55 protein-coding genes (2 of these 55 only partly in view) are annotated in these 55,019 nt (G+C 60.0%); 25 read left to right on the plus strand and 30 right to left on the minus strand.

The genetic code is table 11. From position 1 onward, the window contains the following. The 3 genes in view from EV281_RS29025 to EV281_RS29035 are tightly spaced (at most 8 nt apart) and all read left to right on the plus strand, a layout consistent with a single transcriptional unit that may run on beyond the window. On the plus strand, positions 1–35 hold the 3' end of the coding sequence (locus EV281_RS29025) for a CheR family methyltransferase (RefSeq protein ID WP_132658160.1). Its footprint begins 802 nt before the window's first position; 35 of the gene's 837 nt are visible here — the last part of the coding sequence; the start codon falls outside the window, past its left edge; the stop codon is at positions 33–35. After that, complete coding sequence (locus EV281_RS29030; RefSeq protein WP_132658162.1) at positions 32–598, plus strand: chemotaxis protein CheB; 567 nt, start codon at positions 32–34, stop codon at positions 596–598. The genes EV281_RS29025 and EV281_RS29030 overlap by 4 nt, the downstream gene beginning before the upstream one ends. 8 nt (positions 599–606) lie before the next feature. Further along, on the plus strand, positions 607–1,662 hold the full coding sequence (locus EV281_RS29035; RefSeq protein ID WP_132658164.1) for a response regulator: 1,056 nt from the start codon (positions 607–609) through the stop codon (positions 1,660–1,662). A 54-nt stretch (positions 1,663–1,716) separates the two neighbouring features. Here EV281_RS29035 and EV281_RS29040 read toward each other — a convergent pair whose 3' ends face one another. Next, complete coding sequence (locus EV281_RS29040; protein WP_132658166.1) at positions 1,717–3,900, minus strand: ATP-binding protein; 2,184 nt, start codon at positions 3,898–3,900, stop codon at positions 1,717–1,719. Positions 3,901–4,068: 168 nt separating this feature from the next. Next, a complete protein-coding gene (locus EV281_RS29045) occupies positions 4,069–4,395 on the minus strand; it encodes a PRC-barrel domain-containing protein (RefSeq protein WP_132658168.1) in 327 nt (108 codons plus the stop codon). A 1,089-nt stretch (positions 4,396–5,484) separates the two neighbouring features. On the opposite strand from EV281_RS29045, the gene EV281_RS29050 reads away from it, so the two are divergent. The 4 genes from EV281_RS29050 to EV281_RS29070 all read left to right on the plus strand — a co-directional run bounded on the left by EV281_RS29050 (position 5,485) and on the right by EV281_RS29070 (position 12,227). Beyond that, positions 5,485–6,027 carry a DUF1003 domain-containing protein gene (locus tag EV281_RS29050; protein ID WP_132658170.1) on the plus strand — a complete coding sequence of 181 codons (543 nt, stop codon included), beginning with the start codon at positions 5,485–5,487 and terminating at the stop codon, positions 6,025–6,027. Positions 6,028–6,918: 891 nt separating this feature from the next. Further along, entirely contained in the window at positions 6,919–9,201 is a 2,283-nt protein-coding gene (locus EV281_RS29060; RefSeq protein ID WP_132658174.1) for a cation:proton antiporter, read from the plus strand. Between the two features lie 91 nt (positions 9,202–9,292). Then, positions 9,293–9,748: a sensor histidine kinase gene (locus tag EV281_RS29065; RefSeq protein WP_132658176.1), complete on the plus strand. Its 456-nt coding sequence runs from the start codon at positions 9,293–9,295 to the stop codon at positions 9,746–9,748. Between the two features lie 280 nt (positions 9,749–10,028). Continuing rightward, the gene (locus tag EV281_RS29070; protein ID WP_245508398.1) at positions 10,029–12,227 is read left to right on the plus strand and encodes an ATP-binding protein; all 2,199 of its coding nucleotides are present in this window, start codon (positions 10,029–10,031) and stop codon (positions 12,225–12,227) included. A gap of 246 nt (positions 12,228–12,473) precedes the next feature. Here EV281_RS29070 and EV281_RS29075 read toward each other — a convergent pair whose 3' ends face one another. The 7 genes from EV281_RS29075 to EV281_RS29105 all read right to left on the minus strand — a co-directional run bounded on the left by EV281_RS29075 (position 12,474) and on the right by EV281_RS29105 (position 18,378). Next, the gene (locus EV281_RS29075) at positions 12,474–12,896 is read right to left on the minus strand and encodes an HD domain-containing protein (protein WP_132658178.1); all 423 of its coding nucleotides are present in this window, start codon (positions 12,894–12,896) and stop codon (positions 12,474–12,476) included. A gap of 584 nt (positions 12,897–13,480) precedes the next feature. After that, a complete protein-coding gene (locus tag EV281_RS29080; protein ID WP_132658180.1) occupies positions 13,481–14,014 on the minus strand; it encodes a response regulator in 534 nt (177 codons plus the stop codon). A gap of 432 nt (positions 14,015–14,446) precedes the next feature. Continuing rightward, complete coding sequence (locus tag EV281_RS29085) at positions 14,447–14,758, minus strand: hypothetical protein (RefSeq protein WP_132658182.1); 312 nt, start codon at positions 14,756–14,758, stop codon at positions 14,447–14,449. Between the two features lie 842 nt (positions 14,759–15,600). Then, positions 15,601–16,236 carry a hypothetical protein gene (locus EV281_RS29090; RefSeq protein ID WP_132658307.1) on the minus strand — a complete coding sequence of 212 codons (636 nt, stop codon included), beginning with the start codon at positions 16,234–16,236 and terminating at the stop codon, positions 15,601–15,603. 394 nt (positions 16,237–16,630) lie between these two features. Further along, positions 16,631–16,969: a low affinity iron permease family protein gene (locus tag EV281_RS29095; RefSeq protein WP_132658184.1), complete on the minus strand. Its 339-nt coding sequence runs from the start codon at positions 16,967–16,969 to the stop codon at positions 16,631–16,633. A 199-nt stretch (positions 16,970–17,168) separates the two neighbouring features. Beyond that, positions 17,169–17,402 carry a hypothetical protein gene (locus EV281_RS29100; RefSeq protein WP_132658185.1) on the minus strand — a complete coding sequence of 78 codons (234 nt, stop codon included), beginning with the start codon at positions 17,400–17,402 and terminating at the stop codon, positions 17,169–17,171. Between the two features lie 319 nt (positions 17,403–17,721). Next, on the minus strand, positions 17,722–18,378 hold the full coding sequence (locus EV281_RS29105; RefSeq protein WP_348631039.1) for a YidB family protein: 657 nt from the start codon (positions 18,376–18,378) through the stop codon (positions 17,722–17,724). A gap of 33 nt (positions 18,379–18,411) precedes the next feature. On the opposite strand from EV281_RS29105, the gene EV281_RS29110 reads away from it, so the two are divergent. After that, a complete protein-coding gene (locus EV281_RS29110; protein WP_132658189.1) occupies positions 18,412–18,828 on the plus strand; it encodes a low affinity iron permease family protein in 417 nt (138 codons plus the stop codon). Positions 18,829–19,247: 419 nt separating this feature from the next. On the opposite strand, the gene EV281_RS29115 is transcribed toward EV281_RS29110, so the two are convergent. From EV281_RS29115 to treY, 5 genes are all read right to left on the minus strand, one after another. Continuing rightward, on the minus strand, positions 19,248–19,691 hold the full coding sequence (locus EV281_RS29115; RefSeq protein WP_132658191.1) for a hypothetical protein: 444 nt from the start codon (positions 19,689–19,691) through the stop codon (positions 19,248–19,250). Between the two features lie 9 nt (positions 19,692–19,700). Beyond that, positions 19,701–20,048, minus strand: coding sequence for a hypothetical protein (locus EV281_RS29120; RefSeq protein WP_132658193.1), 348 nt, complete (start codon positions 20,046–20,048; stop codon positions 19,701–19,703). 53 nt (positions 20,049–20,101) lie between these two features. Beyond that, positions 20,102–20,656 (minus strand): hypothetical protein, encoded by a 555-nt coding sequence (locus EV281_RS29125; RefSeq protein ID WP_132658194.1) that lies wholly within the window; start codon positions 20,654–20,656, stop codon positions 20,102–20,104. 385 nt (positions 20,657–21,041) lie between these two features. Next, positions 21,042–21,851, minus strand: coding sequence for a mechanosensitive ion channel domain-containing protein (locus EV281_RS29130; RefSeq protein ID WP_132658196.1), 810 nt, complete (start codon positions 21,849–21,851; stop codon positions 21,042–21,044). 322 nt (positions 21,852–22,173) lie between these two features. Continuing rightward, complete coding sequence (gene treY, locus EV281_RS29135; RefSeq protein WP_132658198.1) at positions 22,174–24,705, minus strand: malto-oligosyltrehalose synthase; 2,532 nt, start codon at positions 24,703–24,705, stop codon at positions 22,174–22,176. A 360-nt stretch (positions 24,706–25,065) separates the two neighbouring features. Here treY and EV281_RS29140 point away from each other — a divergent pair, with 360 nt between their 5' ends. Beyond that, complete coding sequence (locus EV281_RS29140) at positions 25,066–25,446, plus strand: response regulator (RefSeq protein WP_132658200.1); 381 nt, start codon at positions 25,066–25,068, stop codon at positions 25,444–25,446. A gap of 80 nt (positions 25,447–25,526) precedes the next feature. Here EV281_RS29140 and EV281_RS29145 read toward each other — a convergent pair whose 3' ends face one another. After that, entirely contained in the window at positions 25,527–25,685 is a 159-nt protein-coding gene (locus tag EV281_RS29145; RefSeq protein WP_245508399.1) for a hypothetical protein, read from the minus strand. A 353-nt stretch (positions 25,686–26,038) separates the two neighbouring features. Between EV281_RS29145 and EV281_RS29150 the strand changes: the two genes are divergently transcribed. Together EV281_RS29150 and EV281_RS29155 are read left to right on the plus strand one after the other, a co-directional pair. Then, a complete protein-coding gene (locus EV281_RS29150) occupies positions 26,039–27,214 on the plus strand; it encodes a zinc-dependent alcohol dehydrogenase (RefSeq protein ID WP_132658202.1) in 1,176 nt (391 codons plus the stop codon). A gap of 13 nt (positions 27,215–27,227) precedes the next feature. Next, a complete protein-coding gene (locus tag EV281_RS29155; RefSeq protein ID WP_132658203.1) occupies positions 27,228–27,824 on the plus strand; it encodes a hypothetical protein in 597 nt (198 codons plus the stop codon). 549 nt (positions 27,825–28,373) lie between these two features. On the opposite strand, the gene EV281_RS29160 is transcribed toward EV281_RS29155, so the two are convergent. Together EV281_RS29160 and EV281_RS29165 are read right to left on the minus strand one after the other, a co-directional pair. Next, a complete protein-coding gene (locus EV281_RS29160) occupies positions 28,374–28,964 on the minus strand; it encodes a response regulator (RefSeq protein ID WP_132658205.1) in 591 nt (196 codons plus the stop codon). 159 nt (positions 28,965–29,123) lie between these two features. Beyond that, on the minus strand, positions 29,124–29,714 hold the full coding sequence (locus EV281_RS29165; protein WP_132658207.1) for an SOS response-associated peptidase: 591 nt from the start codon (positions 29,712–29,714) through the stop codon (positions 29,124–29,126). A gap of 178 nt (positions 29,715–29,892) precedes the next feature. Here EV281_RS29165 and EV281_RS29170 point away from each other — a divergent pair, with 178 nt between their 5' ends. Further along, the gene (locus tag EV281_RS29170) at positions 29,893–30,387 is read left to right on the plus strand and encodes an SOS response-associated peptidase (RefSeq protein WP_132658309.1); all 495 of its coding nucleotides are present in this window, start codon (positions 29,893–29,895) and stop codon (positions 30,385–30,387) included. Here EV281_RS29170 and dinB read toward each other — a convergent pair. Together dinB and EV281_RS29180 are read right to left on the minus strand one after the other, a co-directional pair. Then, positions 30,384–31,469, minus strand: coding sequence for a DNA polymerase IV (gene dinB / locus EV281_RS29175; protein ID WP_132658209.1), 1,086 nt, complete (start codon positions 31,467–31,469; stop codon positions 30,384–30,386). The two genes, EV281_RS29170 and dinB, sit on opposite strands and share 4 nt — an antisense overlap. A 554-nt stretch (positions 31,470–32,023) precedes the next feature. Then, positions 32,024–32,281, minus strand: coding sequence for a hypothetical protein (locus tag EV281_RS29180; protein WP_132658310.1), 258 nt, complete (start codon positions 32,279–32,281; stop codon positions 32,024–32,026). Positions 32,282–32,639: 358 nt separating this feature from the next. On the opposite strand from EV281_RS29180, the gene EV281_RS29185 reads away from it, so the two are divergent. Both EV281_RS29185 and ligD (EV281_RS29190) read left to right on the plus strand, forming a co-directional pair. Continuing rightward, on the plus strand, positions 32,640–32,948 hold the full coding sequence (locus EV281_RS29185; protein ID WP_132658211.1) for a hypothetical protein: 309 nt from the start codon (positions 32,640–32,642) through the stop codon (positions 32,946–32,948). Between the two features lie 2 nt (positions 32,949–32,950). Further along, complete coding sequence (gene ligD / locus EV281_RS29190; protein WP_132658213.1) at positions 32,951–35,587, plus strand: DNA ligase D; 2,637 nt, start codon at positions 32,951–32,953, stop codon at positions 35,585–35,587. A 119-nt stretch (positions 35,588–35,706) separates the two neighbouring features. Here the strand turns inward: ligD (EV281_RS29190) and ligD (EV281_RS29195) are convergent, their stop codons facing one another. From ligD (EV281_RS29195) to EV281_RS29205, 3 genes are read right to left on the minus strand one after another with little or no spacing between them, the layout of a single operon-like run. Then, entirely contained in the window at positions 35,707–36,750 is a 1,044-nt protein-coding gene (ligD, locus tag EV281_RS29195) for a non-homologous end-joining DNA ligase (RefSeq protein WP_132658215.1), read from the minus strand. Beyond that, positions 36,747–37,556 (minus strand): Ku protein, encoded by an 810-nt coding sequence (locus EV281_RS29200; RefSeq protein WP_132658217.1) that lies wholly within the window; start codon positions 37,554–37,556, stop codon positions 36,747–36,749. Before EV281_RS29200 ends, ligD (EV281_RS29195) begins: the two co-directional genes overlap by 4 nt. Positions 37,557–37,571: 15 nt before the next feature. Continuing rightward, positions 37,572–38,471 carry a Ku protein gene (locus EV281_RS29205; protein ID WP_132658219.1) on the minus strand — a complete coding sequence of 300 codons (900 nt, stop codon included), beginning with the start codon at positions 38,469–38,471 and terminating at the stop codon, positions 37,572–37,574. Positions 38,472–38,669: 198 nt separating this feature from the next. Between EV281_RS29205 and EV281_RS29210 the strand changes: the two genes are divergently transcribed. Then, positions 38,670–38,846, plus strand: coding sequence for a hypothetical protein (locus tag EV281_RS29210; RefSeq protein WP_132658221.1), 177 nt, complete (start codon positions 38,670–38,672; stop codon positions 38,844–38,846). Positions 38,847–39,013: 167 nt separating this feature from the next. Here EV281_RS29210 and EV281_RS29215 read toward each other — a convergent pair whose 3' ends face one another. After that, entirely contained in the window at positions 39,014–39,301 is a 288-nt protein-coding gene (locus tag EV281_RS29215) for a hypothetical protein (RefSeq protein ID WP_132658222.1), read from the minus strand. A gap of 196 nt (positions 39,302–39,497) precedes the next feature. Between EV281_RS29215 and EV281_RS29220 the strand changes: the two genes are divergently transcribed. From EV281_RS29220 to EV281_RS29230, 3 genes are read left to right on the plus strand one after another with little or no spacing between them, the layout of a single operon-like run. Beyond that, positions 39,498–40,253 (plus strand): ImuA family protein, encoded by a 756-nt coding sequence (locus EV281_RS29220; protein ID WP_132658224.1) that lies wholly within the window; start codon positions 39,498–39,500, stop codon positions 40,251–40,253. Further along, positions 40,174–41,685 carry a DNA polymerase Y family protein gene (locus EV281_RS29225; RefSeq protein ID WP_132658226.1) on the plus strand — a complete coding sequence of 504 codons (1,512 nt, stop codon included), beginning with the start codon at positions 40,174–40,176 and terminating at the stop codon, positions 41,683–41,685. Before EV281_RS29220 ends, EV281_RS29225 begins: the two co-directional genes overlap by 80 nt. Continuing rightward, positions 41,682–44,939: an error-prone DNA polymerase gene (locus EV281_RS29230; RefSeq protein ID WP_132658227.1), complete on the plus strand. Its 3,258-nt coding sequence runs from the start codon at positions 41,682–41,684 to the stop codon at positions 44,937–44,939. Before EV281_RS29225 ends, EV281_RS29230 begins: the two co-directional genes overlap by 4 nt. Positions 44,940–45,090: 151 nt before the next feature. On the opposite strand, the gene EV281_RS29235 is transcribed toward EV281_RS29230, so the two are convergent. Next, a complete protein-coding gene (locus EV281_RS29235; RefSeq protein ID WP_132658229.1) occupies positions 45,091–45,630 on the minus strand; it encodes an MOSC domain-containing protein in 540 nt (179 codons plus the stop codon). Between the two features lie 441 nt (positions 45,631–46,071). Here EV281_RS29235 and EV281_RS29240 point away from each other — a divergent pair, with 441 nt between their 5' ends. After that, the gene (locus tag EV281_RS29240) at positions 46,072–46,479 is read left to right on the plus strand and encodes a hypothetical protein (RefSeq protein ID WP_132658312.1); all 408 of its coding nucleotides are present in this window, start codon (positions 46,072–46,074) and stop codon (positions 46,477–46,479) included. 103 nt (positions 46,480–46,582) lie between these two features. Here the strand turns inward: EV281_RS29240 and EV281_RS29245 are convergent, their stop codons facing one another. Next, positions 46,583–47,083 carry a metallophosphoesterase family protein gene (locus EV281_RS29245; protein WP_132658231.1) on the minus strand — a complete coding sequence of 167 codons (501 nt, stop codon included), beginning with the start codon at positions 47,081–47,083 and terminating at the stop codon, positions 46,583–46,585. A gap of 1,149 nt (positions 47,084–48,232) precedes the next feature. Here EV281_RS29245 and EV281_RS29250 point away from each other — a divergent pair. Both EV281_RS29250 and EV281_RS29255 read left to right on the plus strand, forming a co-directional pair. After that, positions 48,233–48,466 carry a hypothetical protein gene (locus tag EV281_RS29250; protein ID WP_132658233.1) on the plus strand — a complete coding sequence of 78 codons (234 nt, stop codon included), beginning with the start codon at positions 48,233–48,235 and terminating at the stop codon, positions 48,464–48,466. Between the two features lie 554 nt (positions 48,467–49,020). After that, positions 49,021–49,473, plus strand: coding sequence for a ferritin-like domain-containing protein (locus EV281_RS29255; protein ID WP_132658235.1), 453 nt, complete (start codon positions 49,021–49,023; stop codon positions 49,471–49,473). 177 nt (positions 49,474–49,650) lie between these two features. On the opposite strand, the gene EV281_RS29260 is transcribed toward EV281_RS29255, so the two are convergent. Both EV281_RS29260 and EV281_RS29265 read right to left on the minus strand, forming a co-directional pair. Then, positions 49,651–49,869 carry a hypothetical protein gene (locus EV281_RS29260; protein ID WP_132658236.1) on the minus strand — a complete coding sequence of 73 codons (219 nt, stop codon included), beginning with the start codon at positions 49,867–49,869 and terminating at the stop codon, positions 49,651–49,653. 44 nt (positions 49,870–49,913) lie between these two features. After that, the gene (locus EV281_RS29265) at positions 49,914–50,156 is read right to left on the minus strand and encodes a DUF2188 domain-containing protein (protein WP_132658238.1); all 243 of its coding nucleotides are present in this window, start codon (positions 50,154–50,156) and stop codon (positions 49,914–49,916) included. 254 nt (positions 50,157–50,410) lie between these two features. On the opposite strand from EV281_RS29265, the gene EV281_RS29270 reads away from it, so the two are divergent. Beyond that, positions 50,411–50,596, plus strand: a complete 186-nt coding sequence (locus tag EV281_RS29270; protein ID WP_132658240.1) for a hypothetical protein — start codon at positions 50,411–50,413, stop codon at positions 50,594–50,596. 129 nt (positions 50,597–50,725) lie between these two features. Next, a complete protein-coding gene (locus EV281_RS29275) occupies positions 50,726–51,790 on the plus strand; it encodes a DNA topoisomerase IB (protein WP_132658314.1) in 1,065 nt (354 codons plus the stop codon). Positions 51,791–52,150: 360 nt separating this feature from the next. Here EV281_RS29275 and EV281_RS29280 read toward each other — a convergent pair whose 3' ends face one another. Then, positions 52,151–52,975, minus strand: a complete 825-nt coding sequence (locus tag EV281_RS29280; RefSeq protein WP_132658242.1) for a manganese catalase family protein — start codon at positions 52,973–52,975, stop codon at positions 52,151–52,153. A 105-nt stretch (positions 52,976–53,080) separates the two neighbouring features. Between EV281_RS29280 and EV281_RS32025 the strand changes: the two genes are divergently transcribed. Together EV281_RS32025 and EV281_RS29285 are read left to right on the plus strand one after the other, a co-directional pair. Beyond that, a complete protein-coding gene (locus EV281_RS32025) occupies positions 53,081–53,203 on the plus strand; it encodes a hypothetical protein (RefSeq protein ID WP_281027822.1) in 123 nt (40 codons plus the stop codon). A 444-nt stretch (positions 53,204–53,647) separates the two neighbouring features. After that, entirely contained in the window at positions 53,648–54,202 is a 555-nt protein-coding gene (locus tag EV281_RS29285) for a prolyl oligopeptidase family serine peptidase (RefSeq protein WP_245508401.1), read from the plus strand. A gap of 111 nt (positions 54,203–54,313) precedes the next feature. Here the strand turns inward: EV281_RS29285 and EV281_RS29290 are convergent, their stop codons facing one another. Then, on the minus strand, positions 54,314–54,502 hold the full coding sequence (locus EV281_RS29290) for a hypothetical protein (RefSeq protein ID WP_132658245.1): 189 nt from the start codon (positions 54,500–54,502) through the stop codon (positions 54,314–54,316). 279 nt (positions 54,503–54,781) lie between these two features. Then, positions 54,782–55,019: the 3' portion of a hypothetical protein gene (locus tag EV281_RS29295; protein ID WP_132658247.1), read on the minus strand. It continues 32 nt past the right edge of the window; the window shows 238 of its 270 coding nt (coding positions 33–270); its start codon lies beyond the right edge, outside the window; it ends in the stop codon at positions 54,782–54,784.

The raw sequence follows: 55,019 nt of genomic DNA on the forward strand, positions 1-55,019 counted from the left end.
GCGAGGAGAGGATCTATCAGAGGCGGGTCGGATGACGGCGATCGAACCCGAAGCCGTCGTGATCGGTGCATCGGCGGGCGCGCTTGAGGCCCTGTCGGTCATTCTTCCCGCCCTGCCCAGGAACTTCCGGCTGCCGATCCTCGTGGTGGTCCATGTGCCGCCGGACAAACGCAGCGTCTTGGCTGAGGTGTTCCGGGCCAAGTGCCAGCTTCACGTGGAAGAGGCTGAAGACAAGGCGCCGCTTGCTGCTGGGACGATCTATTTCGCGCCGCCGGACTATCATCTGCTCGTCGAGCTCGATAAAAGCGTTTCACTCTCCAGCGATGAGCCCGTCCTTTTTTCCCGCCCGTCGATCGACGTGCTGTTTGAAAGTGCCGCCGACGCGTATGGGCCAGCCTTGATCGCGATCGTACTCACCGGTGCCAATCATGATGGTGCCAAAGGTTTGCAGGCCGTCGCTGAGGCCAATGGGATAACGCTTGTCCAAGACCCGGGCTCGGCCTTCGCACCCACGATGCCCGAAGCAGCCATTCAAATGTGTCCGAGCGCTCGTATCATGTCACTCGAGGCGCTTGCAAAATATCTAAACGAGGTTTGAGGCAAATCATGGGGCCTGTTCCCTTTCTTCTGGTCGACGATCTGGAAGAAAATCTTCTCTCCCTGGAGGCACTGCTGCGGCGGGATGACCTCCTTCTTTTGAAAGCCCGCTCCGGTGACGAAGCACTCGAGCTTCTGCTGCAGAACGATGTCGCCTTGGCGCTTGTGGACGTGCAGATGCCGGGTCTTGATGGCTTCGAGCTGGCCGAACTCATGCGCGGCAATGAGCGCACGCGGCGCATCCCGATCATCTTCGTCACAGCCGGAACGTCTGACGGCCAACGGCGCTTCCGTGGCTACGAAGCTGGCGCCGTTGATTTCATCCAGAAGCCGATCGAGCCGGATATCCTGCGCAGCAAGGTCGAGGTATTCTTCGAACTTTACCGCCAAAGGCAACAGCTCGAGGCGCAGAGGGATGAACTCACGGCGCAGGCCGCAGCGCTCAAGCAGGCGGCCGAACACAAGGACGTCCTGCTTCGAGAGATCAATCACCGCATCAAGAACCTGTTCAGCATGACCGCGGGGCTGATCTCATTGAGCGCGCGGCCAGCCCGCACTGTTGCCGAGCTGGAAACCGACCTCAGAGCGCGCATGCACGCACTGGCGCGCGCCCATGAACTGATACTGCCCAATCTGGCAAGCGGCATTGACGCAACCGGCGCGGCAACGACAGTACAGGCCCTCATCCGCGCGATCGTTGCGCCTCACGAACATGAGCAAGGCCCCGAAATCGCTGTCACCGGCTCCGATGCGCCGATCATGGGCAATGCACTCACCTCGCTTGCGCTTCTTCTTCATGAACTCACCACGAACGCAGCCAAATACGGCGCTCTGTCCGCGCCCGATGGCAGTCTGGCGATCGCCACGTCAACGGTTGGCGACACGTTCCGCATAACGTGGGACGAGCGGGGCTCTCCGCCATTGGACGCCTCCAACCGTGAAGGATTCGGAACCACGCTCGAAAAGGCGGCCTTGCGCGGCCTTAACGGCTTGATCGAAAAGAACTGGACGAGTGAAGGGCTCTCTCTGTCGCTGGAAATGCCTGCGGCCAATCTTGCGACCTAGCCTGTTTGTGAGGGAAGGACCGAGAGTAGGGGCATCGCAATCGCCGCGGCCGCTTCAGTGATCGAGAACATCGCGCACACGTGCGGCGAGCTCTTCAAAAGAGAATGGCTTTGTGAGCAAATTCACGCCCTTATCGAGACGGCCGTGATGAACGATGGCATTGCGGGAATATCCCGTCGTAAATAGCGCTTTGATCGTCGGGATCATTTCACGCGCCTTGACGACGACTTCCGCGCCACTCATGCCGCCGGGCAATACGACATCCGAGAAGATCAAATCGACCTTGCCGTGGCTCAACAGCGTCTGCAGCGCCGCCGGACCATCCTTGGCCTCGAGAACATGATAGCCAAGTTCTCGCAATGACTCGACCGAATAGGAGCGAACATCCGGATCGTCCTCGAGGACGAGGACAACCTCGCCTGCCGCCGCCTCCGGCAACGCTTGGGCTTCCGTGCCCTCCTCGTCAGCCCTCTCCACTGACAATCGCGGCAAATACATTTTGACCGTGGTGCCTTCGCCCACCTCGGAATAGATCTTCACATGCCCACTCGATTGCTTCACGAATCCGTAGACCTGGCTGAGACCCAACCCCGTGCCCTTGCCCTGGTCCTTGGTCGTGAAAAATGGCTCGAAGACATGGGACAGCGTTTCGGAATCCATCCCCGTCCCGGTGTCGGAAACGCTGATGGCGATATACTGGCCCGGTAGCACTTCGGCATGCATCGAAGCGTAGGCTTCATCGAGATGCGCGTTGAAGGTTTCGATCGTGAGCTTGCCGCCATCCTGCATCGCATCGCGGGCGTTAATGGCAAGGTTGAGCAGCGCGCTTTCCAGTTCGTTCGGATCCGCCTCCGTTTTCCAGAGCCCCGCCGCAAGCACGACCTCGATCTGGAAAATCTCTCCGAGGGTGCGATGCAGTATTTCGGACATGCCGCGAATGAGGCTGTTTGCATCGATAGGCTTTGGATCGAGCGGTTGCCGGCGAGCGAAAGCCAGTAGCCTTTGGGTCAGAGCGGCGGCTCGTCTTGCCCCGGTCATTGCCTGGGAGGCGGCGCGCCTGAACCGGCCCGACTCCTCCGGGAGGTTTCGTAACAGAGTGTCGAGATTGCCGACGATGATCTGGAGGAGATTGTTGAAATCGTGCGCGACCCCACCCGTCAATTGACCGATTGCTTCCATCTTCTGCGCCTGCCGCAAAGCCTCTGCGTTGCGCGTAAGCTCGTCCGTCTTCTGCTTCACCATATTTTCGAGGTTGGTGTTGAGGTCCTTAAGCGCTGCTTCCGCGCGCCGTCGCTCCTGCAGCTCGCGCTGAGCGGCTTCGAAAAGACGTGCGTTATCCATCGCAACGGCAGCTTCGCCCGCAAGACCGGCAAGCCCGCTTTCCGAGGATTCATCGAACACGCCAACATCCGAATGCCCGAAGAAGAGGCCACCAATCACTTCACCCGTTCGCGAAATTACAGGGACCGCGAGATAGCTTCGAACAGGAAGATGTCCCTCCGGCATGCCGTGGTGCGGCGCGTTTTTGCCGTAGCGAGCGTCCTTTGTGATGTCATCGGATCGAACGACTCCCTGCCCCAGGAACCTCGGGGCGAAAACCTCGGTGTTGCGGGGCATCGGAAATTTGGAAAATGCCTCGCGGGCAACGCCTGAGAGTGTGTACAGCAAATAACTCTCGCCCGCCGAATTGACGAGGTTGTAAAAGAAGGCGCCAAACTGAGCACCGGTGAGCTCGACGCCGGCGTCCGTTACCAACTGGACGACTTTCTCAAGATCATTTTCGCGGGCAAGAGCGGCGCCGGCGCGATTTAGAATTTCGAGCGCACGGGTGCGCTCCCGCAACGCAATTTCCGTTTCCCGCTGCTCGGTGCGGTCACGGAGGATCTTAACGAAACCGATGATGTGCCCGTCGTCATTCAGGATCGGCGTTGTCTCACCGACGGCCCATATCCGCCCGCCGTCCTTCTGCAACCTCCATCCTTCGCCGCTGCCCTTTCCCTTCGACCTGGCATCGGCAAGCTCGGTCGCAAGAAGCGCCGCTGCGCCGTCCTCGGGCGGGAATATCGCGACAAGGGTCTGCCCAAGCATTTCCGTCTGCGACCATCCGAGAAGTCTTTCGGCTCCCTTACTCCAGCCGGTAATAATTCCCTCCAGGTCGAGCATGATGATGCCGGTGTCGACCGCGCTATCGAGGATTTGCTGGAGACGTTTGGCTGGAAAATCGCTGGCGGACTGCATGAATTGCCTGCTCATTGGGATACCGGCCGACGTTAGCATAATCGCGGGGAAGAAAAAGATGGCCGCGCCCGCGATATTCCGACCGATTGTCGGAGGCTCGATCTCTCGTGCTGACCAGCCCTGGGATTAAAAAGACGTCGGCCCAAACGTTCACATGGCTCTCGCCAATTAGGGGCTGGCGGACGATCGACGAGGCGGCTTCAACTGCTGCGGATTACAAAGCAACCTTGGTGAAGCTGCGTTCGAAAGATCGAGCTGATCCCAGGGAACAGCCAGTCCTTCACCTGAGCGAAGCCCGGCAGCTCCGAGGACTGCGCGGGCGAACGAAGAGGACGCCAGGCTTTCAAGAAGTGCAAAGGTTCCGACGTGGTATTCGACGACGAAGAGTTCGCCGCCATGCGCTTCTGCGACAACTTCCTCGATGCGTCCCACCACCTCGTTGCCCGGTCCTAGCACCCGTGCGCCCAGCAGATCCTGGAGAAATAGCTCACTCATGACAGCCCTCCTGGAATCCACCTTAAACCATTCGACGAAACCACGACGCTGGTGACAACCCCGAGCGAAACCTCCAGCAATTTCTTCATCGTATCTTCCTCAGCCGATCAAGGTCGTCCCGTGTGCGCCTGAGGGCTGAGACGACGCGCTCGGTTTGCGGGCGATCCCTCCTTGAGGCGGCATCCGTTGCTTGGCCGAGTAGGGAAGGGAGGTCGGCAAGAGCAGTCTGGGACGGAGAAAACCCGCTGTTCTTCAGTTCATCTACCAGCGCGGAAACTTCTCGGCTGCACCGCTCCAGAGCAGGCCCGCTGAACGTCGCGGGAACGCGACCGTCCAATCGGGCCTCGGCGATCATTTCGGCGCTCGCGACCCATGACCCCATTTGCTGAAGAATGCGTCTTTGCTGATCGGCCTCGCTGGAGCAAGACGCCAATAGGGCAACCGTCGCAAGCAGGCAGGTTCTATACGCCGGCCACTTCAGGAAACCTTCTCCATATTTGTCGTCTTTGCTCTCGATCATGGAACGCCTGTGCACGGTCGCGCGCTTGGCTAGGAAAACGCAAAGCGATGCGGTGAGTTCCGGCTGCAGCCATCGGTGCATCTTCACGTCGCCAGCGACGATCAGGACGAGAAGCCTGGCGGTCCGACGGGAGCAGGCGCAGCCGCGCAGCAAGCTGTGCGGCGCAGGTTCAGGGACAGGGCCTCATGATAATTTGTTGCCCCAAAGGGTCTGCTTGCGACCGTTATACAAGATTGGAGCGACGTCGAACGGAACTTCGGTTTGCTGCTGAGGTTAAAGAGTGAGTGTCGAAGGAAAGTAACAGCGATGAACAGCTCTGAGACAAGTACGGATCATAAGACCATCCAGAAGCGCGATGATTACCCATAGCAAAGACCGGGTGGCGTCCTTCTGATTGACTTCGGAAAAGCAGAGGACGCGTTATTCGTGATTTTGATCAGAATAAAGTGGCTTTCCTCTATGAAGTAGGATGGCGAAACCAGACGTTTCAACAAATCGCCAAGCGAGAATGAAGCGTCGAAACGTATCGCCGGCCTTCGCGACATGACAGAGTGCGACCGGAAATCACCATGAAAAACATTGCAAAAGTCAGTCCCACAACACCAGCTGCCGACAGCCTGCATCCGGCGCTTAACCGCAATATTGACGCTATTTTGCAGCGCCGCCGCAAGGCAGCGGACACGGCGGGCGTACAAGAGCGAGCCGCCGCCGCGATTAGTCGGTTCGCCGGATCCATGGCCTTCGTTTACATCCATATCGTCGTGTACGGTTTATGGATTATCGCCAATACGGGCCTGATCCCGGGGATCCCTGTCTGGGATCCCTCCCTCGTTATACTGGCGATGGCAGCATCGGTAGAGGCGATCTTCCTTTCGACATTCGTGCTCATCAACCAGAACAGGATGGCTGCCGAGGATGACCTGCGGGCTGATCTCGACCTGCAGGTCAGCTTGCTGAACGAGCACGAGACGACACGCCTTATCGCGATGGTGGAAGCAATCGCCAAAAAGCTGGAAGTCCCAACCGAAGCGGATGACGAGGTAGAGGAACTCAAGAGGGATGTCGCACCTGAGGCGGTGCTCGATCGCCTTGAGGCCAAGGAATGCGATTGAGTTGCAACGCTAACGCCGGGCTGATCCTCGAAAGGCGATACGGCACTCAGATGCTGCGGCCTCACCACAGGTCGGGCGTCGGCTGAAGCCGATCACCCCCGCCAGAATGCGTCCGTTATTTGGTCGAGAGGCAGGCCAACGGTCACCGCTCCAATTCGGCTCCTGCGCCACGGCTTCGAGTGCCATCTTCGATGCGATCACTCAGCGCCCTCACTGGTTGCTGGCGCGTTTGGCGGGGCGACCTTTCCAGGCGTAAAAAACGTGAGATACGCGACGGCAACGATGATCCCGATGACGAAAAGGGTCAGTACCAACTTGATCGTGCCTTTGCTGGCTTTTTCCTCTCTACCGTTCATGGCGATCGAACCAAGCAGGAAATGGAAGGTTCCGCGTACAAGAATCGAGCACGCCAGACATGCGTGACTTGACAGGGTGCGGTTTGCCGAGGCCCCCGCATGACACTAGCCGCCTCCAGATGGCGGAGCGTCCGGCTTCGGTCTGGACCTTGGGCGTCTTCTTCGCCCGCAGCGTGTTCGAAAAACCTGTTCAAGGGCAACTTCCACTGCGCTGCGGTTCACGTCGTCGGGGCGGTGGATCGCTGTTCTGGGTGCCGAGGAAAGGAGAAGATCGAGCTCGGCCCGATTGCCACCGAAGCGAGCGATGTATCTAAGAGCTTGCTGTCGGCTGATTTGATAATGCTCGGTAAGTTCCTCGGCCGAATATTCGCGGTCGCTCATACTGATCTCCTTTCTGTCAGAAACTTGCTGGCGGTTCACTCGGTTCCCCACAGGCGCGCATCGTCGGAGCGATTTTCGCTTCTTTGTGCCGGCTGGAACAGAAGCTGACTCAGTCCGTTCTCATGCGATACCATTCATGGGGAATTCTTCGCGCATGACAATCAGGGCAATTTTCCCGCAGCTTCGTCGATGGGAGCTGCCTGCCGTGGCAGCCTGCGTTATCGTTTGCAGTTGCCTTCCAGTCTTTGCAGCCGATGGTAAGTCTACCGGTCCGTCCGAAGCGCTCTTTCTTGTCCAGATCATCATCCTCGTGGTCATCGGCAGGTTGCTCGGTGAGGCCATGGTCCGCATCGGACAGCCGTCCATCATGGGCCAGATCATCGGAGGCATCCTTCTCGGGCCCTCCGTTTTCGGGTATCTCCTGCCCGGCGCGCAGTCGGCGCTCTTTCCCGCGCTCGACACGCAAAAGGCGATGGCTGATGCGGTGGCGCAGCTCGGCATCCTGTTTCTGCTGCTCCTGGCCGGCATGGAAACCGACCTCGCCCTGGCGCTGCGACTGCGCCGGGCCGCGGCGGGCGTCTCGCTGACGGGCATTGTCGTGCCCTTTGCGTTCGGCTTCGCCCTAGGAGAGCTCCTGCCCGCAAGTCTCTTGCCTAACCCGGATGCGAGACTTGTCACCTCGCTTTTCCTCGGGACAGCGCTATCGATCTCGTCGGTGAAGATCGTGGCCACGGTCGTTCGGGAGATGGACTTCATGCGGCGCAATGTCGGCCAGCTGATCGTAGCCTCCGCCATCATCGACGACACCGTAGGGTGGGTGATTATCGCCGTGACGTTCAGCCTGGCGCAAAACGGTGCCGTCGATCTTCCAACCTTGGCACAAAGCGTCATCGGTACGGCTCTCTTCATGGCCTTCAGTTTCACGATCGGGCGACGCATCGTCTTTGAGATCATCCGCTGGACAAACGACAGGTTCAAAAGCGATCTGCCGGTTCTAAGCGCTATTATCGCGATCATGGGAGCCATGGCGATCATTACCGACGCCATTGGCGTCCACACGGTGCTCGGTGCCTTCGTCGCTGGCATTCTCGTCGGGCAATCCCCCATTCTTACCCGTCAGATCGAGGGGCAGCTTAGGGCACTCACGACGGCCCTTTTCATGCCGGTCTTCTTCGGTCTCACCGGCCTGCACACCGATCTGAGCGTTCTCGCTGATTGGTCTATCCTGCTTCTGGCGGTCGGACTGGTCGTCATTGCCAGCCTCGGCAAGTTCGGTGGCGCGTTTGTCGGGGCTAAATTCGGCGGCTTCTCCAACGCCGAGGCCATCGCCCTTGGATGCGGAATGAATGCGCGAGGTTCCACCGAAGTCATTGTTGCTTCGATCGGCCTTTCGGTCGGTGTTCTCGACGAGCGGCTTTTTTCTGTCATCGTTGCAATGGCGGTGGTCACGACGATGGCCATGCCGCCGACGCTCCGTTGGGCGCTCGCGCGCCTTCCGATGCGCAAGGAGGAGAAGGATCGTCTCGAGCTCGAAGCCTTTAAGGAACAAAGCTTCGTATCGCAATTCGAACGGATCCTGCTTGCAACCGATCACTCCGCAAGCAGCGATCTGGCGGCGCGGATATCGGGGTATTTCGCAGCGCTGAGGAAAATGCCGGTCACGGTTCTCGATATTCGGGGAGAGGACGGCCGAACGGCAGATCCGCAAGATGCCAAAACCAACGCCATCGGCGCGCAACAGATCAGCGAGCGTGTGAAGGCGACTGCCGAAACGGCGGTCGAAGCGCAGGACGAAGTCGCAGAACCGGGTAAGGGCGACGCGGTTCACGTCTCCATTCGGGACAAGGACGGTAAGCTTGAAGAGATTCTCACGGAGACTGCCGAGAAGGGCCACGACATCATGCTTTTGGGCGTCGAGCCGGCAGACAGCGAAAACGGCAAGTACAGCGCACAACTCGCCGGGATGATCGCGGCCTTCAAGGGTACAATAGCGATCGTCGCAGCGCGTGGCATCATCCCGGAAAAAGATCGGGACTTGCGTATCCTCGTGCCTATCAGTGGCACCGAACGGTCGCTGAGGGCTGCGGAATTCGCCTTGGTCGTTGCAAAAGCCACGGGCGCTGCGATAACCGCGGTCTATTTCCGCGACCCGACGCAATCGACTTCCCTTCCTCGGGTCAGCGACGCAGGGAATGCCCATATGGCTGCCTTCGAGCAATTGGATCGAATCGCGTCCTTCTACGAGGTTGATGTCGAGAAAGTCGCCCCACAGGCTTCGGCACCGGAACTTGCCATTCTCAAGCTGGCCCGAAGGGGACGCTTCGACCTCATTGTCCTCGGCGTCAGCCGGCGCGCGGGCCGGGAACTTTCGTATGGCAGTGTCGCCGACACTTTGGCAGAGACCGCCGACCGCTCATTCGTCTTCGTCGAAACATAGGCCTTTCCACTCCCACTCCATCCTTTTACAGCACCCCCAATCGGCCGTCGTTCGGTCGGTCATCAAAAACACCAGGAGCGACGATCCGGCTGTGGCGAGGTTCAAGGAAGCGCTGCTTGGGAGACTGGATACGACCTTTCGAGCTCAAGAAATTGCTGCACTTGGAAGGGGGGCTGAATTTGAAGTGTTGGTGAAAGCCGCGGTTGGCACGACGCTGTCGGAACGGCTTGAAACCTCTGGACCGCCCGCGGAGCTCCAAAGTTCGAAGGTTCTCCCTGTCAGCATGATTCTCCACGAGCTCATCACCAACGCGATGAAATACGGGGCCGCTTCAGTACCGGGCGGAAAAATTTACGTGACGTGGGAATTGAAGGGCGGGCTCCTCGTGTGCCAATGGCGGGAGGAGAATGGGCCGCAAAGCTCAAAGCCTGTCAGCAAGGGGTATGGGACTGAATTGATTGAAGGACTGGCGTCCCACATCGGCGGGAGCGTGGATCTTACCTACCCTCCCGATGGATTCACTGCGACACTTAGAATCCGAATGTGACGTCATAGGGCGGCCGCCGGCGCGAAGGCCGAGGGTGCGATCAAGAAGACGAGTTCTTTATTGCTCATGGAGACCTGGCCGCCGCAGGATCCCGCAATCAGGCTTCGGCTGGCAGACGGAGCGCCGGTCTGCACTCAGATCAAGGTCCGGCGCTTTCGCCGATCTTCGTCGATCGGGAAAGGGGAGAACAGACCTCCAACGACGGCACGGGCGAGCTTCCAACCTCACCAAGGGCAGCCCGCCGGGCCTGAAGGTGCGACCCGCAGAAATTGGACGAGCTGTGGGCTGGCTCTCTTCCCGAATCTGTTTGGCAGTCCGCCACCTGGCGTTCCATGCTGCGCCAACGTACGCGCGGAGGCCGGGCTGCTTGCAAGTTTGGCACAGAAGCCTATGTCAGATCGCTGAACGGACAACTTTGGGATATCGCTTGAACAGAGCTCGGCCAGCGCTTCTTCTTCTCAGCGCCTCGCTCATACCCGTCATCATTCTGGCGGCCGCAATCGGATGGCTGTTTGTTGCCGAACAGAGACGCGCCCTCGACGACGAGGTGCGGGTCAGGGCCGAGACGATTGCAACGGCCGTCCAACGGGAACTGAATACCCAGATCCAGCTGTTGTCGGTCATAGCGGATTCGCCACGCTTCGATCTTCCAATCTCGCGCTCCAGTTTCGCAGAAACCGCACGCCGTCTGCGCGAACGCGTTCCGGCCTGGGACCAGATCCGCGTTTCGGACGAGGCGGGCAACGTCGTCCTGGCTCTTCCGCCTCTCGACCCCTCTGCAAGTCGGCGGGTCATCGACGTCGAGAGCCACGACAGACTGCTTAAATCTCAAGAAGCGGTTATAGGAAACGTCGTCATCGGACAAAAGGGCCAACCCGCCTTCGCAATCAGAGTTCCGATCGAAAGGAAGGACCGGCTGCGGGCCGTCCTATCGGCCATCGTGCGCCCGGCCATGGTCACGGACCTGCTTCGTGCGGGTCTGCCCGACACTTGGCCAGCCTGGATTGTCGATGGCCAGGATCGGTTGGTCGCATCGACCGGAGCAGCCGACCTCGCCGGCACGGTGGAAAGCGAATATGCCCGCTTGTCAGCCGCAGACGCCGGTTCTGCGACCCTCAAGGGGGGCGACGACCTTCATATCGCCGAGGCTACGCTCAAAGAGACGCCGTGGCGCGTGAAGGTAGGCATTCCGGTTGCCGAATACGATCGTCTGGCCCGCAAAGCTTTGTTGCTGCTGGTTGCGGGCTGCTGTTTCACGCTCCTGCTTGCAGGTGCGGCAGCATTTCTCCTTCAACGGGAGGTCAATGCTCGCAATCGGGAACGAGAGAGCGTGGCCAACTGGCAGCGGATGGACGCCTTGGGGAAACTCACCGGTCAGGCGGCGCACGATTTCAACAACCTTCTGATGGTATTTCAGTCGGGGATCGAAGGCATCAAGCGACGCAGGAACGATGAACAGCGGGTGACGCAGCTCCTTGGTCATATGTCGGATGGTGTCGCAAAGGGGAAGGTGATCACTCAACGTCTCCTGTCCTTTTCGAGGCGCTCCAATCAAGGGGCCGCGCATGTCGAGCTGGAACTCAAGCTTTCCGACCTCAAGCCGCTTCTGCGACAGGCTCTCAACGATGCCGTGGTGATGGATGTCAATCTTCCGGATGATCTCTGGCCCGTTTATGTGGATCCTGCCGGTCTGGAAATCGCGCTGATCAACCTTCTGACCAATGCACGCGAAGCAATGCCAAATGGTGGCCGTGTGATTGTGTCGGCGCGAAACGTACCGGAAGGTGTAGTAGAGGATCCCACTCTTCGCGGAGCGTTCGTGGCGCTGAGCGTGACGGACACGGGCAAGGGCGTCGATCCCCCCGACCTGACGCGCGTATTCGAACCGTTCTTCTCCACGAAGGAAAACGGGCGGGCCGGACTGGGATTGACGCAAGTCCACAGCTTCGCCCGAGCAGCGGGCGGCGCGGTCAAGGTCTCCAGCCTTGCCGGCCGCGGGAGTGCCTTCACCCTTCTACTCCCGAAATCCAACGCAACACGCGTGCCGAAGGAGGGCACAAACACGGTCCTTGACCTCCCGAAAACCGTTCTGATCGTCGATGATACGCCGGCGTCTCTGGACTCGGTCCGGCTTGCCCTGGATGGATTTGTTCAGACGATCCTCACGGCCGCGAGCGGGGCGGAGGCTCTCGCAATCTTGAGGAGCCATCCCGACGTCCAAGCCGTGATAAGTGACGTCATGATGCCTGAGATGTCGGGGATCGAACTCGCCGAGGTAATTGCCCGCGACTATCCACGCCTGGCGGTCGTGCTGATGACAGGGTATAGCGACCAGCTGGAGGCTGGTGCCAATGTCACCCGCCCGGTCGTCGCCAAGCCGTTCAGGAACGAAGAGCTGGCCGCGGCGCTGACGACAGAGCAATCGAAGATCCTTCAGCTCAGCAATGTGGTCCGCCTGGACACCTCGTCACGAAGTTGAGTGGATCCTCGTGAAAAACAAAGATCGCGAGTTGTCGGCTCCCGGCTCTTGCGCTGTAATGGCATGTGGCGATCAATCATCCTCATGGTCAAAGGGCGCGTCGGAAATTGCCCAGAGGCAAGTCCTTGTAGTATCGGCAGCCGCCGCCGATAAACATAGCGGCGAGGAACGGGGGCCTGCACCCGGTCGATCTGTCACAATGGCTGGAAAAGACACCGACATAAAGGATCCGGTGAATACAAGCTGTCAATTGCCCGACGCGGCAAGAGCCGCTAGCCCCTCCGCGAATTTTGTCGTGTCGAGGCCGGTCTGTTCGGCCTGAACGAGATTGTCCTGCAGGTCGGCCTCTTTGACGGGCCTGGCAAGCGTGTTTGCTGCCGCCCTTGCGACCAAAGCCGCGTCATCCTCGCCGGGCCTTCGCGTCAGCGCGTCGACTGCCGCAATTACGCTGGCTGAAAATCCTTCCTCGCGGAGTCGATCAATGGTCCAGCCAGCGGCCTTTTCCGGAACGTCGTGGAGGTAGGCGACGATTTTTTCCTCCTCGTTCATCACCAGATCCGCGACACGCTGGCAATGTTGGATGTAGGGTTTCCCGGTCTTGTCGTGTTGCCCTTCGTGGGCATCCATGGCGACCTGTCGTGCATGATCGAGGTGTTGTGCCAGCTGCATCGGCTCGCCTTTCCTGGTGCGGAGGGATAACGCGCGAGAACCTGGCGAGGTTTCCCAGCGGCGAGAACATCGCACCTCGCGGAAGCCGAATACCGGCATTGCCGGATCGCCGGCGGTGCATTTGAGCGCCGGTTCGAGCTTGCCGATTCATGTTCGCGTCGAAAACGCTGACCAGCGGTTTGCTCTCCATCAGTCTCAAGCGCGAAGTTCCGGAAGAAAGGCTGCCATCGACAAATCCTACGGACCGGCAGCCATCGGGTGGTTCGACGAGACCGATATTCGCCAACCGTCAAACGGCCAGCCAGTTGCGCGAATAGGGGCTAGCGTCCCGCAGAAGAGGCGCGGTCGGCGGAGGGCCGCTATCAAGTGGACTGCGCGCGATTCCCGAAGCGGTCCTACGTTCGGGGTATCGAATTCAGGACGTCAGAACATAGCTGTGGCTTGATGGCGTCAGCGGGGCTTCGATCTGAAGAGCCTTCTGTTAACGGCTGTGACCGCGATCTTGCGCGGGCCTTCTGCGGAGCTCGGCGGCATCGGCCAGAGGTTCAATCGGCTCGTATTTGACAGAGCGCTTGGAAAGCCGACTAAGCCATAAGCTTCAAGAGTTGCTGGCCGGCAGTCGGCTTGGACACAAATGTAACGCTTGCGTCCTCGTCCTTGTGCGACAGCTTCACAATCCCCGACGTCACGATCAGTCGCATCGATGGCCACTGCGACCGTACGCTCGCGACAAGTCCGAGGCCATCCATGCTGCCAGGCATATCGACATCGGCATAAAGCGTATCGATCGGATTGTTCTTCAACAACACGAGCGCCTCGTCCGCGTTCGCCGCCTCAAGCGTCCTGTATCCCGCCTGGTTAAAAAAGTTGACGATAACACCGCGTAGTTGAAGCTCATCCTCGACAACGAGAACACTGCGCGGTCCAGGATCGGGTCTTGCATGCATCGACCGCTCAAGAACCTCATGGCCATCGGTCGATGCCTGTGTTCTTTCGAGAAGGTCGCGTTCGAAGACTGCCTGATGCCAGTGATTTTCGTGCTGGCCAACCGGTTTTCCCGCATCTTCCCAAAGGTGATAAGCTCGAGCTGCGATCCATTGGTCGCGATTGCTGGACATCGGCGCCGGTCTCCATTTCAAGGCGGCAATCTAACGCCTCCAAGCGACCGGGGTTCCCCCATACCGCCTTGATTCACATGCACAGTGTTGCTTGGTACGCTAGCGGACGCGCTGCTCCGGTTTCGCCGATCGTCTCGTGAGGTTTGCGCCTCGTGTCTATGCCGGTGATCTTCAATAATCCCTCCACCGCACACGCTTGCATGCGCAATACATGGAGCGTGCATCGTAGCTAACTCCGTGCAGGAAAGACGGACGATCGAGGTTTGGTCATGCGCGACGGTCGAGGCCGACCGTTCGATCGGCGAGCCGCGGTGCGTTATCAGAGGAAACCGCCGACAGACACTTTGGCTGCCAGGACACGTCGATGCTGCCCGTTCTGGAAAGACGCTCTGGCGACCAACCTTCATCACTTGGTTTCAGAGCAATCAGGTGTCAGTGGATAGTCGTTACCGACCGGGCTTCAGAAATTGTTGTCAACGTTGCGATGAGACCTTCCGCTTCGTGAAGAACTCGCTTCAATAAGGTCTCCTCCATCTCGGCAATTTCGGCAATGGTCGCCGACATCGACACGATCAAGCTGTCGATCGACACACAATCATCCGCCGGTGCGGCTCTGAGCGCGCCCTGCCGATGGTGCATCAATTCACGAATGATACGCATTATGATCGTCCGGCGTTCGCGTTTCGTCAGTGACGAAAGTCGAACCTGGGCATATTGGATATCCATTATGAGAGAAGTCATCATCGCCTCCCCCTGAACGACGCGGATCAACCATAACGCCGGCCTGGACACGCGGACACGGACCTTGGTCCGTGGTAGAACCGGCCGTCCGTTACCGTACAAAGACTCGCTGACGAGGCTCGCATAGGCCTTATGCCCGGCACAAAGGGGCCGCGTCGCGGTTTCGATCTCGGACCAACGGGAAGATTCGGGTGAAGACTGCTAATCCTCGTGTGGGCGATTGTCTGCGGAGAAACAAACATGAACTCCGTCGTGGGGCACGGCCCCAAAGACGGGATCGGCTGGACAGGAGGCGGAGGGTCTGTGTCGTTGGGCTGAAAGTTCGACCGCCTCGCAACATCTTCGGCTGGGAAAAAAGGAGAAGAAGCCTGCAACAGGAAACAAAAGGCCTCTTCTCCTGCTGAGGTTGCTCCGTCAGCGATCGGAAACTAGCGTGCCGGTCGCTAATGTCGACAATCGGTCCGCTAGCGTACTCGCCGCGCATCGGCGTCCACCGCCATCATCCCGGCCCGGCTGCTAGACATAACAAACGTGATTTCCTTGGATGCCGGCAATTCAGACGCAGGTGATCCTGAACAAAGCCGCAGACCTAAATAAGTACTCCCCCTGGTATCCGGGCGAAAAAGCTGGCGGCCCGGTTTTGGACGATGCCTCCTTCAAAGCAAAGTCGGACCGCAGATAAAACGCGCATCTGGAATAGCCGGACCTCTCATGTCCCAGTCATCCCTTCGTAGAATCGATCGTTGGCAAGTCGCTAGATCGGAGTGACCGCCATCGATTGCCGTCAATTCCACCGACGTCACCTTCGTCGCCGCTTGGATCGAAATTGGCCAAGCGTATCACTTTTAGCGCAGCAGGCCGTCTTTATGAAAGTCGTCCCATCCTTTCAATCCGCCAGTGTCGTCAGCGGCCTGTTTTGTTCGCTTGCCTTTGTTGTTCTTCAGCGAGCGCGTCAGCTTGGCATGGTAGGCGGCGCGCCTGCGGTTTTCTGCCTTCGCCGCGGCGTCTTCCTCTCGCCATTTGTCAACGGCAGCGCGGTCGAGCAGATCTTCAACAACACGTGGGTTGAATACGTGGAACGTGATCCTTCTTGCCCGTCCCTGCAATCTGACAGTTCGCGTTCCAGCGCTTGAAAGGCGACCATCCTCCAGCCAACGCTTTCTTTCCGAAGCTGTGATGGTAAGGATATCCTCGATCTCCCGAGGGATTATCGGAAGATCCGCGATGTCCTCCAACGCCTTGGAGACAGTCGACGCGGCCGCGCGAAACGCAGCCCTCGACGTCTCTGGCATCGTTAGGATAAGGCCTGCCGCCTGCATGTCCAGCGACTGCCTTAGTGGGGGCGGCAGCCGGGAGCGAATTTCCTGGAGGATTCCCTTGACCCGGACAGCGGACCCGAGTGTTGCCGCCACCGGAAGTGACCACTCCCGGATCAACTCGAGACCGTCGTTTTCTTTGGTTTTCGACTTTATCTTCGGCATAGTCGGGCAAATGGGATCGGAGTGGACGCGCTTCAACAGGGCTCACGCTCGTTTTCCACCTCTGAAGAGCCGCTTTTTCGACGCCGAAGCGGACTAGGCTGCCGGTGCAAGGGCCTGCAGGTTTAAAGATTGTGCTCCAACAAGCTGTGCCACCCGTTCACTCGAGAGATAGGCGTTCCTGCTTCGTCACCTCGGACACACGGGGAACGTGATATGGGCACGGAAACCGCCGGGATAGGATCTTGAAGACTTTCGATCCTGACGACCAGGCCAGTGCAGAGCGCTCGCGAAACCGGCAGATCGATGCAGACGTCACGACACCATTTAGGAAAACGCCGGATGCGGGGCGGCTGCAGGCTCCTTCAAGATCGGGCCGCAAGCCCGGCGCGGCGCTCTAGGAGCCTCCAAGCTCCTGATCGGAGACCGTATGGTCTTTTCGGAATTCCTCGATCTGCTCGGGTTCCCGATCGTCGAGGTGTGCGACCTCGTTTTTGGCATCCCCGTGGACATGCAGAAGTTCGTCAAGCTTAGCGTGGATGGCCTGGGTATCCCTGTGCTCGGCGCGCTGAATGAATAGTGTCATCAGCCATGTCGCAAGAGTGGCGATGCCGTGCCATTCGAGCGTTTCCGGACTCAAGAACAACCAGGAGACGCCGTATATTGTGACGATCGCGAATGCCCAGGGGCTTGCAGTCCACGATCCAAAGTTGGTCAGCCATGAGCGCCATTGCATCGGAGATCCCGCCGTTTTGAAATGAACTTCGTGGTGGCCTCCATGTTCCAGAAGGCGCTGAAGAATGATCACGGCGTCAGAGGCCAAAGCAGCGCATGCTTCTCGTCCGACCGATCCCAAACCGGATTTGCCTTTGATCGATGACTACTCCGGCGCGCGGCCGTATGAAAAACGGACCGATCGCCCGTGGCCACGGCCACTAGGCGAGCTTGATGACGTCCTTGAACTGCACGGTGGCGAGAACACGTCCTTGATCGTCGGCGATTTCGAAGCGTGTGCCGTCGATGCGCTCCTGGCGGGTGACGAGTTCGGCAACCATTTCCCGCGCCGACTTTTCCGCCTCGCGACGAGCGATTTCGAGCGATGCGAGCTCAAGGCCATCATTGTCAGGCTCGTCGCCGTCGTGTGATCTCATGTGGAAGAAATACCGCATTGTTTTCTCCATGCTTTCGGCAGAAACGGCGAAGCCGAAACACGGTTCCATCTCGAACCTGCAATCGTACGGAGACGACCGTGAAGATACACAAACTCAATGGCCAGACGCGCTGCCAATGCTCAAAGGGGCGCAGCATTTCGACGATGACTGTGAAGCAGCTTGCCTCAGGCCTCCGAGATCTTCTTTAAGATCCTGCACCCGTCGAAGGCGATACGACCGGAGCCAGCCGAGCTGGTGCGGGCCATTGAACCAGCGGCTTGCGGACAGATTGGAGACCCACCCTGACTGGTCTAGCATTGGTGTTTCACCAACGGGTCTAGACCGATTTCTGCCCATCAGTCGTCGCCGTGCTGGCCGAGTCAAGGAAGTCCTCTCTGGGATCAGGAATCTTCCCGTCCGGTGTCAGGTCGTCGACAGCTTTCGGCAGGTCGCGCGACAGACGCTCCAGAATGTCCTGACGTGAAAGGCCGGTCTTGGCAGACAATTCGTTGAGAATGTCGGGCCCAAGTGCCTGCGAGAGCTGATCGCCGTTGATTGCCGCGTTCGGGCCCGGCTGCACCCAGGTTTGCGCCGTCTCTCCATGCCCGTTCTGCTGGAATGTCCTCAAGAGGTCTGCCAGGCCACCGCTTACGATGCCACCCGTCGTCAGTCCGCCGAGAAGATCGCCGAAGCCCCCCGGGCCTCCAAAGATCCCGCCAAGACCGCCTGTGGACTGCGCGGATCCGGCTTGTGCGGTCTCTCGGTTACTGCCGGCTTGCGGATTCTGTACGCCTCGCAGGATCTCTGCGATTTTATCCCTGTTCTGATAGCCCACCACGGCAAGAACGCCGAGAAGCGCCTTCATCGGTCCGCTCATCATGATTTCGTCTCCTTCATCAAGATCGGTCGCGTGCGGCTCCCGGCCGCTTTTTTCGGTTATCGCGGCTCGGACCAAAGTCCGACCTTCTGCTTCTGCCGGAACCGGACAAACCATGTTCGCGTTACCGTCGGCTGGAAAGGAGCATCCATGAGCGACCACACGTCATCAAAAATCTTCTCAAAGTTTGCAACTGCCATCGCCGATCTGTCCGGGAAACCAGCCACGTTCGTACTTGCGGTGGCACTCGTTCTCGCGTGGGCGGCCTCCGGACCGTTTTTCGACTATTCGGAGACCTGGCAGCTTGTCATCAATACGAGCACGACGATCGTCACATTCTTGATGGTTTTCGTCCTCCAAAACTCGCAAAACCGTGACGGCAAGGCTCTGCAAGCAAAGCTGGACGAACTGATCCTGACATCGCAGGCCCAGAATAAGTTCGTGGGCATCGAGAAACTCGACGAGGAGCAGCTTCGCGAGATGAGCCGAAAGCTTGCGCAGAAAGCGGAATGCGTTGAGGATGTCGCGGACGATAAGGCCGAAGAGCGGGCGCGCGGCCCGGTTTGAAACAGAACCCCCTCAATCGATGCGTCAGCGCTGACACGTCCCTATGGCAGGACTTGAATCAGTTTGTCTTGCTCAGGAACGCGAAGCGATATCCGTCGTCGGACGTTGTGGGGCAGCCATCCGAAAGGCGGGGGTCTTTAGTTGGTCGATCAGGCCTTTCGCAAATGCATTAAGCAGCGGAGCAGCCAGTAAGGGCGAATTTTGGACAGTTGCGCTCTTGGATGCGGGCCGCAGGCCGTTTGGAGGCCTGCGGCGGAAGTAGTTGGCGAAGATTACGAGTTTTGCGATGACAGGTCGGCTGCGCCGCGCGAAGCCGACCCTGGTAGTTATCTAAACCCGAAGAAGCTCAGGACGGCCAGGATGATGACGACCGCGCCGACGAGCCAGATGAGGTTGTTCATGGGACTTCCTTTCGGTGGTTACTGCTGCGGCAGGATGATTTTCTGATCGGTGGTGCTTTTGACAGGTTTTTGGCCAGGCACGTGCGACATCGTGCGCGTGGTGCTCTGAAGCGCTTGCCCGTCAGTGCTCGTCTTCGTTCTCGACTTGCTGAACGTACCCTTGTCGACCGCCTGTGCGTTCGTCTGCGCCTTCAGTTTATCGTCGTTGCCGTTGACATGCGTCTTGCTCATCGCCTTGCCGTCGTCGCTCGCAGCGCTTCCGCCGGAGCCGATGGACAAGGTTGTGCCGTCGTCGGTCTGGCAGACACCCGCAGTCCCGACAGAGCTTGCGGACGTGCCTCCTGCCGACGCGCTTCCGCCCGTAGCGACGGTGCCTGCCGCGTTGCATTGCTGTGCCGAGACAGCAGCCGTCGCCGACAGGAGCGCGAGCGCCGTCGCGCCGACCAATTTTGTGGCTTTCATGTTTTTCTCCTACTTCTTGGGCTTGGTGACCGAGCAGGTACCATCGGACCGCTTGGTGATCACGGTGCCGTCAGGTCGTGTGACGCTTGCGGTCGAGAAGCTGTCAACACTTCCTGATCCTGCCGCTGAGCTCGATGCGGACGACGAGGACGACGTTGATGGCCCCGTACCGGTCGTCGTGGATGATGTGACCTTGCCGTTTCCAGCCGTCACCGTGGTGGACGTGCCATCCGAAGAGGACTGCGTCTCAACCAGTGTGCAGGTCGTTCCGTCGTCAAGTTTGATTTCCTCGGCTCCGGCCTGGGCCGCAGCAAGAAGAGCGGTCCCGCAGATAAGTGCTTTGACTGTAGTGGACATTGTCTGGCCTCCTAAGGCAGATGGCCGGCGTCCGAAGGCGCCGGCCTGAGCAGTTAGCAGGATTGGGTGGAACCGCTCTTCTTGGCTTGGCCGGGAGCGCAGCCCTTCTTTCCATTGTTCTCGTGGGAAGAGCCTGTCTGGCTTGCGCCCGTGCCGACGGAGCTGCCGCTCTGGCCGTTACCTGCCGAGGACCCGCCCGTGCCGACCGACGACGCCGAGCCCGCGTCCCCGGAGCCTGCGGCCGACCCACCGGTTCCGACGGAGCTGCTGGAGGTGCCGCCGCCTGCCGAGGAACCGCCCGTTCCAAGGGTGGAAGACGAACCTGAACCGGAGCCGGCCGACGATCCGCCCGTACCGACGGTGCTGCTGGAGGTGCCGCCGCCTGCCGAAGAGCCGCCGGTACCCGTGGTCGACGCGCTACCCGAAGGACAGTTGGTAGCGCCTGCGCTGCAGTCGCCGCCGGCGGAGCTTCCACCAGTACCAACGGTGCTGCTCGAAGTTCCGCCGCCTGCCGATGAACCGCCCGTACCGACCGTGCTCGAAGACTGGGCAAATGCGGTGCTGGCCAGAAGGGCTGCTGAGAAGGCGATGGTGGCTGCCTTGAACATGGAAATTTCCTCTATCGAATGTTTGATCACTGCCCGGTCGATGCGACCTTGGGCTCTCAGACGAACGGCGGTTCCTGGTGCCGGTTCCTTGCCCCGGACTTCAGTCCGGGGAATGCGTCGGACCATGGTCCGATGGGCCACCGCTTCCCGTTCTGGATCTTCAATCAGCAGAGGAAAGGGCCTGATGCTCTGGTGGCTACTTCGCCGTGGTCATGAAAATTGTGGCCGGCCTGGCGGTAAACCGCGCTTAGGAAGGGCGCATCGGGACGGCGGGTCGGCCGTTGCGCCGCAGGTATTCCCTGCTGGCTCCAAGATCGCTACCGGTTGTGCTTACCGATCCAACAGGTCGACCGCTCGCGTCCTCGAATGCGACCGTTCCGGCCGACTATCTGATGGCAATCTCCCTCTCTTTCAGGCCCGATTTGAGCCGATCGATAAGATCATGGCGGGTTTCCGACCATTCATGGGTTGCCGCCCAGTATTCCACCTTGAGCGTGGTTTTGTCAGCGGATAGATCGTCGGAATAAACGCGGGGGCTTGGTTCGCGTCGGACCCGCTCGTCGGAGGCGACGATGGCGAGCAGGGTTCGTTTCGCAAGATCGACATCGGCATCGTTGTTGACCGCGATCGACAGTTCCTGCCGGCGTTCCGGCTCCCGGCTATGATTGATGATCGGCGTATTCCACAAGGTGGAATTGGGCGCGAGCAGGTAAAGGCCGTCGGCCGTTCGCAGTTCGGTCGCAAAAAGACCGACCTCGATGATCTTGCCCTTGATGCTCGCGGTTTCGATATATTCGCCGACCCGGAACGGGCGCAGGACGAGCAGCATGATGCCGGCAGCAATGTTCTGCAAGGTGCCTTGAAGGGCCAAACCGATGGCGAGGCCGGCGGCGCCGAGAGCTGCGACGATCGAGGCTGTTTGAACCCCAAACTGTCCAAGAACCATCACGAACACAAGGATTAGGAGGCCATAGTGCAGGACGTTTTCGAAGAAGCGCGCCAACGTTTCGTCTATGCCGTGAATCCGCGACAGGCCCTTATAGGCCCATCGGCTGACAAGACCCGACAGGATCCATCCGCCCACAAGCAGCACCAGAGCGCCCGCAAGCGATAGTCCATAATGAATGGCGAGCGCCCCCAACTGGGCGAGCGCTGTCGGCGTGGCGGCAATCGATTCGGCTGTCGTTTCCATCATCTGCTTTCCGTTTGACATGAAACCGGCCGCTCGAGGCGGCCGCATTTGCCCTCAGTTCGATAGGTGGCTGCGAAACATTCTGCCCAATATGATGGGGCAGGGCGTCGCGTCAGCTGCGTCCGAGAAACTTGAAAGGCAGGCAGGAAGTTCCGACTTCCAAACGTAAGGTGCGCTTGACGGATGGATGCCGGATATATCTCTCTTGACCGAAGTTCTCTTGCTCCCAGGCGACGATGTCGGCGTCCTGCCGAGCTGTCTGACAGCCGGCATAAGGGCAGAGTCGCAGAATGGGCAAGCGCGGATCAGCGCGCGGCAAGATCGCCTATTCAGCCCACAGCGCCAGGAAGGGCTGATCGTTCATGAAGCCGATCGTGATGGAGTCGGAAAGACCTATCCTTTCGCCGCTCCACAGATTGCGATAGGGCCGATTGGCGAGGGTCGGCGGCAGAGCGATGCTGCACCGTGTCGGGGGAGTTTCGCGCGATAGCGCACCCGCAGTGAACCGGCTGAAGACGAGGCGGGGGGCAATGATGACCAGAGCGTTCTGTGCGTCGGCACGTGCGAAGGCGAGCGTCCTGGCCGCGTCGTCGCCCGTCGCCACGAGAGGCAGGTATTCCCCCGTCCTGAACAGCGTCGGCGCCTGCTGTCGAAGGTGAAGCAAGGTTGCGACGAGCTGCTGTTTGAAGCCCTGGCTTTGCCAGTCAGAGCGCGGAGAAGTCGGCGTTCCATGCTCAAAAAGCAGTTGTTGCAAGGTCTGGAAATCGGGTTCGCGGCGGTTGTCGGGATCGACAAGGCTGAAATCATGCCCCTCGCACCCTTGGTAGATGTCGGCAACGCCCGGTGCTGCCAGCTTGATGAGCGTCTGGGTAAGGCTGTTTGCAAGACCTGACCGGACGAACGGTTCAAGCGTGCCAACGAAATCGATCAGAAAAGCCCGATTGGCGGTGGAAAGCAGATTGCGCGCGTAGGCCATGACCGCCGCCTCATAGTCCTCGTTCGGCTCGCCCCAGTTCGTCCGCAGCTTGGCTTCCCGGAGAGCCTTCTCGATGAAGGGGAGGAAGCGTTTCTCAAGGGCACCGATGCCTTTTTCGTCGTCCGCCCTGAGATCGGTCGGCCATGCGCCGGCGAGCGCCTGGTAAATCATCCATTCGACAGCCGGTTCGGGCGCAGGGCCGTCGGCCAGGCTCTGGATACTCAAGCGATTCATGCTTCGCCAGCGGGCGACTGCCTCGGCCCAGATACCGGGCGCTTCGGTAATGGTGTAGAGGCGCGCACGGGCGTCTTCACCGCGCTTGGTATCATGGGTGGATGTTGCGGAGAGGCCATCGGGCTGCGTAACCAGACGGTTGGCCATGTCGGTGTGGAAGCGCTCCAAGGAGAAGCTTGACGGCAGCGGCTCTCCGCCAACCTCGTTGAGCGCCAATGCCACGTGCAGACGGTAGAACAGCGTGTCTTCCACGGATTTGGCCATCAACGGACCTGTCAATTGTTGGAAGCGGGTTCGAAAGTTCAAGGCTGCGGCGCTGGCGGGGCCGTCCACTTCTTCCTTCAGTATGCGCTCGATGAAACCGATGGCTTCTGGATCGGCGTCGCCACGTCGCTGACGGACCGACTGGAGTACGTGTTCCAGCATCGTCCGGCTTTCCAACGGCAACCCGCGCGAACTCCCGTAGGTACGGTAGACGGGAAAGGCTACGAGCAGCTCCTTCAGGGCGGTTGTCACCGATGCGTCAGAAAGGAACGGTTCGTGCTGGTCCGACGCGCGGACCTCGAGCGCGAGGCGGACAAGGGCGGCGAACTCGCCGGCGAAATTTTTATCCGCCATCAAGAGTTTCGCGGCGCGCAAGTCCCGCCTCGGGTCCACCGGCTCGCCCGTCACATGTGCGTAGGCGTCGTGTAGCTTTTGCAAACCGCCGCCATCGACAAGCGCCTGGCTGATGGAAGCGATGAATTCATAACCGGTCGTGCCGGAGACCGGCCAGTCTCGGGGCATCTGCTCGCCGTGAGCAAGGATCTTCTCGACGGTGATGTAGCAGTCAGGACCTGCCTCTGAGCGCAGGCGGCGAAGGTAGGCCTCCGGATCCGCCAGTCCGTCCACATGATCGACACGCAAGCCATCGACGGTGCCGTCACGCACAAGCTCGAGGACGAGCCGATGGGTGTCGTCAAACACCGCCTCGTCTTCGACCCGCACACCCGCCAGGCCGGTGATTTCGAAGAAGCGGCGATAGGAGAGGTCTTTTTCCGCGTCCCGCCAAGACATCAGCCGATAGGGTTGCTGATCGTGAAGGGCGGCTATGCCCGCCTTGTCCGAAATCTGCAAGACGCCTTCCCGCCCAGCATAGCTGGCCGGGGTCAGCGGATAGAAACTCCCGAAATAGGCGAAGGCCGGCTTGCCGCTGTCGGGATCGGTTTTCAGCGCAATGTCGCCGGCCGCCAGGACCGCCTCGAAACTGTCGCCGAGGAATGGCAGGGTCAGGCGGCGCGACCAGTCTATGTCGAAGTGCCGGGCAAACTGGCTCTTCTCGCCCAGCTCGATGACATCGCGCCACCAGGCGTTTTCAAGGGACGCAGCCATATGGTTCGGCACGATGTCCAGGATGAGGCCGAGCCCCTCGGCCTTGAGAGCCCTGGCCATCCGGTCGAACCCGTCTCGACCGCCGATCGCGGGATCGATTTCATTGGCATCGACCACGTCGTAGCCATGGGTAGAGCCGGCCGCGGCCTTGAAGATCGGCGAGGCATAGAGATGACTGATCCCGAGGCGCTTGAGGTAGGGGACAAGCGCGGCCGCGCGATCAAAGGTCATGCCATTGCGGAACTGTAGACGGTACGTGGCGGTCGGAATGGTCATGGGATCCTTCGAGACGGTATGGAATGATTTTGAATCCGCCCAGAAACTTGCGCCATCTGCTCTTGTTCCCAATCCTGGGGTGCCAGCGAACGAAAAGGGCCTCCGCGTGGGCTGAGGCATGAGCGCGCGTGCGTCAACCGCCAGCCTTCACCGCGTTTGTCCCATCTGCGCGCGACGTCGCAAATAGCTGAATACCGGGGAATGACCGGGGGCGACGTTTCGACGCCATGAGTATCGAACAGTGAACGCCTTGCTCGAGAAATTCGCATTTTATTAAATATGTCGGGAAATACTCCGCTTCGAGGGCGATCTAAATCTGGACAAGCGAGTTCATCTCGTGACCACGAAGCGGAGACTGCCATGTATCAGCGTACGGTTCTCATCGTCGAAGACGAGTTTCTCATCCGAATGGTGCTCGCCGGCGCTCTATCGGACAACGGCTACGACGTGATCGAGGCTGGAAACGCCCTCGAGGCGGTGGCCATCCTGGGGCAGCAGAAGATCGACGCCGTCGTGACGGACGTTGACATGCCCGGAGGCCTCAGCGGGCTCGATCTCGCCAGGATGATCTCGTCCATCCATGTGAACGTGCCGGTGATCATAACGTCGGGCGGACATCGTCTCCGCGCCGAGGACCTGCCGGGTGACGCCGTCTTCGTTCCCAAGCCCTACCGAATGGACGCGATCGCGGCGATGGTCGGGGAGATGACCGATCGGTCGAACCTGCGGATGGCCGGCTAGGCGAAGTCTCCGATCCTGCCGGACTGGAAAACGATCTCCGGTTCGCCTTCCTCGCCGACGACCGGATCTCCCTCGCGCTTTCACACGACGACGCCCGCATGCGTAACCGCCAGCTCGCGCGCCTCTTCGAGGGCAGCCTCCTTTGTCGCAGCTCTCCGCGGTCCGAAAGCTCTGACGGGCTGGTCGCGCTCGTCGAGATCGAAGGCGAGCACGTAGAGCGTGACGAAGGTACCGGGCATTCGAAGGTTCTCCGTGGAGTCCCTAAACGCCTTGCCGGTGTATCCGGTTTCGTCGCTGCCACCCGTTCTATCGTCGCCCGGCATCACGCATCACCCTGCTTGCCGGAGTCGTTCAGGCAAGATGCCTCGGTTCAATGAAGGCTGGGCCGACGACTCCTTCCAAATGTTCACCTGGCGCAGCGCCAATAAAAGTCCGATCAGCCGTCATCTCCAAAAAATCCCGATCGATCCAGGAACTATCCGAGCGAGCGCAGGTTTGTGGCGCTCATGGGTGAACGGCCAGCTGCTCGATCTTCCCGAGTTTTCGGGTGCCGCTCACCGGCCGATCGACCACGACGAACAAGGAGAGACGCATGCGCGCGCTAGTCTGGCACGGCAAGGAGGATATCCGCTGCGATACCGTATCGGACCCCGAAATCGAACATCCACGCGATGCGATCATCAAGGTCACGAGCTGCGCGATCTGCGGCTCCGATCTTCACCTGTTCCATAATTTCATCCCCGCCATGAAGCCGGGCGACATCATGGGACACGAGATGATGGGAGAGGTGGTAGAAACTGGCTCTCAAATGAACGGCCGCCTCAAAAAGGGCGACCGGATCGTTGTTCCCTTCACCATCAACTGCGGCGAATGCGACCAATGCAAATGCGGCAATTTCTCCGTTTGCGAACGGACAAACCGCAAAAAGGAGATGGCGGACAAAGCGTTTGGCCACACCACGGCGGGGCTGTTCGGCTACACCCATTTGACGGGCGGCTATCCCGGCGGTCAGGCGGAATACTTGAGGGTGCCGTTCGCCGACGAGACGCACATCAAGGTTCCAGACAGTCTCACCGATGAGCAAGTACTCTTCCTTGGCGACATCTTCCCGACGGGGTGGCAAGCAGCTGCCCAATGCGACATCGAGCCGACCGATACTGTCGTGATCTGGGGCTGCGGCCCCGTCGGCCAGATGACGATCCGCAGTGCCGTGCTTCTGGGAGCCAAGCAGGTGGTTGCCATCGACTGCATCCCGGAACGTCTTTCCATGGCTGAAGCTGGGGGTGCGATCACCATCAACTTCAACGATGAGAGCGTCATCGAGCGGCTGAACGAGCTGACCGACGCTAAAGGTCCTGAAAAATGCATCGACGCGGTCGGGCTGGAAAGCCACGTCTCGATGGGCCAGCCCGATACTCTGTTGGACCGCGCCAAGCAGGTGGTGATGCTGGAGAACGACCGTCCGCATGTTCTGCGCGAAATGATTTATGTCTGCAGGCCGGGAGGGATCATCTCGATCCCCGGCGTCTATAGCGGCCTCGTCGACAAGATCCCTATGGGCATGGCGATGAACAAGGGCCTCACCTTCCGCATGGGGCAAACGCATGTACGCCGGTGGACGGACGATCTGCTGCGGCGCATCGAGGATGGTCAGATCGATCCCTCCTTCGTCATTACCCATACCGTCGGGCTCGAAGACGGGCCGGAAATGTACAAGGTGTTTCGCGACAAGCAGGACAGCTGCATCAAGGTCGTCCTGAAACCTTAAGGAGGGTTCCGACATGGCATTTCTCAGCAGCATCACCCGTTCAGAAGGCGACCCCAAAGTCATCAAGTCGGGGCCAAGTTCGCTCAGCTCCTCCGATCGGCTGGCGCGCGATCTTGGTTGGTTCAGCATTGGATTGGGGATCGTCGAAATATTTGCAGCCAGGAAGATCACCCGTGCGCTCGGCCTGCGCGGCCACGAAAATCTGGTCCTCGCTTTCGGGTTGCGGGAGATAACATCGGGGTTCCTTACGTTGTCGGTCGACAAACAGGTGGGGCTTACCAGCCGGATCGCCGGTGACGGGCTCGATATTGCCACCTTGGCAGCGGCCATGCGACCCGACAATGACAAGCGGGGCAATGCAGCACTGGCGTTGATCATGGTTGCCGGCATCACGCTTCTCGACATCGCGGCAAGAGGGACGAGCACGATCCGCCATGCCCGCTACAAAGGTCAGCGACGGGACTACGCTGACCGCAGCGGTTTCCCGAACGGGGTGGAAGCATCGCGCGGCGCCGCCCGCAGACAGCTCGAGGATTTGCGGGCGACTTCGGACAACAAAAGCAGGCCTGCCACGAGGCAGGCCGGTGCCGGTGACGGTATGGAGCATTGATCGCAGGAGCGCCTGGGCAAGCCGGCGCGAGCGAGCCACTGAAGCGTCGGAGGCGATCACCTTCGAACGGCTTCGCAGATCCCCAGCGGGAGGGGAAAGTTGGATCTTGAACAGCTCCTCGGCGTCGGTTGATGTTCGTCTTCCTCGCCGACATCTTCTCCACCGTTCTTTACGCGTGCGCCGGCACAGGGTTGCTCGCCCCTGTTTGGGACCGCCTCGTCTGGACTTGCATCAAGGGGGCCTATGGTTGGCGATCCTAATAGGATGCGGCGGGTCCGTGTCAGATGGGTATAGCTGTCAATCAAAGCCTGTAGCTGATGCAATGATCAGATTGAACGCGGGACAGCGCAGGTCGCGAGCAGCGACGCGGCGAAAAGTCTTACACTCGGCTCCGGCGGCAGCGGGACTGTGACGTCATCGGCGCGGAGGAATGCTCACCACCGCCGGTGGCAGTATTGGCGCGAGTGGTGCAGGGGCTCGAAGTGCGCTGGCTCGACCCACGCTCTCGGGCACTATTCCGGCTGCACAGGAAGTTTGCGTTCTGTCTTTTCACGTTGCCAGAAGCCGCGGGCGACCTACGACATGCTTTGCAGCGATGGCCCAGTCGGTGGGTTTCATGAAGATTTTATCGTTGCGGTAGAATGGCGGGAGGAGCCTGTCGTCGGATCCGGTGACGAAGGCGAAGGGGATGTGTCGCATCTTCAAGACTGCCGCGACCGAATAGACCATTTCACCTGACAGATTGACATCAAGCAATGCGCCATCGAGGCCGTGTTCGTGTTCGGCGATGTCGAGTGCCGCGGAAACAGAGGAAACGGACAGAACTTCCGCTCCGAGCGAATTCAACCGCTGTCTGGCATCCGCCGCGACGTGGTAATCATCTTCCGCAAGCAGGAACCGATAACCTCCGAGAGCCGATTGGAGCGAGAACTTCTTGTGCGCAACGAGGCGACAAAGCGCTTCCAGACGCTCCGGGCATACCAGGCCGCGCCGATACATTTTCATGACGCAGCTCGCAAGTGCGGCCCTGTTACCCGCGCCGGGCGAGAACCATGGTTCCGAGCTGATCTTCGTGAAGACCTGCCGCATCACCTGCACGTCATAGTGAGAAAAAATGCCGTGAGCCAAAGCAACTGTCATGGCGACCTCGTCTCGTTTTGGAACGCAAGGGCATGTTTTCAGCTTGACAGCCGCGAATCAAGCTCGCTTCGTCAAGAACGTGGCTTTGGACTCTTACCGTACAAACTATCGTTTTCCGCGAAAGATCGCACCTGGGGCCGTGGTGCAGGCGCCCGCAACCTAGCCGACCTGCTCCACCGATAACGTCCCCGGTTGAAGCGGCTTGATCAAAGAGGTCGCCGACACAGTCGGATCGAGCCACTCTGCCCATGCGTCACGCTCGAGGATGACGATCTGGCGATCGTGGTAGGGCAGGATGTCCGGTCCCGGCTCCATCGTCAGCATCGTGAAAGCCTGACCCACATCCGGCGTATCGCGCCAGATGCCGGCGATGCAGAAGATCGGCTCGCCCTTCTTCGTGAACAGCCACTTGTCCTTGCGCTTCTTTTTTGGGTCTTTCGGATCCGTGAACTCGTAGAAGCCATCGGCGACGATCAGGCAGCGATTGGACGTGAACTCCCGTCCCTCAGAGCGGAAATTATAGACCGGCCGCTTGTTCGGCCCCGGCCAACTCCAGCGTCGCTGCACGAGCTCTGTCTCATCGCGGGCTCCGCCGATCGTGCGGATGATAGGGCCGAAGTCTGTGATCTTGATATCCTCGCGCGCCTGGAGGTTCGGTATGCCTTCATCGAACCGGATCCTGATCTTGAGATCGGCGAAGTCCTTTGCGATCGACGCGGTATCGACCATCAATCGGTAATCATTGCACATGGTTCCTCCCTTCGAGGCATCGATCGGTAACGGCGAGCCGCTGCAGGTGCAATATATGGTCGGATCGCGCGCTCGCCAGCGCAACAAGGAGATCTTCGGCCTCCACCCTCGGCAGACGGAAGGCCCAAGCAAGAGCTCGATCTTGTCCGCTGATTGCGTTCCTGGTATGTTCTTGGATATGAATGCGACCGTTTTTCAGTCCGATGCCCCTCTCGACAAGCGCCGGATCGTCGTCAGGCGCAACGGCAGCGATGTGGAGATGGTGGAACTGCCGTGGGGGCTACGAGCCCGCGATGGCCGTGCCCGCGCCGTCAGTGTCGTCCGATCCGAAGGCCGACGGTTCCCGACCCATCGCTGCCTGGTGCCAGCGTCCGAGTTTCGTCACAAGAACTTCAGTTTTTCGCTCGCCGATGGCGACTGGTTCTATTTCGCGGGGATCTGGCGGCCTGCTGCAGAAGATTGGCCTGAGGGCTTTGCGATCCTGACGATCGAGGCAAATCCTGATCTCGCGCCTTACCAAGACCGCCAGATGGCGGTGCTCAGACGGGATCAAAGGATGGCATGGCTCGATGGAAGGGTGCCGGAGGACGAAATCCTGCGCCCGCTACCTGAGGGGACGTTCCGTGTCAAAGATACTTCACGCGCGTCCGATCAGCCGGCGCTGGCAAGCTAGAGCGCCAGTCGCAATTGTGGCTCCGCCTCCGCAGCGCGTTCCAGCGAGGACAAGGTGACGCCGAGCAGGCGGATGCCCTTGCGCGGCGGGAAGATTGGTGCGAGCAGCAGATCGACGATTTCGTCGAGGTCGCCGATCACCGACAGAGGTGCGGAAACCGTCTTGCTGCGGGTGATCTGGTTGAAGTCGGCATATTTGACCTTGAGCGTCACCGTCTTAGCACCGATCCGGTTGGCCTCGCAGTAACCCCAGACCTTTTCGATCAGTGGCTGGAGCCCTTGGCGGGCCAGCTCATAGGCATGAAGGTCCTCGGAGAACGTATCTTCGGCGCCTACCGATTTGCGCACCCGGTCCGGCTTGACCTGGCGCTCGTCAATGCCGCGGGCGATGCCAAAGAAATAGGGTCCGGACTTGCCGAAATTCTGGACAAGGAATTCGAGCGTCTTCTCCTTAAGATCAGCGCCGGTATTAATCCCGAGCCGGCGCATCTTTTCGGCCGTCGCCGGACCCACGCCATGAAACTTCTTGACGGGGAGGGCTTCGACGAAGACCGGCCCGTCTCTCGGTGTGATGACAGCCTGGCCGTTCGGCTTGTTGAGGTCGCTTGCCATCTTGGCGAGGAACTTGTTGTAGGAAATACCGGCCGACGCGTTGAGCCCGGTCACCTGTTTGATCTTGGCCCGAATTTCCGACGCTATCTCGGTGGCGACTGCCATGCCTTTGAGATTTTGCGTGACATCGAGATAGGCCTCGTCGAGCGAGAGCGGCTCGATAAGCGGCGTATATTCGGCAAAGATATCTCGGATCTGCTGCGACACTGTCTTGTAGACGTCGAAGCGCGGCGGCACGAAGATCAGCTCGGGACATTTGCGCTTGGCGGTCACCGACGGCATGGCCGAGTGAACGCCGAAGGCGCGAGCCTCGTAGCTTGCCGCCGCCACCACGCCGCGTGCAGCCGATCCGCCGACGGCGATCGGCTTGCCGCGCAGCTCCGGATTATCGCGTTGCTCGACCGATGCGTAAAATGCATCCATGTCAACATGGACGATTTTCCGGACGGGAAAGGAGCTTACGTTCTGCATTCCAACTTCACGGATTGCGATGGATCGGCTGCAAAAAAATCACGTTGAAACAAAGAGAGAACATAGCAGGGTTCGGGGCGATATCAACGCTTTAATAAGCGCGTGACTGAGGAGCGACCATGAGCCGCCGAAGACGTCGTCGCGCGAGAACATGGCCAGGGACGATGCTGACGAGGAACTGATGACGGCGGGGCCAGCATTCGGTAGTCTATCGCGTTGTCACCGCTAAACTAAAGATCGGTTGGAGAAAGCGAACGAAGCCGCGCACGACGCCCTCGAATGGGATCGGCGGTTGCGCAAAGCCAAAACGCAAGGTCGCGCCTTGCTCGCTTGCAGACTGAGGAACAAGGTCGGCACCACTCGGTCCGGTCGGGTCCGGTAGATCGGCCGCGAGCCGAGGATAATATCCAACAGCTAGATGCGTTGGTACTGGTCTACCCGGCAGGCTGGCGGCGATAGCGCGCCAGCGCCCGTGCCGCGGAGGGGCTTGGGTCATCTGGGGACAATCCTATAGCGGCCAGCATCAGGAGGCGGGCCTCATGACGCAGCATAGCTTAGTCCCAGAGAAAATCCGGCCCGGTTGTCTGATAGGTCAGCCGCAAGGTCCCGTCAGGCTGAACCACATACCGTTCGAAGACACGGTACCCGAACTGCCCGAGAAAGGTGTTTTTGACGATCGTCCCAGGCTTGTAACGAGAATGGACGACTTTTCCGCCGTAAGTCAGGCTCCCCGGTAAAGGAGTGGGACCCGGTCGCGCTGTGGCCTCTGGCGTGCTGCAGCCGATGACCAATGTAGCGACAAGGAGGATCATCGCACTTGTTGTTGAATGCTTCACCGCCGAGATCCTTGATTAATGACAGACTGTTGTGGTGATCAAACGCATCTTCTCCTTCAACGAACTGCCGGGTAAGGCCGGTGCGGGTACCATCGCCAAATGGCGAGGATTTGCTCTTCAACCGACAGTTCCATGAACTTCGCCTGATGATGAAAGTTCCCGAGCGGGACCGCACGCGCACGCAGTTTGAGGGTACGTCACCAACCTCCGGTCGCTGCGACACCTGCCAAGGCGGAAGTTCAGCAATTTCCGTGGGTATCGAGCTCTGAGAAGCGAAACCACCAGCCGCCAGACGCGTTGTGATGCTTTAGAGAACGTTATCAGGAGAGAGCCAATGGGCGACGACAGCACGACGACAATCCGAGCCACGTTCGAAACACGGGAAGCGACCGATATTGCGGTCGAGCATCTGGTTCAGCAGTATGGCATCTCGCGCCCTGACATCTTCATCGAGCCCGCCGCCGGCCGCAATTCCGCCGGCTTGGTGCCCTCGGGGGGCGACGCCTCGCATGAGGAGGGCGCACGTCGCGATGCGCCGCTCAAAGGCGAGATCGAGGTTTCGGCGGACGTCAAACGCAGCCAGGTCGGCGCTGTCGAGCGTTGTCTTGAGGAGGCCGGCGCCCTGCGGGTATCGAGCCGCTGAGCATGGCCGATAATCTGTCGAAATACCGCGCCAAACGCGATTTTCAAAAGACCAGCGAACCGAGCGGTGAAACGCAGGTCAGGCCCTCGAACCGCCGGCGGTTCGTGATCCAGAAGCACGATGCGACGCGGCTTCACTACGACCTGAGGCTTGAGCTCGACGGCGTGTTCAAATCCTGGGCGGTGACCAAAGGACCATCACTCGATCCGCATGACAAGCGGCTCGCCGTCGAGGTCGAGGATCACCCACTCGACTACGGTGACTTCGAGGGCACGATCCCCAAGGGCCAGTATGGCGGCGGTACGGTCATGCTCTGGGATCGCGGCTATTGGGAGCCGGAAGGCAGGAAGTCGCCGCAGGAGGCTTTGAGGAAAGGCGATTTCAAGTTCACGCTCGAGGGCAAGCGGCTGCATGGCAGTTTCGTCCTGGTCAGGATGCACGGCGATCGGGACGGCGGCAAGCGGACGAACTGGCTGCTGATCAAGCATCACGACGATTATTCCGTCGACGAAAACGGCGCCGCAGTCTTGGAGGAGAACGCGACCTCTGTCGCCTCCGGCCGCACCATGGACCAAATCGCCAACGGCAAGGGCCGCAAGCCAAGCCCGTTCATGATGGCGAACGCGGATGTCGAGGCCGACGCCGTCTGGGACAGCACGCACGGCCTGGCGGCGGCCGAGCGCAAGAAGCGACCGCGCAAGGATGTCGCGACGTCCACCGCTGCCGATCTGCCGGATTTCATCGATCCGCAACTATGCGAAAGGCTTGATCGGCCGCCCGCCGGCGACGATTGGCTGCACGAGATCAAGTTCGACGGTTACCGTATCCAGATGCGGGTCGCCGATGGAGCGGCGACGCTGAAGACGCGCAAGGGCCTCGACTGGACCGGAAAATATCCCGAAATTGCCGCTGCGGCCGCCGATCTTCCCGACTGCATCATCGACGGCGAGATCTGCGCGCTCGACGAAAACGGCGCACCCGATTTTGCCGCGCTTCAAGCTGCTCTATCTGAAGGCAAGACCGCCGATCTCGTCTATTTCGCGTTCGACTTGCTTTTCGACGGCGGCGAGGACTTGCGGCCGATGCGCCTTATCGAGCGCAAGGAACGGCTCCAAAACCTTATCGACGCCGCGGACGGCGATCCGCGCATCCGCTATGTCGAACATTTCGAATCCGGCGGCGATGCCGTGCTTCGTTCAGCCTGCAAGCTGCATCTCGAGGGCGTGGTCTCCAAGCAAATGGATGCACCCTATCAATCCGGCCGCACCGACACCTGGGCAAAGTCAAAATGCAGGGCCGGCCATGAAGTGGTGATCGGCGGTTACGCCAAGACCAATGGCAAGTTTCGGTCTCTGCTGGTCGGCGTCCATCGTGGCGATCACTTCGTCTATGTCGGTCGCGTCGGGACCGGCTACGGCGCCAGGAAGGTCGAGACTCTGCTTGCGAAACTGGAGGCGCTTGAGACGGGAAAATCGCCCTTCACCGGTATCGGGGCGCCGAAGAAGCAGGCTGAAGTGGTCTGGGTGAAACCGGAGCTGGTCGCTGAAATCGAATTCGAAGGCTGGACGGCAGACGGCCTCGTGCGACAGGCTGCCTTCAAGGGCCTGCGCGAGGATAAGCCGGCGAAAGAGGTCGAGGCCGAAAAACCTGCATCGCCTGCTCAGACCGATACGGCCGGACCTGCCCGCACGGTCAAGAGCAAGTCTGCCCGCCGCAAGGGCGCTAAGGCCGAAGTCATGGGCGTTCTGATTTCCAATCCCGATAAGCAGCTCTGGCCGGACGCCGGCGACGGCGAGCCCGTCACCAAGGAAGACCTAGCCCGCTATCATGAAGCGGTCGGCGCCTGGCTGATCGAGCATATCAGGGGCCGGCCGTGTTCGATCATTCGGGCGCCGGACGGTATCGGCGGAGAGCAGTTTTTTCAACGCCACGCAATGCTTGGCACCTCCAACCTTCTGGAATTGGTGAAGGTCTTCGGGGATAAGAAGCCTTACTTGCAGATCGATCGGATCGAAGGACTCGCAGCCATCGCCCAGATCGGCGGGATCGAACTACATCCTTGGAATTGCGAGCCCGGCAAGCCGGAAGTGCCCGGCAGGCTCGTGTTCGACCTCGATCCCGGACCTGATGTTCCGTTTTCGACCGTGGTGGCGGCGGCCCGCGAAATGCGCGATCGGCTCGACGAGCTCGGTCTGGTCAGCTTCTGCAAGACCACTGGCGGCAAGGGATTGCATGTTGTGACCCCGCTCGCCGTCAGCAAACGAAAACCATTGTCCTGGGCCGAAGCCAAGGGCTTTGCACACGACGTCTGTCAGGAGATGGCGCGCGACAACCCCGACCTCTATCTGATCAAGATGACCAAGAGCCTTCGAGGCGGCAGGATCTTCCTCGATTATCTGCGCAATGATCGCATGGCGACAGCCGTCGCACCACTCTCGCCGCGCGCGCGTCCGGGCGCCACCATATCGATGCCGCTCACCTGGACGCAGGTGAAATCCAACCTCGACCCGAAACAGTTCACCTTACGTAGCGTGCCGGCGCTTCTTGCTAAAACATCCGCCTGGCAGGACTATTGTGACGGCGAGCGGCCGCTGGAGCAGGCGATCAAGCGCTTGGCCAAAGGACGACGCGCCGCATGATCTGGCAAGGGCAGCTTGCAGGCGATGTCTGATGGACGAAGCAACAGAAGAGACATCCAAACCACGGCAGCCGACCGAGGGAGCGGCGACCGATCTGCCTTTTATGTCAGGCCTTTTAGTCAGGCGGCCGGCTTCTCGTTGAGATCGAAGACGGCGGCGTTGTCCTGTACCTCGCGCAATCCCTTATAGGATGCATGACGTAAGTTACCGTCATCGGTCCAGCCGCGGAACTCGATTTCGGCGATCAACGTCGGCTCGGCAAAGACGAGGTTCTTGCCCTTGAGCGCGACTGCCGGTCGACTGGTTCTCAGTTTGTCGAGCAGCGTGCGCAGCTCCTCGGCATTCTTGGCATCGAACCCCGTGCCGACCGAGCCGACATAGATCCATTCATCGCCGTTGCGGGCGGCCAGAAGCAGACTGCCGATGCCACCGCGCGCCACTTTTGATTGCTCATAGCCGACGACCATGAAGCTCTCGCTCTGGACACATTTGATCTTCAGCCAGTCACCGGTGCGGCCGGAGCGATAAGGCCGCTCCCGGTGCTTGGCGATGATGCCCTCGAGCCCCATTGAGCAGGCATTCGCCAGAAGCTCGGCGCCATCGCCGGGCACTTCCTCCGAAAGCTGGATGGCGCCGGTGGCCCCGTCCAGAAAGTCCTCAAGCAGGTGCCGTCGGACGGAGAGCTCCGTTTTCGTCAGATCGTGACCATCGAAATAAAGAAGATCAAAGGCGAAGAACACTGATTCCATGGAGGCGCGCTTTCCGCCCCGACCGCCGAGCGAACGCTGTAGTGCGCCAAAATTCGAACGGCCCTCCTTGTCGAGAACGACCGCCTCGCCGTCCAGGATCGCCGTTGCGACGCCGAGCTTCTTGGCTTCCTCGGCGATCACCGGGAACCGATGCGTCCAGTCGTGCCCCCCGCGGGTAATGATCCGCACGCCCTTTGGTTCGATGTGGACGGCGAGCCGGTAGCCATCCCATTTCATCTCGAAGGCCCAATCCGGACCTCGCGGCGGGATTTTCTTCAAGAGCGCCAGGCAAGGCTCAATTCGCTCCGGCATAGGATCGAAGGGAAGATTGGGTTGCGTCGGGTCGCGGGAACGGGCCGGCTTCGACTTGAGAACCTGGTCGTCCTGGAGAAGCGGTTTGACGCGGCGGCTCATCTGCCCGCCCGCTTCTCGGCCGCAACCGATTTCTTCAGCGCATCCATAATATTGACGACGTTGTTGGCTGGTGACGACGGCTGAGGTTTCGCTTTTGTTTTGGCAGGCTTTTTCAATGTCTTCTTCTTGGCGGCAATGATGTCGAGCAGCCGCTCTTGGACGGGATCGGCAACCATTTTCGGGGTCCAGTCCTTCGTCTGTTTTGTGATCAGCTGTTGAATAAGCGGCATCAGCTCCGGCTCCGCCTTTTCGTCGCCGATAGCCTCGAAATAGGCGTCCTCGTCGCGGACCTCGTCTCCGTAGCGCAGCGTCCACAAGACGATGCCCTTGCCGCGTGGCTCGAGCATGACGGCGCGTTCGCGCCGCGAGATGACGAGCCTGGATATTCCGACCATGTCCTGCGCCTCCATGGCATCTCTAATGACCGAAAACGCTTCCTGACCGACCGGATCGTTCGGCGAGAGATAATAGGGCGCGTCCAGCCAGATCCAGTCGATGCTGTCGCGCGCGGTGAAGGTGGAAATATCGATTGTCTTCGTGCTTTCCAGCGCGACATTCTCGAGCTCCTCGTCTTCGAGAATGACGTATTCGTTCTCTCCGCGCTGGTAGCCCTTGACCTCGTCCTCTTCCGTGACGTCCTTGCCTGTCACGGAATCGACGTAATGGCTGACGACGCGGTTCTGGGTCTGACGGTTGAGCGTATGGAAACGGACTTTGTCACTCTCCGACGTGGCCGGCATCATCTGCACCGGGCAGGTAACGAGGGAGAGTTTGAGATAGCCTCGCCAGTAGGGACGTAGAGCCATGGCGGCGTCCTCCGATCAGCCGGCGCGACGGGCCGGCGTTGCCGCTGTCTGCTTGGATTTTACAGCGCGTTTTGCAGCTTTTGAGCGGCCGGCGCCGCGGTTGGCATTGGCGGCGGTACGCTTCGGCTTGGCGCCCTCCGCTGCGATCCCGGCACTCTCGCGCAGGGCCTGCAAGAGATCGCTGGGCTTGGACGCAACCGGTGCCTTCTTCTTCGGCAGTGCGCGGCCCTCGATCTTGGCTTTTACCAGCTCGGCAACGGCCGCCTCATAGCGATCGTCGAACGCACTGGCGTCGAAGCTGCCCTTCTTCGTGCCTATGATATGTTCGGCAAGCTCGAGCATCTCTCCTTCGATTTTGAGGTCCGGCATGTCTTCGAATGCCTTTTCCGACGAACGGACCTCGTAGTCGAAGTTCAGGGTCGAGGCGATCAGCCCCTTGCCATGCGGCCGGATGAGAACGGTGCGCATCCGGCGAAAGAGCACGGTGCGGGCGATACCGGCCACATGTTCCTGTTTCATGCCATCCCGCAGGAGAATGAAAGCATCCTCGCCCATCTTGTCGGGCGCCAGATAGTAGGGCTTGTCGAAGTAGGTCGTGTCGATCTGCGAGCAGGGAATGAAAGCTTCGATCCTCAGGGTCTTGTCACTTTCAGGCACCGCGGCTGCGACCTCCTCTGGCTCGAGAACGATATATTGGCCGTTTTCGACCTCATAGCCTTTGACCTGGTCCTCGCGCTCCACCGGATCTCCGGTCTCGCCGTCGACAAATTCCCGCTTGACCCGATTGCCCGTTTTTCGATTGAGGGTGTTGAAGGCGATGCGTTCGGATGAGGATGCAGCCGTGTAGAGCGCTACCGGACAGGAGACCTCTCCGAACTTGATATAGCCTTTCCAACTCGCTCTTGGCCCTGCCATTGCCTGACACTCCTGACGCAACTCAAGCGATTCAAGCGAATCGGCATCCAATTGTTCCGAGCCAAAACGAATCATTTTTCAATGACTTAACCGGGCGCCAATGCGCGCGTTGCGAGTCCCCTTTAAAGCGATGATTCCAATGCATCTTTTTTCCGCTGCGCGCGTTTTCGAAGGAGACAACCTGAAAGGAGTCCCTCTATGAGCAAGCGTGAACTGATCGATACGGGAAGCGATAAACGCTACGTTCGACGCGACCACAACGGCAGGTTCAAGGAGAGCGTCGACGTCTCAAGGTCGCTCTCGGCAGATGCACGTCATGCCGCAGAACACGAGGCCAAATCCGGGCAGGGCGACAAGGGCGACCGCAAGCGCTGACCTCGGCAGGCTGGCTACCACAGGCCGGAGGGCGTCGATCGCCTTCCTGCTTTCATCGATGAATGCTGCCGGCGGAACTGCTGCGGGTAAGAGAGAAGAAACGACGCTAGGGCCTCTTTTGTTTTCCATTGCGCCGCGTCCCGCAGCACGTTCCGGAAGCGACAATGTTATTCGATGTCGTCCATGTCGGCTGTCCCCAGTGACATTCCTGCGGCGATCAGACCTGGAAACCGCGTCTGGCACCGGTCGATCCCGTCTCGGGCAACCATTCTCGGACAACCCATCGAGATGCGTCTTCGAAGCTGCACGAAGCTGAGGCTCGCTCCGTATTGCTTGACCAACGCCTGGCGGTCGAGTTCGGCGCGGCGATCGCATGCGGGGCATTCGACGGCAATGGTCGGGCTGCGGAATTCGCGCAGCGTCAGAACCTGGCTATTTTTTCTTATGGATGACATTTTCTGCGTGCTGTGGATCTGTAGGCTTCTCTTGTTTGATTTGAAAGGACTTTTGGCGGCCAATCTGGTGTGGGTTGTCGCTGAATAGGAATATCCACCCGCTAGATGCGCGTTGACTCACATTCACAACAGGAACAAATAAGGAACATATGCGCTTTTGCGCAATTAGGAAACCTGAATCTGATGATGAGCGGCCATGGCTCAGGCGAGCGCAAATCCTGTCATTTCCGAGCTGAGGGAGCGGATTCGACATCTCGAACGAGACGAAGGACGCGAGCAGCCTGTCCTACCGTTCGGCGTCCCGGAGATCGACCAGGCCCTGCCTCGGGGCGGGCTGGTCTGCGGTGCCCTGCACGAGTTCGCGGGTGGCGGGGCCGGCACGGTGGATGGCGCGGCCGCCGCTTTGATGGTGGCCGGAATAGCGGCGCGCACGAAGGGCAAAGTGCTTTGGTGTCTGACGAGGCCCGACCTATTTTTTCCGGCGGTCTCGCAGGCCGGCCTGCACCCTGATCGGGTCATCTTCTGCGAAAGCGATCGCGAGGAGGGCGTTCTGGCATCGATGGAAGAAGGCCTGGCGTTCGGGGGGCTCGGCGCCGTGATCGGAGAACTGGTGCGATTGCCGATGACCGCGTCGCGCCGCCTGCATCTGGCCGCCGAGAAGACCGGCACGATGGCGATCGCCCTCAGGAGGTGGCGAAGACAGTCCGAGGCCTCTGACTACGGTCAGCCGACGGCATCCACCACGAGATGGCGTATCAGCGTTCTGCCCTCCGAGCCGTTACCCGTCTCCGGAGTAGGCCGCGCCAGATGGCTGGCCGAATTGATGCGCGTGAAAGCAGGCGAGTGTGCTGAGTTCGAAATAGGAGCCTGTGATGCCAAGGGTCGTATCTGTTTACTTCCCGTTTCTGCCGACAGATCGGATCAGACGTCATGGCGACGCCGTTCCGGCTGACCAGCCTCTGGTGGTGATCTCGAAAAGCGGATCGAAACGCTGGATTTCGGCTGCAGATAGAAACGCCCGAAAGCTCGGTCTCCATATCGGCATGCCGGCGAGCAAGGCGCAGGCGATGGTCTCCAACCTCGCCGTCGTGGAGGCCGATCCGATCGCAGACGCTGCTGTGATCGAGCGCCTGGCACTGTGGGCGCTTCGACAATACAGCCCAGTGGTCTCGGTGGACGGAACCGACGGAATCGTCATGGACACGGAAGGGGCTGACCATCTCCAGGGTGGCGAGGAACGCCTGATGTCCGGGCTGGTGAACATGCTCCGCGCGCGGGGCCTCACCGCAAGGGTAGCCGTCGCAGATACATGGGGTGCGGCCCATGCACTCGCCCGCCTGACATCGGCCGAGACAACGGTCGTTCCTGTAGGCGGTATTGCCGAAGCGGTGGTCGCATTGCCGATCCACTGCCTGCGGCTTTCGCCAGAACAGGTCAGCGGATTAAGGGCAATGGGTATCGAAACTGTGGGCGAACTCTCGGCTCTGCCGCGGGCTCCGCTGGCACTGCGCTTCGGCCCGGAGCCGGGAAGGCGGCTCGACCAGTTGTTCGGCAGAGTCGCCGAACCGATCGAGCCGTTGCGCACGCCCGAGTTGGTCGAGGTGTCGCGCAATTTTCAGGAACCGATCGGGGCTGCGCAAACCATTGCAAAATACGTCCGCCGCCTCGTGAACCAACTGACGACGAAGCTGGAAGCGCGTGGTCTAGGTGTCAGGCGCTCCGATCTGGTCATCCATCGCGTCGATAACACCCGGCAATGTCTCCGCGCCGGACTTGCCAAGCCGGTCCGTGATCCTGACCGTCTCTCCAGACTGCTCTGCGACCGCATCGAGAAGATCGATCCGGGCTACGGCATCGAGCGGATGGTCCTCGTCGCGATCATGGCAGAACCCCTCGAAGAAAAGCAGATCGCCTCGTCCCTCATCGACGAGCCGGTCGTCGACGTCACGCCGCTGGTCGATATTCTCGGCAATCGCGGCCAGTGCCTCTATCGGGTCACTCCCGTCGCCTCCGACGTTCCCGAACGCTCCGTCGCCCGCATCGGGCCAACCGTTGAGGAAACGGGGGCGGCGTGGGCCGCCAAATGGCCGAGACCATCACGTCTCCTGCCATATCCGGAGGAGATCGAGGTTATCGCGGTCCTGCCGGACCAGCCGCCGGCAGTTTTCACCTGGAGGGGTAAGCGTCGCCGTGTGAAGCGGGCCGATGGACCCGAGCGGATATTCGGCGAATGGTGGACCACGCCGTTGGAGATGCGGGCCGTCCGCGACTACTTCGTCGTGGAAGACGAAACGGGCGAGCGATACTGGGTCTTCCGCGCCGGTGACGGCGTCGATGTGACCACGGGCTCGCACAAATGGTTTCTCCATGGGGTCTTCGCATGACATACGCCGAACTCCAGGTGACGACGCATTTCAGCTTTCTCAGGGGCGCAAGTTCGCCCGAGGAGCTGTTCGCGACCGCTGCTGCATACGGCATCGACGCGATCGGCATCGTCGACCGCAACAGTCTCGCGGGTATCGTCCGCGCTTGGGAGGCAGCCAAAACGACGGGCGTTCGGCTCGTCGTCGGATGCCGTCTCGACCTCAGGGAGGGAATGTCGCTTCTGGTCTACCCGACGGACCGCCCGGCCTATTCCCGACTGACCCGATTGCTCTCGCTCGGCAAAAGTCGCGGCGGCAAGGGCAAGTGCATCCTCGATATCACCGACGTCGAAGTCTACAATGAAGGGCTTCTGGCTATCCTGGTGCCCGATGAGGCAGACGACAGCTATGCGGGTCAGCTTCGTAAGCTTGCCACAATCTTTGGCGATCGCGCCTACGTCTCCCTTTGCCTTCGCCGCCGGCCGAACGATCGCTTGAGATTGCACAATCTGTCGAACATGGCAGCACGTCATCAGGTGAAGACCGTCGTCACCAACGACGTCCTGTTTCATGAGCCCGGACGGCGGCAGTTGCAGGATGTCGTCACCTGCATCCGACACGGCACGACTATCGACGACGTCGGCTTCGACCGCGAACGGCATGCCGACAGGTTCCTAAAGGCGCCGGAGGAAATGCATCGGCTTTTTTTTGACTATCCCGAGGCCTTGGCGCGCACGCGTGAGATCGTCGATCGCTGTCGTTTCGATCTCGGCCAATTGCAATACCAATATCCCGAGGAAGCCATTGTGCCGGGCCTCGATGCGCAGCAATCGCTGGTGAAGTTTGCGTGGGAAGGGGCGGCCGAGCGCTATCCGGAAGGCGTTCCGCGAAAGGTCAGGAAGGCAATCCTTCACGAGCTGGACCTGATCCGGGAGATGAAATACGCCCCATATTTCCTGACCGTTTTCAATATTGTCAGATATGCGCGTTCGCAGGGAATTCTGTGCCAAGGACGCGGCTCGGCCGCGAATTCGGCCGTCTGCTATTGCCTGGGCATCACATCGATCAATCCCGAGACGTCCGACCTGTTGTTCGAACGCTTCGTATCACGCGAACGCGACGAGCCGCCCGATATCGACGTCGATTTCGAGCACAATCGCCGCGAGGAGGTGATCCAGTGGATTTATGAGACCTACGGTCGTTCCCGGGCGGCGCTGGTCTGCACGGTCACCCGCTATCGCACCAAAGGGGCTCTGAAGGACGTGGGCAAGGCGTTGGGCTTGCCGCAAGACCTTATCGAACAACTGTCCTCGGGCGTCTGGGGCTGGTCGGAAGGCGTGGGCGAGCGGCAGCTCAAGGAGAACAATCTCAACGCAGCCGACTATCGCTTGCGTCTCGCCCTCGAACTGTCCTCGCAGCTGATGGGGGCTCCGCGCCACCTCGGACAACATCCTGGCGGTTTCGTACTGACCCAGGATCGCTTGGATGACCTGGTGCCGATCGAGCCGGCTGCCATGGACGATCGACAAGTCGTCGAATGGGATAAGGACGATCTCGAGGCGTTGAAATTCATGAAAATGGACGTTCTCGGGCTTGGCATGCTGAGCTGCATGTCCAGAGCCTTCGAGCTCCTTGCCGAACACAAGGCGCTACCGATGGGGCTTGCCGACGTCCCACAGGAAGAGGCGCAGACCTATGCGATGATCCGCAAAGCCGACACGCTCGGGACGTTTCAGGTGGAATCCAGAGCCCAGATGGCGATGCTGCCTCGCCTGAAACCCAGAACCTTCTATGATCTGGTAATCCAGGTGGCGATCGTCCGCCCCGGCCCGATCCAGGGCGATATGGTTCACCCGTATCTGCGCCGACGCGAGGGCAAGGAAGAGGTGGTCTACCCAACGCCAGAGCTCGAGGCGGTGCTGAAGAAGACCCTCGGCGTTCCCCTTTTTCAGGAAAGCGCCATGAAGGTCGCCATGGTGTGCGCCGGCTTTACCGCTGGCGAAGCCGACCAGCTGCGGAAATCGATGGCGACGTTCAAATTCACGGGCGGGGTCTCGAAGTTCAAAGACAAGCTGATCACCGGAATGATCAACAACGGCTATACACCGGACTTCGCAGAGGAGACGTTCGGCCAGCTCGAAGGATTCGGCTCCTACGGTTTCCCAGAAAGCCATGCCGCCAGCTTTGCGTTGATCGCTTACGCGTCCTGCTGGGTGAAATGCCATCATCCGGATGCCTTCTGCACGGCGCTGCTCAACAGCCAGCCGATGGGCTTCTACGCACCCGCCCAGATCGTGCAAGATGCCCGAAAACACGGTGTTGAAATCCGGCCCGTCTGCGTCAACCGGTCCCGCTGGGACTGCACGATGGAGCCGATCGAGGGCACCGACCGCTTTGCCGTCCGATTAGGGATGCGGATGGTCAAAGGGCTGGCGACGAATGATGCCGCCAGGATCGTCATAGCCCGCGCCGACCAGCCATTCGTGTCGGTCGATGACATGTGGCGCAGGTCTGATGTCCCGGTCGCAGCTCTTGAGAAGCTGGCCGAAGCCGATGCGTTCCTGCCGTCGTTGAAGCTCGAGCGCCGGCAGGCGCAATGGGATATCAGGGCGCTGCGCGATGAGCCGCTGGAACTATGGGCAGCGGCGGCCGAGCGCGAATTAAGGACGATCCCGGAGATGCAGGAACCGCAAGTGACCTTGAAATCTATGACATATGGCCGAGAGGTCGTCGAGGACTACACGCATACGGGTTTGTCGCTGAGGCAGCATCCGGTCAGTTTTTTGCGCCGTGAACTGGCGAAGAAGGACATCGTGACCTGTTCGGAGGCGATGAGCCAGCGGGACGGCAGATGGCTGATGACGGCCGGACTTGTTCTCGTCAGGCAGCGCCCAGGATCGGCCAAGGGCGTCATGTTCCTAACGCTTGAAGACGAGACCGGCATCGTCAACGCAGTCGTGTGGCCATCGTTGTTCGAGCGTCAGCGGCGGATACTGATGGGCGCAAGCATGATGGCGATCAACGGCAAGATCCAACGGGAAGGCGAGGTCGTTCACCTTGTCGCCCAGAGGCTGTTCGACCTGTCTTCAAATCTCGCGGGAATAGGAGCGGGGGAACGTGAGTTCCAATTGCCGCATGGACGGGGTGACCAGGTCAAGCATGGTGGCGGGCCAGACACGCGGGATAATCCGAAGCCGGCAATGCAGGCGAGGAATATCTATATTCCCGATCTGCACATCGATACGCTCAAGGTGAAGTCGAGAAACTTTCACTAGGCCGGAAAACCCCAGAGCGGTCATTGCAGCAGCCTTGAAACTCCCTTGCGCATCCGGAAGTCGGTGAGAATTGCCCGCCGTTTGTCGCCGCACCGTTCAGCGAACATGGTCCGGTAGCCTCCGATCACCAGGCAAAGCCGGTGCGAGCCTTTCAGACCCGTTCCAATGGCAGGAAAGGCGGCGCGGGTAGTCTCTGCTCGATGACGTCACCTGCTTTCACGATACCGCCCTTCAAAACGATCGTCATGATGCCTGCCTTGCGGATGAGCGCGCCGTTCGGCCCCCTGTCCAGGACGGCCTTCAACAAGCCCGGCTGAAAGCGGTCGATCTGGGCGCAAGGATTGCGAAGTCCTGTCACCTCAAGCTCGACATCCGGACCAAGTTTCAAAATGGTACCACGAGGAAGAGCAAGAAGGTCGACACCACTCGTCGTCACGTTTTCCCCGAGATCGGCTGGCCAAACCCGAAAGCCTTTGGACGCCAGCTCCTCGAACAACTCGGCGTGGATGAGGTGGACCTGTCGGAGGTTCGGCTGTGTCGGGTCGGTACGCACGCGAGACAGATGCTGGACGGTCTTGCCGAGATGCGCGTCGCCTTCGACGCCGAGACCGGCAATCACGCGGATCGCCTCAACTCTTGTCTTCGAAAACCTATGCCTTGAATCCGCTGCGACGGCGATGACCTTGCCCATGTCAGAAATCCGATCCGGTGAACGCTCTCAACAGACACCGACGACCGCGATCTAGCAAGCGGCGATCGGCCTCGTCCCGACCGCCTCTAACTCGATGATCCGCCAGCCGTCGAGGACATGGTCTTATGCCGTTCGTTTCCGAATTGATACCCGCAATGTTTAATCCTGCTGTTGCAGTTCAGGTGTCGAGGAAACCAGCCTCGACGGTTCGGCGCTTGGGCGTGCAGAGCCGCCGATATCGTCGGGACGTGGGGCCCACGTACTTTCTGAACATGTGGACACTGCCATTGAGCGCCTCATCATAAAGTGCCTCCGATATGTCCGCCCTACTGTTGCAGGGTCTTACGGATGTCTTTTCCGGCGATGGAACAAATGGCGCTGCCGAGACATATCCGGGCAGTTTCAACCAAGTCCGGCCTCGCTGTCGAGAAGGAGCAATCGATGCCTACGAAAAAGGAGCAGCCCATTCTGGTCGATGAAGGCGCAAAGATCGGCGAGCCCGTCCCGCTCGGCATCGTTGACACGAACACCGCATCAATCGGTATTCCGCTGCAATCGGAACTTGACGCTTCAAAGGAAATCAGCGCGCTGCGCAAGGAGCTGAACACGCTTCGCCAGCAGATTGCCGAGGCCGCCGGCGCAGTGAAGGGTGGGGCACGCCAGGCGGCGCGGCAGACCGAGGCGGCGGTCAAACTGTACCCAGTCTCGACACTGGTCACCGTCGCCGCAATCGTTGGCGTGTGTGCGTTTGCGTTCGCTGGCCAAAAGGCTGCGCCGTCGCGTTCGCGGTACGACCGGGCGCTCGACGACCTTCGCGATCTGTACGCCAGGCTGCGTGACCGCTTCTGATCGAATTTTCGGTCACGGTTGTCTCGTCGGCTTCATCTTCAGGCCCGCCAATCAGATGTTGGAGCCGACAATCCGTACAAGCCTTCTGATTGACAATCCCGCCTCAGGCCGCTGGGCCGTAAGGCGTCAGCAGACGCTCGAGCGTGACGGGCCGCAGGCCGCGCGCGTCGACGCCGACGTCGAACTGGCGGGGGAGGGGCTTTAGTCGGCCGTGCGAATGTCCGTGCAGGTTGATGGACTTCTTGCTCATCTGGTTCCAGGTCCGGAACGCGTAATGGCATAGGATGAGATGGTGTCCGTCCTGGCGCAGTTCCGCATAGTACTGCACGCTCTCCCATCCCGGTGAGTCAGTCGTCGTGCGCGTGTCGTTGTTGCCGATGATCAAGTGCTTCCGGCCGTTCAGCCGGGAGAGCAACGCCCCGCAGTCGGCCGCTTTTGCCGACATGAAGTCTCCGAGATGCCAGACCTCATCCTCGGGGCCAACCGTCTCGTTCCAAATTCGGATCAGGGCGTCGTCATGGTCGATCATTCTGGAAAACGGGCGCTTGTCGAGGCGCAGGACGCGCAAATCGCCGAAATGTGTATCGCTCGTATAATAGTTCATCTGACATATCTGGTGCTTCACGCTCGAACGTCCACGACTTGGCGGTCATCGAAGTCGGCTCGACATTGCGACTTCAGACGCCCGCAGAGGCGGGGCGGAAATTCCGCCCCGATCGGATCGCCAGGTGCGCCAAGATTGAAGAGCCTTGCGCCCAAAAATGCGGGAAGGACAAAGTGACCTCGTGGTACCGATCGTGATGCGGGCTTGGCGACCGCCGCAGCTAGCCGGACAATTGTCGGCCGGCCTCGAGACCGGAGCTCGGCAATCCGCGACCCTGCCTGGGAAAGCGCAGCGTGTCGCTCAACCGCCGAATGTCGGTATGGATACCTGGACCTGGCCGCATTGCGGCAGGTCCAGGCTCGCTTGCGTGGGACGGAACTCCCAGACGCTTTTGAACACGATTCGCCGTTAGCCTGCAGGCTTTGTCCGAAAACGTACCGACTGACGCTATCGGCGAAGGGTTGCTGTCCTGAGCACATGATCGGCAGGCGAGATGGCCGGTGCGAGCGCGGGGAATGCGAGGGCGACCGCTGCGCACGTTGACGCCGTTATCTAAATCTACTCGACGTCAAGCATCCCGCTTGAAGGGGGCGGATAAGCGACGTCGCAAGAACCGACCGCCTTGGCTTCCCAGAATTTCTTTTCAGGTTGAGCTGGAACCAAAGCAGATGTTTCGAGGTTCGTTGATCGACGCGGCGCCTTGACCTCCCGCAAGGCGAGATCGCCCCTCTCGATCGCTGCGTCGCGTTGTGAAGAATGCCTCCGGCACGGTCTCCCCCAGTCGGAGGCATTTTTATGGTTCGGGAAGAGGAAATATGTGGGTCATCAGTTGGTGAGCTGACATCCGGCTCCTGTACGAACCCCAAACCGGAAGAATTGGCGTCGCCGATATGCGAGCGCTCGTGATTAGGTCAAGCGGCGACGACCCGAAAAATATCCACAAACTCGCAGCGACCGTATTGTGAGGGTCTCCGCAAAAACAGGCATCACGAGAGAAGGGCGAGGTGCTTAGGAGCGGCTTTCATTTCTGTTGCGGCGTCGTGAGCCCATGGACCCCGTACGGTAGCAGACCGGATCCTTTTATTCGCTGACAAGTTTCCTCGCCTTTGAAGGAGCGGCGGTGACGGATGCCTGTCTGAGGAGAGCGCTATGACGAACGAGGACCCGTACGGATCAGCCAAGGCCACGACCGAATACGAGGCGCAGGGAAAGCGCGGGGCGCGAGCCGGAAAAGCCCTCTCCGGTTGGGCAGTTTTCGTGGCGGCCATCTTCGTTGGAACAATCCTCGCTTGGGTCGCGCTCCACGAGGGCGTCGAGACGAACCCTGCACCGGGTCCAACCGATGATGGGATTCGCTCGGGGCGCGGAGCAGCTCAGAACTGAACCGACCAGATCAACTTGCGGGCTTGTCACCGCTTCTGCGCAGAGGGTTCTGCAAATTGCGAAGTAGCTTGCCGATCTTTTTCCGGTTCTGACCACCAAGAACGCGCAATAGCGCCTTCAAAGATTTCACTCGTCATATGGTCTTCTCCTTGCTTTTGAGCGCGAGCCTGACACGCCCGGTGGATGTGTCGTCGAATGCTTGCCGCCGTCGAAAATCGCGCCTGAACCAGGTCGCTCGCGGTGAGATACCGTGATTGAAGCGGGCCGGCACCGCCTATCCTTGGCTCTGCTTTGGCAGGGTCCCCTTTGCTGTATTATCTTCCACCAGGTGCCAGGCAACGTGTCGCCGCATGCACAATCCGGGCGCGGGGCTCTGCCATCCGCGCGCCGCGCTGTCAGCTCATGTCTATGGAAAATCACTAAGCTATAGCTCCCAATGCGCAATCTTTGCCGCAAGGAGTGCTCCGGTACGTTACCGCACACGGAAGCATCATTGCGGAACCAAGCCGGCGCCCAACCATTGCGTGAGACCAGCATCAGAAGAGGATAGTACTATGGTCACGACGGTCGGCGAGGAAGCCAGCATCGAAAAGCTAGTCACGAATCTAATCTACCTTGAGCATGACGCGATCGCCGCCTACGAGTCCTGCATCAATCGTCTCGACAATAAGGAACTCAGCGCGCAAATTGCAACGTTCAAACAGGACCATCTGCAACACCTTAGGGTTCTGACGGAGATGGCTCGGGAACTGGGTGTCGAGATACCCTCCGAAGGCGATATGAAGCAGATGCTGACGACAGGCAAGATCGCACTTGCAGATATGTGGGGCGATGCCGCAATCCTCAAGGCGATGAAGACGAACGAGGACGACACGGTCACCGCCTATCACCGCGCGATCCGGCACGAGGATGCGATCCCGGCGTCGAAGGCTTTCTTCATGAAGGCCCACCAGGATGAGGAACGCCACCGCGCCTGGATGAGCACAACCGCAGATACGCTGTCTTGATGGCACCAGCCCCCCGCCACTCGTAAGGCTGCCACGCGTATCGAGATCGCCGGTGACGGCGACCTGATCGTCGTCGTCATGACGACCTGCTAGCTCGGCCATAGTGGCAAGCGCGACTTTGGGGTCGAGCTTGCCATCGTGTGACGACATTTGAAATGCAGTGGCGGTGAATTCGGGTTACCTGTCGGAGGAGGAAACCTGGAGTTGTCCGCTGACACGCGCGTCGTTCAGCAAGCTGCCTTTGAGCATGGCCTGGGTGACCTTGCCGTTGCGATAGGCCTCGATGACTTCACGATGGTCTTCTTCAAGCTCGACGACCGAGACCGGCTCAACAATTCCGAGCTCCGTCATGAAGCTGCGCAACCAGGTTGATTGTTCTGCCTCAAGATTCGACATGGAAAGGTCCTTTCATCGTCCGCAAGCCGTTTGAGCGAGCCTCGTCACGTGTCGTCGACGACGCCCGTTTCAGGGCGCTCCTCGCCGCTGACTTCCTGGGTCAGCCACGCACCGTTTTCATCCTGGAAGGTGATCTCGGCTCCTTCGCCGGTGAGGCGCTGACGTTTCGCAGCTGCGCGGGCCGCCTGGAGAGCCTCTTCGTGAGATGGAAATGTCTCGGACCAGACGTCAGCGACGCGATAGGCAAATCCCTCGTCATGTTCGTCGACATGATAGATTAACGCCATTGGATCCTCCACGTTGCCTGACCACAACGAACCTCGATGGAGCAAGTTCCTTCATTGCCTTGTTGCCGCGGAGCAAAAAGCGCTGAAGCGTGCTTAGCCCTTGCCATGGCCGCTCACCATCGGCTGATCTTGCAAGGCACTCGCCCCAGTCCGAAGCATCGCGGCGAAGTCGAAAACCGAGCCTTTGCGTCCGCTAGCGTACGGCATCCCGCGCGACACAAGCGCGTTATGTCCTTCTGAAGAAGGAGGCGACCATGCCAGATACAGAGATCGCGCGGAAGAGAAACGTCATGAACGCCGAGCAGAGGATGGACGTCCTGGAACGGACAAGCCAGGCGGCACGGGAGGCACTGGAAGAAGAGCGACGACAGCGCGATGCCAAGACTGCCAGACTTCGCCTGGCGCGCATGCAGGCTGAAGCGCGAACCCGCCAGCTCTAAGAGCCTTCGCTGACTGCAGCGCCCTTCGATATCGGCCAAATACGGTGGATCGCCAGATGACTCATGTGCCCGCTGCGACGCCGCCTGCCCCTAAAGGGATCTCAATCGATGTCTACGAGTTACCGGCAGATGAACCACATTGTCAGCGACCTCGATGCCATGGCCGCGGAGGCAGAACTTGCCTCTGGTCTCACCTACATCTCCGGACTTGAAACGGGCATCACCCGGCAAAAGCGGGGTGACGGCTTCGACTACTACCTGGTAGACGGCAGGCGCATCACAGAAGCGGCCGAAATCGACCGGCTGAATGCTCTTGCAATCCCGCCCGCCTATGAGAATGTTATTATCTCGACCAATCCTTTTTCGCATCTGCAAGCCGTCGGAACCGATGCCCGCGGGAGGCGTCAATATCGCTATCATCCGCAGTGGCATGCGGAGCGGGGCAAGGCAAAGTTCGATCGCTTGGGCGACTTTGCTCGCCGGCTTCCCGACCTGCGCGCCAGGGTCGATATCGACCTTCGTTCCCGTGGCCTTACCCTGGACAAGGCATTGGCGACGGTCGTCTGGATGCTCGACAATCTTTACATCCGGGTTGGCAACCCGGCCTATGCCAAGACGAACAAGTCCTATGGATTGACTACGCTTCGCAGTCGTCACGTCGTGGTCGACGGCGGTAGCGTGCAGTTTCGGTTCAAAGGCAAATCGGGCAAAGAATGGAACCTCTCGCACGCGGACCGCCGGATTGCCAATGTCGTGCGCAAACTTCAGGAACTGCCCGGTCAAAACCTGTTCCAATACGTGTGCGAGGACGGTGCACGTCGCCAGATCACCTCACATGACGTCAATAGCTACATCAAGGACGTTACTGGTGGGGACTTCAGTTCGCGACAATTCCGGACCTGGGGTGCCACCTGCTTGGCGGTTGAGGCGCTTGCCTCGGTGGAGCCGGCCTCGACGAAGCGCGAGCTCGCCCGCCAGCTGAATCTGGCGATCGATGGTGTCGCCGCAAAGCTCGTAAATACGCGCTCCGTCTGCCGCTCGTCCTACATTCATCCCGCAGTTTTCGAGGACTTTCAGGCCGGCGTATTGGGCGATGTCCTTAGGCTCAGGACACGCAGTACCCGGCTTCTGGAATGGATGGACGTGGACGAAGTTCGGGTGCTGAAATGGCTACGCAAGCGCTCAGCGGGCTGATGGTAATCCTTTGGTCCAGGGCTGGCCGGCTTCCCGAAAAGATCGGACGATGTTGCGCGGGACGGTATCTTGTTTTGCAAGGAAGCGCCAAGATAATTGCTGAGCGATCACAGACACATCGAAATGGCCGTCGCCAAGATCAACAGGGGCGGGTGGACCGCACTCGGCCATACCGAAGCCGCGCCAAGGCCCATGCGCTCCAAGGCCCTTGCGCTCGGTTGGCATCGGCGCGACTTGCGCTCTCGGTCTCGATGAGGCCGCCTCAGCCTATCGCTCGTGGGCTCGCCAGTGGTTGACGGATAAGGCAGGGGGCGACCTTTGCTCACGCCAGTAGTGGCGGGCCGAAGCCCGCCACTACTATTACATCTGTTCGCGTTGCGCGCCGCTGTTTGGAAGTGCCGGGCCGAGCGCCGGTTCAGGACCAAGCGGTTTCATCAAGGCGGTTACGAACTCGCCCTTGCCATCAACCGAGGGTCCTTCCGACCAACGGCCGGGAGCGGGCGTGCTGCCATCCTGATGGAAGCCGAGATAAGCGTAATTGAACTCCTGGTTTTCCTGTTCCTGTGGAAAGCTGTTTGGGATCGGGAAGACGCCCTTGGGTCCGCCAAGCTCCTCGAGGGCCGCCAGCCATTGGTTCTGGTGCATCGTGTCGCGCGCGATCAGAAACGACAGCATCTCTTTCATGCCCCGGTCGCTGGTCAGATTGTAGAGCCGCGTTGCCAGCACGCGTCCCGTCGATTCGGCGGCGACATTGGCCGTCATGTCTGCGGCGATGTTGCCGCTCGCGTAAATATGGGACATATCGAAGGGAACACCGTCCGAATCGACCGGCATCGCCGACAGACCGGCAGACAGTAGGTTCTTCATGTTGAGGCCGCCAAGGACCGCGCTTGCAACCGGATCGGCCGCCACTTCATCCTTGATCGAAACCGGAGCACCTTCAAGGTTGAGGGCAACCGCCGTCGCAAGCATTTCGATATGCCCGAGTTCTTCGGTCGCGGTGTTCATGAGAAGATCGCGGAACTTCGGATCGCCGCGAGCGCCGCACGCCTGGAAGAAATATTGCATGGCGACGCGGATTTCGCCTTCGACGCCGCCGATCGCCTGCTGCAGCGCGCGGGCAAACTGCGGATCCGGCGTTTCGACACGTACTGGGAATTGAAGCTTGTTGTCTGTGTAGAACATCGACATCTCCTGGGGGTTGGCGAGGTCCGGGTAACCAGCCCATCAAGCGATTGTTCCCGCCAACACAAGTCCTTTTGCCGACGATCGATGCCAGAGGCGCACTGGATGTTCCAATGGGCGCCGGGTGCGGCAGACATCATGCCCTCCCGCAAGAGACAGACCGGCAGACAACGCCAGGCTCACGTCTTCAAGGTGGAGCAGCTCGTCGAATCCGCGGGCGCGGGCTAAGCAGGAATCTTGCGGATAGCAGAGAGCCGCGGCGGACCTTTCGGGCTGCCGCTCAAGGATTTACAAACCTCCGCGAACCATCAAGCTTCGCAATGACACCAAGGGGCAATGCAAAAAAGCCGTGGCTCTCGGCGGATCGCTTGCCCTCCGCCGCGTGGATCTGGGCGGGGAGGGTAAATGCGACGGCAACTGGAAGAGGCGTTTGTCCCAAAGCGTACGAAGAAGAAAGGACCGCTTGCAGCCGTTGCGGTAGAGACACATCTACTGGCGTGGCCTCGAAAGCGTCCTCGCGTCACCGCTCGCCAATCGGACCTCGTTCGGCTCCGCCGGTTCCGACACGTGTCGGGGGGCCTCCGGCTGCCACCGCAACGTCTAGCAGATCCCATGATATCGCGCGAACTTCTCGTCGTATTGTTCCATGGCATCGGTGCGTCTGGAGCCCAGATGTTGCCGCTTGCCTCATCCTGGCGTTCGTCCCTTCCAGATGCGAATTTCGTTGCTCCCGCCGCGCCCTTTCCCCATCCGCGGGGCCATCAATGGTTCAATATCGATGGCTATCAACTCCAACCGGAACGCATCGAGGCTGTTCGAGCGGCCTTCGACACCGTGGTCGGCGAAATCGTCGACCGGGAAGGATTTCGCAATGCCCATCATCGCGTCGCCTTCATTGGCGTATCGCAAGGTGCGATCGTCGCCCTTGACGCGGTTGCCACCGGCCGCTGGAGTATCGGCGCTCTCGTCTCGTTTTCCGGTCTTCTTCCGCCCGTGCCCGTCTCTTCGAAGAGCAAGCAGACACCGATCCTCCTCCTGCATGGACAGGCCGATCAGACCATACCGGCGTTTGCCTCGACGATGGCTGCGGCGCGGCTCGGAGCGGCCGGATTGAGCGTCGAACTCGAGGTGGAGGAGGGCGTCGGGCATACAATCTCCACTCGGGCAGCTGCAAAAGCGTTGAGCTTCCTTCACAAATCCTTGGTGCCTAGTGGGATCGAAGAATGACAGCGCGGCCTTGGGCTTGGCAACGCTAGCCAGGCACAGTACGAGACGCGGTCGCGGGAGCTTCATGAGCTCGCACTGCAGCGGCTCGTGTCGCCGGGAGCCGGATCGCTATCAGCGTGTGGCGCGCGGCATCACGCAGTTGGTGAGAAGCTCATGACGAGTCGCGAAGGCGCCGAACAGGCGGAGTAGGTCACGTGTCTGTTTATCGTCGAGTTTGTGGTCGCTCGCGAAACGCTCGACGTCCAAGACTTCGTTGGCCCGACCTGCAACAATGATTTTCGGGTGAAAATGCGTACTCATATGAAAGCGCCCTCCGCATTGCGGCATAGAAACGCCGAAGATCGCGAATCGTTCCGAAAGAAAACCCGCCTACCGAGAGCCACTGCCGCTCACTTTGTCGGTGGCGAGCTCGCGTGTCTGAGAAGGGCCAAGATGCACGTTGCCGTCAGTACGGCCTGCTTGGGCAGCCGGACCCCGCGCTGATCGCGGCAGCGGGCCTTGTTCTAGTCCGACTTTCATAAGGACCGCACTTTGCGAACAAAGGTGGGGCGTGAGCGACAACGTGGGCCGACGCGCACCTCATTGGCTATCGTGTCCTGGAAGCGCGCCAGGTGGTGCAGGCGCCGCGGGCAACGCCTTGTCTGTGCCTTCACGATCGGGCGGCACAATGGGCGCAGTAGGGGCCCTGGAGACATAGAGCCCGCCAATCATGGCCAATATCGCAATCAGGAAAGCCCCGATCATCGCCCCTACCGATCGTCGCGGATCCTGAGTGATCATCCCGACGGCCAGGGCAAGACCAAGCACGGCCGCGCCT

Origin of the sequence: Rhizobium sp. BK418 (assembly GCF_004341105.1) — a bacterium.
Taxonomy (GTDB): Bacteria; Pseudomonadota; Alphaproteobacteria; order Rhizobiales; family Rhizobiaceae; genus Rhizobium.

What these genes read in the sequence shown, in the direction of transcription:
- EV281_RS29030 (WP_132658162.1), top strand. Translation starts at nt 32, where the DNA reads ATGACGGCGATCGAACCCGAAGCCGTCGTGATCGGTGCATCGGCGGGC.
- EV281_RS29035 (WP_132658164.1), top strand. Translation starts at nt 607, where the DNA reads ATGGGGCCTGTTCCCTTTCTTCTGGTCGACGATCTGGAAGAAAATCTT.
- EV281_RS29040 (WP_132658166.1), bottom strand. Translation starts at nt 3,900, where the DNA reads ATGCAGTCCGCCAGCGATTTTCCAGCCAAACGTCTCCAGCAAATCCTC.
- EV281_RS29045 (WP_132658168.1), bottom strand. Translation starts at nt 4,395, where the DNA reads ATGAGTGAGCTATTTCTCCAGGATCTGCTGGGCGCACGGGTGCTAGGA.
- EV281_RS29050 (WP_132658170.1), top strand. Translation starts at nt 5,485, where the DNA reads ATGAAAAACATTGCAAAAGTCAGTCCCACAACACCAGCTGCCGACAGC.
- EV281_RS29060 (WP_132658174.1), top strand. Translation starts at nt 6,919, where the DNA reads ATGACAATCAGGGCAATTTTCCCGCAGCTTCGTCGATGGGAGCTGCCT.
- EV281_RS29075 (WP_132658178.1), bottom strand. Translation starts at nt 12,896, where the DNA reads ATGCAGCTGGCACAACACCTCGATCATGCACGACAGGTCGCCATGGAT.
- EV281_RS29080 (WP_132658180.1), bottom strand. Translation starts at nt 14,014, where the DNA reads ATGTCCAGCAATCGCGACCAATGGATCGCAGCTCGAGCTTATCACCTT.
- EV281_RS29085 (WP_132658182.1), bottom strand. Translation starts at nt 14,758, where the DNA reads ATGATGACTTCTCTCATAATGGATATCCAATATGCCCAGGTTCGACTT.
- EV281_RS29090 (WP_132658307.1), bottom strand. Translation starts at nt 16,236, where the DNA reads ATGCCGAAGATAAAGTCGAAAACCAAAGAAAACGACGGTCTCGAGTTG.
- EV281_RS29095 (WP_132658184.1), bottom strand. Translation starts at nt 16,969, where the DNA reads ATGCAATGGCGCTCATGGCTGACCAACTTTGGATCGTGGACTGCAAGC.
- EV281_RS29100 (WP_132658185.1), bottom strand. Translation starts at nt 17,402, where the DNA reads ATGCGGTATTTCTTCCACATGAGATCACACGACGGCGACGAGCCTGAC.
- EV281_RS29105 (WP_348631039.1), bottom strand. Translation starts at nt 18,378, where the DNA reads ATGGTTTGTCCGGTTCCGGCAGAAGCAGAAGGTCGGACTTTGGTCCGA.
- EV281_RS29110 (WP_132658189.1), top strand. Translation starts at nt 18,412, where the DNA reads ATGAGCGACCACACGTCATCAAAAATCTTCTCAAAGTTTGCAACTGCC.
- EV281_RS29115 (WP_132658191.1), bottom strand. Translation starts at nt 19,691, where the DNA reads ATGAAAGCCACAAAATTGGTCGGCGCGACGGCGCTCGCGCTCCTGTCG.
- EV281_RS29120 (WP_132658193.1), bottom strand. Translation starts at nt 20,048, where the DNA reads ATGTCCACTACAGTCAAAGCACTTATCTGCGGGACCGCTCTTCTTGCT.
- EV281_RS29125 (WP_132658194.1), bottom strand. Translation starts at nt 20,656, where the DNA reads ATGTTCAAGGCAGCCACCATCGCCTTCTCAGCAGCCCTTCTGGCCAGC.
- EV281_RS29130 (WP_132658196.1), bottom strand. Translation starts at nt 21,851, where the DNA reads ATGATGGAAACGACAGCCGAATCGATTGCCGCCACGCCGACAGCGCTC.
- treY (WP_132658198.1), bottom strand. Translation starts at nt 24,705, where the DNA reads ATGACCATTCCGACCGCCACGTACCGTCTACAGTTCCGCAATGGCATG.
- EV281_RS29140 (WP_132658200.1), top strand. Translation starts at nt 25,066, where the DNA reads ATGTATCAGCGTACGGTTCTCATCGTCGAAGACGAGTTTCTCATCCGA.
- EV281_RS29145 (WP_245508399.1), bottom strand. Translation starts at nt 25,685, where the DNA reads ATGCCCGGTACCTTCGTCACGCTCTACGTGCTCGCCTTCGATCTCGAC.
- EV281_RS29150 (WP_132658202.1), top strand. Translation starts at nt 26,039, where the DNA reads ATGCGCGCGCTAGTCTGGCACGGCAAGGAGGATATCCGCTGCGATACC.
- EV281_RS29155 (WP_132658203.1), top strand. Translation starts at nt 27,228, where the DNA reads ATGGCATTTCTCAGCAGCATCACCCGTTCAGAAGGCGACCCCAAAGTC.
- EV281_RS29160 (WP_132658205.1), bottom strand. Translation starts at nt 28,964, where the DNA reads ATGACAGTTGCTTTGGCTCACGGCATTTTTTCTCACTATGACGTGCAG.
- EV281_RS29165 (WP_132658207.1), bottom strand. Translation starts at nt 29,714, where the DNA reads ATGTGCAATGATTACCGATTGATGGTCGATACCGCGTCGATCGCAAAG.
- EV281_RS29170 (WP_132658309.1), top strand. Translation starts at nt 29,893, where the DNA reads ATGAATGCGACCGTTTTTCAGTCCGATGCCCCTCTCGACAAGCGCCGG.
- dinB (WP_132658209.1), bottom strand. Translation starts at nt 31,469, where the DNA reads ATGCAGAACGTAAGCTCCTTTCCCGTCCGGAAAATCGTCCATGTTGAC.
- EV281_RS29180 (WP_132658310.1), bottom strand. Translation starts at nt 32,281, where the DNA reads ATGATCCTCCTTGTCGCTACATTGGTCATCGGCTGCAGCACGCCAGAG.
- EV281_RS29185 (WP_132658211.1), top strand. Translation starts at nt 32,640, where the DNA reads ATGGGCGACGACAGCACGACGACAATCCGAGCCACGTTCGAAACACGG.
- ligD (WP_132658213.1), top strand. Translation starts at nt 32,951, where the DNA reads ATGGCCGATAATCTGTCGAAATACCGCGCCAAACGCGATTTTCAAAAG.
- ligD (WP_132658215.1), bottom strand. Translation starts at nt 36,750, where the DNA reads ATGAGCCGCCGCGTCAAACCGCTTCTCCAGGACGACCAGGTTCTCAAG.
- EV281_RS29200 (WP_132658217.1), bottom strand. Translation starts at nt 37,556, where the DNA reads ATGGCTCTACGTCCCTACTGGCGAGGCTATCTCAAACTCTCCCTCGTT.
- EV281_RS29205 (WP_132658219.1), bottom strand. Translation starts at nt 38,471, where the DNA reads ATGGCAGGGCCAAGAGCGAGTTGGAAAGGCTATATCAAGTTCGGAGAG.
- EV281_RS29210 (WP_132658221.1), top strand. Translation starts at nt 38,670, where the DNA reads ATGAGCAAGCGTGAACTGATCGATACGGGAAGCGATAAACGCTACGTT.
- EV281_RS29215 (WP_132658222.1), bottom strand. Translation starts at nt 39,301, where the DNA reads ATGTCATCCATAAGAAAAAATAGCCAGGTTCTGACGCTGCGCGAATTC.
- EV281_RS29220 (WP_132658224.1), top strand. Translation starts at nt 39,498, where the DNA reads ATGGCTCAGGCGAGCGCAAATCCTGTCATTTCCGAGCTGAGGGAGCGG.
- EV281_RS29225 (WP_132658226.1), top strand. Translation starts at nt 40,174, where the DNA reads ATGCCAAGGGTCGTATCTGTTTACTTCCCGTTTCTGCCGACAGATCGG.
- EV281_RS29230 (WP_132658227.1), top strand. Translation starts at nt 41,682, where the DNA reads ATGACATACGCCGAACTCCAGGTGACGACGCATTTCAGCTTTCTCAGG.
- EV281_RS29235 (WP_132658229.1), bottom strand. Translation starts at nt 45,630, where the DNA reads ATGGGCAAGGTCATCGCCGTCGCAGCGGATTCAAGGCATAGGTTTTCG.
- EV281_RS29240 (WP_132658312.1), top strand. Translation starts at nt 46,072, where the DNA reads ATGCCTACGAAAAAGGAGCAGCCCATTCTGGTCGATGAAGGCGCAAAG.
- EV281_RS29245 (WP_132658231.1), bottom strand. Translation starts at nt 47,083, where the DNA reads ATGAACTATTATACGAGCGATACACATTTCGGCGATTTGCGCGTCCTG.
- EV281_RS29250 (WP_132658233.1), top strand. Translation starts at nt 48,233, where the DNA reads ATGACGAACGAGGACCCGTACGGATCAGCCAAGGCCACGACCGAATAC.
- EV281_RS29255 (WP_132658235.1), top strand. Translation starts at nt 49,021, where the DNA reads ATGGTCACGACGGTCGGCGAGGAAGCCAGCATCGAAAAGCTAGTCACG.
- EV281_RS29260 (WP_132658236.1), bottom strand. Translation starts at nt 49,869, where the DNA reads ATGTCGAATCTTGAGGCAGAACAATCAACCTGGTTGCGCAGCTTCATG.
- EV281_RS29265 (WP_132658238.1), bottom strand. Translation starts at nt 50,156, where the DNA reads ATGGCGTTAATCTATCATGTCGACGAACATGACGAGGGATTTGCCTAT.
- EV281_RS29270 (WP_132658240.1), top strand. Translation starts at nt 50,411, where the DNA reads ATGCCAGATACAGAGATCGCGCGGAAGAGAAACGTCATGAACGCCGAG.
- EV281_RS29275 (WP_132658314.1), top strand. Translation starts at nt 50,726, where the DNA reads ATGAACCACATTGTCAGCGACCTCGATGCCATGGCCGCGGAGGCAGAA.
- EV281_RS29280 (WP_132658242.1), bottom strand. Translation starts at nt 52,975, where the DNA reads ATGTTCTACACAGACAACAAGCTTCAATTCCCAGTACGTGTCGAAACG.
- EV281_RS32025 (WP_281027822.1), top strand. Translation starts at nt 53,081, where the DNA reads ATGTTCCAATGGGCGCCGGGTGCGGCAGACATCATGCCCTCCCGCAAG.
- EV281_RS29285 (WP_245508401.1), top strand. Translation starts at nt 53,648, where the DNA reads ATGTTGCCGCTTGCCTCATCCTGGCGTTCGTCCCTTCCAGATGCGAAT.
- EV281_RS29290 (WP_132658245.1), bottom strand. Translation starts at nt 54,502, where the DNA reads ATGAGTACGCATTTTCACCCGAAAATCATTGTTGCAGGTCGGGCCAAC.